Consider the following 55470-nt stretch of genomic DNA (forward strand, 5'->3'; position numbering starts at 1 on the left):
TGCCGCGACAGCTGAGCTTCAAACATAGCCTTCAGTTATGCCTTGCGATGTGCCAGTACGATGCCGATGCACATGGCGATGGGGCGCAGGATTTACTTAAACTGATCGCCAGGAAACGTGTGGGAAACCGGCCTGGGCGCATTGAGCCTCGTGCCATAAAGCGAAGGCCCAAGCCTTACCCGATGCTGATGCAGAAGCGTTCGGAGGCAAGGGCCGAGGTGAGGAAAAATGGACACCCGAAGAAGGTTAAGTAAGTGTCATTCAAATCTGTCCCCATTAATTGTCCCCGTTAATGGGATTCAGGAAAAGCCAAGGTTCAGGGTGTAACAGTCAAAGTCGGTGTTCCCGCCCCCAGTAAAACAGGTGTAGCAGAATTTAAGGTGGAACCATGGACCAAGAAGTAATTCAGTGCGAGCGCTCGGGCGTAAACCCGAAATGGCCCTCCTACAAAAGTTTGCTGGGGCGCATAGCCGAGGGGCCACACGTCTCAGATGAATACGAGTTGAATGGCATCCGTGAATATGTTGAGCGCGGCGATGCATTTGCGAAGCCATCAAGGCCTGTACCGAATAGTGACAACGTTACGCGTAGTAGCTCCGAATGGATGGCCGTCACACGAGCCCACAAGGTATTGGCAACCGCACCAGATAATCCGCAATGGCTTCTGGAATTGGCCCATTGGCTGCGCTATTACCAAGTAGGAATTTGGCAGTTGTTCTTCTGGGCGGGCCAGTTCGACATTATTGCCAAAGCGGCAGGCAATGATCGACGCCGCCAAAACTACAGCATCCAAACCGCCACCAATATGATGGCTGCCATGGCGATCCTAGGTTGGAAGGATGCTGTCATCCATCAGGGCTATCTCACCCATGCGGCTCTCAACCGTGGGCATCAATTAGTGATTGAGTACGAAGAGCAACACCGCCGCGCCCAAGCCTTTATGCTGCGTGTGTTTGCCGATTGGGTGGGCGACGTCTCGCATCAATGGCCTGCTTATGCTTACGACGAACCCATCTACGAAGCCTTGTTGGCCAAGTGGCGCACTCCCAGCCCCGACGACCTGATGCCCTGTCTGTTGGCCGCGTGTGACCGCCACACTTGGCAAACCGGCAAAGAGAGCCAGAAGAACTCTTACGACTTCAATCAGGACTGGCACTTGGAGCGCGTGCCGGTGGAAATTCTCTATATCCTGCGCCTGCGCCAGTGGGAAGGTTTAGCCAATCCGCAGAAGATTGATCATCCGCTGCTGGCCGCGCCCTTTGATCAATTGCCGCCCGAGCAGCCAGTGCCTGAGTTGGACGAGTTGATGCAAGGTGTACTCAACCGTGCCAGAGAAGACTGGCCAAATTACGATGACGTGCTGTCTTTGCCAGCGCTGAAAGGTTGAATAGGGTGCAAAAGGGCCGGGCCAGGTTACTCCTGATGCTATAAGCCCCCCCAAGCTCAGCTCGGTTGAAGACCTGTTTGGGCAGACATTTGAAAGTATCCCGCTGTCGCACCTTCCCAATTGGAAGACCGGTTCGCTTGCAAATGATGGGGTGTTGGGCGAGCAACTGTCCCTTCAAACCCTTAACGAAAAAACCGGCCTCAATTTCAAGCCATTGCAGAACGGTAGCAACCACGGCTGCGATGGCTGCGCGGTTGCGATCAATGACGATACGATCACAGTAATGGTGATGGATGCGAAGTCTTCTGTGAACGGCGTGAATGGGGCACGTACGCCTCATGGGGATCCGGAGACAAGATTGAGAGGGTGGTTGGCTAATCGTTCGATAACCCAATCTGATCCTGCGTTGGCTACAGCATTGGAGTCCGCGTTGCAAAGCGGTGGAGTCAAAGTCCAAGGCGTTACCGTTAAAATTGGGTTGCCAGCACCCGGTAAAACAGGTCAAGCAGAAATTAAGGTGGAACCATGGCCCAAAAAATAAATCAACTTGAACGCGTAGGTGTGAACCCAAGGTGGCCTTCCTACAAAAGCGTACTCGCTCGCATCGCCAGAGGGCCGCATGTTGACGATGCGTTTTATGTCGAAGCGATACGCAGATACGTTACCCGGGAGGATGCAAAGCCCACTGATCCAATGATGGTTCCAAATAAAAACAATGCGACAAGTATCATCCCGAAACGAATGGCACTGGGCAGACTTTATAAAGTTCTTGCCACTGCCCCAGACAACCCGCAATGGTTGCAAGAATTGGCTTATTGGATGCGCTACTACCAAGTAGGTGTTTGGCAATTATTCTTTTGGGCACACCAGTACGATCAATTCCACGGCAACCACATTCGCCAACAAAACTACAGCATCCAAACCGGTGCCAACATGATGGCCGCGATGGCGATTTTGGGCTGGAAGGATGCCGTCCTCCATCAGGGCTATCTCACTCATGCGGCGCTTAATCGCGAACATCAGTTGGTGATCGAGTACGAAGAGCAGCACCGCCGCGCCCAGGCTTTTATGCTTCGCGTGTTTGCCGATTGGGTGGGGGATGTATCGCACCTGTGGCCGGCCTATGCATATGATGAACCTATCTACGAAGCTCTACTGGCCAACTGGCGCACCGCCAACCCCGACGACTTGTTGCCCTGTCTGCTGGCCGCATGTGACCGCCACACCTGGCAAACCGGCAAAGACAGCCAAAAGAGTTCGTACGATTTCGATCAGGAATGCCACATGGAGCGCGTGCCGTTGGAAATCCTCTACATACTGCGTCTACGCCAATGGGAAGGCTTGTCCAATCCTCAGCAGATTGATCATCCGCTGATGGCCGCGCCCTTTGACCAATTGCCGCCCGAGCAGCCAGTGCCTGAGTTGGACGAGTTGATGCAAGGTGTGCTCAAACGCGCAAGGGAAGACTGGCCACAGTACGATGAGGTGCTGTCTTTGCCAGCATTGAAGAGTTGAATAGGTGCAAAAGGACCAGGGCAGGTTATCCCTGATGCAATCAGCCCACCCAAGTTCAACCGGGTTGAAGACCTGTTTGGGCAAACATTTGAAATGTATCCCGCTGTCGCACCTTCTCAATTGGAAGACCGGTTGGATAAAGGTGACTGATTTATTTAGGTGTAGCGTTGGTCGGCAAGCTATTAAATAAATCTGTCCCCTTTAATCAGTGCCATACAGCAAGGCCAGGTTAACTTTTCAACCTTTACTGCTAAGCAATTAGAGCAGATTAATGCGGGGGCAAAAAAAATTGATGGGTACACGTGGCATCACCATCAGGACAGCGGGCGAATGCAACTAGTGCCTGAATTGATTCATAAAAAAACAGGACATATTGGTGGCGAAGCTATGGGGGGTGGAATGTGAGTGCTATTGAGCTTGATAGTTTCAATGATGAACTGATGGCTTTTGTCATTACGTGTTTATTTTGCGGTGCTATCAGCAAAAATGAGCTCAGTACGTGGTGCGCTCAAGCCTTGTCACTAAATAACGCCCCAGCTTTTTTATATGATTTGATGGATTTTCAAGATGAGATTTTCAAGGTGTATAAGATAATTGGTTACGTGCCCCATTGGGAGCATGCGGAGGGCGACGAATACGCATTGTATGGTATCGCCCTCCGTAGAGGTTTTAAGCCTTATGACATGCCTGTATCCACGACCGAAGCGCTCATTCACCTTGAAGCGTCACCACATATTGAAAATTTATTCAAAGAGGTCTTTACCTTTATCAGGCTGTAAGTCGGTGCAAAAGCTACTGTTAACAGTGCTGCCGAAGGTTCTACGCCTGGGATAAAGGGGACGGATTTATTTAGGTGGTGCTCTTTGGCGGTAATCCATTAAATAGATCTTTCCCCTTCAATGCTTGCTCGCGGCGTGCATCGACAGCAGGTAAATCCTGTTGGATAAACTATAAAAAGACTTGGGAAGCTAGGGGTGAAGTATAGACTGATAGATGGCCAGCTCAATCCTCCAGCTGAACCGGAGGCAATCGACAGGCTGTCGAAGTCTTTAGGTTTTTCGCTGCCTAGAAGCTATATCGAATTTCTAAAAGTCCACAATGGTGGTGAAGGCTTCATAGGCGGAAACTACATCATTCTTTGGAGGGCTGAGGAACTGGCTGATTTCAATCGAGAATATGAAGTAACAACCTACGCCCCAGGTATTTTCTTGTTCGCCTCCGATGGTGGTGGTGAAGGATATGGTTTTGATAGGGAGGATGCGGCCATGCCAATAGTGCATATCCCTTTCATAGGCATGGAGCGGCAATACGCTGAAACGGTCGCGCGTGATCTGCCTGAACTTTTTGCTCGATTGGCTGAAATCAATGAATGATCAGAAAAGGTCGATGCGCCCCAAGGACATGGAGTTGTTTGAAGTCACTCCAATCATTTTGGGGGGAGACCCAGCCAGCCCCAAGAACAAGACTTGGCTGACCCGGCAACAGCATTTTGAAGCGGTACGCTATTGGAATCGTGTGATCAGCGAGCTACGTACAAAGCAGTAGTAATTGAGGTGATTAATGGCAAACACTTGCGAAACGAAAGATATGCTTCTGGCCCGACGCGTTGCTGAATTCCCTGCATTCAGATCTGAGCGCCTGCCGGTACTGCATAAGTTTTGTGAAAGTCTCGGATTTGATCAGCCGCATGAAGTGTTGCTTGAGCCAAAAAAAATTTTATTCCAGCTGGACAGTCGTTTTCAAAACGCGGACATCAATGAGGAAGATCAGGTTTGGTTTGTTACCCGCATCGGCTATTACATCGGCGAATACCTGACCTCCCTGTTTGGTGGCTATTGGCTACTTGATGAGGATCTGTCGTCATCCTCTTTTGCCAGATATGTAGTCGGCGACTTTTCAACGGCAGGTGTTAAAATTAACATCGTCGACCCGTTTGAAATAGCACAACGCTATGCAACTACGCCGGCTCCGCGTTTTTTAAGACAAGAGATCGAAACGGCGCTGGACTAAAAAAATTAGATATCCCCGAGTGGTCGACGCTTCTAGCGCCAAAATGGAGATGGCATGAACGTTAAAACGGCCTTAGAAGCACTGGGCTTACCCGACGCACTGGTAGCATGCGCCGATGGAAGCATCGGTACGCCCATTTGCACGCTGAAAGCCCCTGCCGAGTGGTATGTGTTTCCACCTGCGTTGATCCCGATATGGAGCGACGGATCTTGGCCTACCTATATAGGTTACTGGAAGCACTGGTTTGTTGATCGTGAACCCACCTTCGTAAAAATGTACGTTGGCAGCGACGGAATGACCGTCGAGATCGCCCGCACGCCTGCGCAACTGATGGGCGTGCTTGCAATGATGTCGATGAGTCTTGAGGAGGGCGTCACGCCGGAACTTGAGCAGTTCGCCAAGACGGTGGGGCTTGATTGCCTGGACGCATTGGATGCGCAGTCGTTGAAAAGTGGCGACGACTCCAAAGGCTTCGCCAACGTTGAACCGTTCAAGACGTTGACGCCGCTGGCCAGTATTTCTGACGGTGCAAAGCGTTATACCGGAAACTTTCCGAACCCGTTCGACCCAATCCCTAATTGGTGGGAAAGCAGTTGCTATTTTGAAGTTGTCGACCAGCACATCCCAGTGCCGAAAGGCGTGGAATTGCCCGCTTGGTTCGATCCTGAACGCGAAAAAAAGCCGTTGTTCGAGGATTTCATGCAAGCGGGACGCCTTGACTGCGCATGGCTGACCTTGAACTCCACCGGCTGGTCCATCGCCGATGCACGGCAGGCACTGGTTGCGTTGCAGGAACGCGCCGATGATAAGGCGTTTGACGCGGTTGTCGCCTACTGGTTGTCTATTGCGGATTTGGATGCTGGGGCATATTAAAAAGTGAAGGGAAATCGGGGTTAAGGGATCGGATAAAGCTGACTGATTTATTTAGGTGTAGCGTTGGTCGGTAAGCTATTAAATAAATCTGTCCCCTTTAATTGTCGTTGGATTTATTGGGTGATGAGGTGCCTTACGCAATTTTGTAGAAGTGTCTTGTCTGATAGAGATGAATTTACAAACTTACTATTTTTGAGCTAAAAGGATCGAGTGTTATGAATTGCCCGAAAAATATTTCTGTTTTAGAGGCTCAAAAGTGGATAAAAAAAGCGTCTATTTTTCTTTTGGTGCTAGATAAAGTTTTAGATAATCTATCGTCAACTCCCACCACCCACACTAAATGTAGTGAGGCTATTGAATTGTGCTGGTCATGGTTATCCGAAAGAAATGTAAGCCCCGAGCAACTGGCCTACTTTTTAGATTCGGATGAAATGCAAAACGGTTCTCTTGCGGAGCATCATTTCACTACGGCAAGCTTAGAACAAGATAGCTTGATTCTGATACTTCTGGTCATTGGTTTTTTTGCACATCAGGCTTATGAATCTTCAGGTCGGCAAGAAGAAATGTCCGCCTCAGTCAACGAGGCAGGTGAACAGGTTGTTGAATCTATAGTTGAGTATATCTATAAAGTAGGATTGGCTGACGTGTTGGACATTTACTTGTCAAAAAAATATTAATGGTCAGGTGCAAGGGAGTTGCGATGAAAGGCGCGGCGCAAGTTAGCGATCTTATAAGTGAAATAATTTCCAGTGCACTGTATGACGGCGACTATGGAAGTAGTATAAGTCGTGAATTAGTTTTGGACGGCGTCGAGGTTTTCGATCGTGTCAATGTTCCACTCGATTATCTCGAATTTCTTGAGCAGTTTGGGTTTGGTGAGCTGGATAGCGCACTTTACATCGAAGCTGGCCCAATAAAGTATTCAGTTGTCGCCGGCTGTGAGGTGGACGCTTATCGTAATATGTATGTGTTTGCCGGGATGGGGAGCGGTGTTCTTTATGCATTCGATGCCGCGAATGATTGGTCAATCGTCGAAATTGATCCTGAGTTGAATGGCGCGGAAGTCCTAAGTGAGGATTTTTCCAGCTTCATCATTAGCCAGTTAAGGGCGGTTAAAGGTTGCCTGGATTGGCGAGCCCAGCAGTAATATGCGCAGCCTCAGTATTTGCATTGTTAAGGATGACCAATGAAACCCATAAAACTCTCCCTCCAAGCCTTCCTCATGTCCTGCCTCGTACCCGGCTGGGGCATGGTGTATGTGGGCCGTATCAAGTGGGGTATCCGGGTTGCGGCATTGTTGCTCGGCGGGGTCGCGTTGATGGGGGCTTTGGGGTTGATCACCACGCCCCTTGGGCTGTATGCGTTCTTCGTGTTTGTCATCACGGTCAAGCTGACCTCTGCCATCGTTTCCGCCGTGTTGGCTCGTCGCTATAGCGGCCCGCCCGATGTGCCGCGTAAACGTTTCCATGCCCTGTATGTCGGCGTGGTGATGATTCTGGTGCTGACGCTCGGCGTCTTTCGGGTGCCGTTGCTGGGCTTCAAAAACTATTACATTCCGTCAGGGTCGATGGCTCCGACCTTGTCCATTGGTGACTACATCATTGCGGACTTGCAGGCAGGCGCGCCCACTGTGGGGGATATCGTGGTGTATCGCTGGAATGGCACCGAAGCGGTCAAGCGGGTGGCGGGTGTTGCGGGGGATACATTGGCCATTGTGAACGGTGAGCTGATCCATAACGGTGAAAACCTCGGGTTGTTTCATGCACCGGCCGACCGGGTGAAAGGGCCTGAGTCGTTGGAAATGGCACCGGTCAAGGTCGCGCCGGGACACGTCTTTTTACTTGGTGATAACCGCTATAACAGCAACGACAGTCGCTTCATGGGCCAGGTCGCGGTTGAGGATGTGGTGGGCAAGGTCACCGGCATCTGGTTCTCGAATGAGCGAGCGCGCATTGGGACGACTTTCCCATGAGCCCTTTGAATGCGGGTTGCCGAGTCTTGCAGTGGCTGTGCCTGTTAGGGATGTTCGTCAGCGCCAGCGCCTTCATGCTGTCCTGTGTCTACCTGGAGCGTAGTTCTTCGGTACTGGGCGTGGCGGCAGGCGGCTTTGTTTGGGGCGGAGTCGGGCTGTTGTTCGCGTTTGTGTTCGGGCAGTCTCGAACCGCTCGGGCAACGTTGCGGTTCATGGCCTCCCGGCTTGCATCGGTTTTGTTATTTGCGGCTGTTGCTGCCTTCCTGGTCGGTCTGTTGTGGGTCGAGCCCGAGCGGGAATTTATGGACGCTCAGTTAAAGGGCGCGTCGGCAGTCATCCAGTAAGGACACATCACATGCTATGCAGAGCTTTTATCCTTCTATGCCTGGCGATGCTTGCAGGCTGCCAGGGTGTTCCCTATCGGGGTGCCGAAGATCAGGCGCGGATCAACGCCGACTTGAAGCTGGGCGCAACGCCTTCCCAGTTCATTCCCTTGCGCTGGGCCTATTCGGATTATGGCGTGCAAAACGGCATTCAGACCCAGGATGCCGTCGCAGTAGTTCAGCCTGGCCTGGTCACACTGGTGGGTTATGAAGGGGGTCACTATGTAAGTCAGGCCAGCTTGCCCTTGGCGGCGGTGGACTGTGCCTACATATTCGACAGTGAAGTCAGTGGCCGGCCGGTATGGCTGCTGCAAAAAGAGCGTTTCGTGTTCCTCTCGCCAAGCGATCATCGCGGTAATGGCGATATGGCCAAGCGCATTCAATTGGTGAAGCAACTCGCCAATAGTGGGTTCAAGCTGCACAGCGATGCGCAAGGCCCGGCCCACCTAGCGACCGGGAAATCGGAACGCCAGTTGGTGCTCAATACCGTCATTGGTCATCACGTAGAGGAGGTCGCCGAGAACCAGGCGTACAACGTATGCCGGCCCCAATGACCGGGCGGCGCCAGGGCCGCCCGGTTTAACTTACGATGGGTTGGTATTCAGCCGGCGGCTGATGGCATCCAACAAATCGCAGCCATCACGCAATGGAATCGCCAGCAAATGCGCGAAGTCTTGCAGCACTACGGCATCGCTGCTGAGTTGTTCGCGGAAGGCCAGGTTTTCCAGGAGTTGGGTGACGGCCTGGATGCGGTGCACGGCGGCGTCGTGAAGGACGTCGAGGGGCGCCTGGGTGTCGATGAGCAGGGCGGGGATGGTGCAGTCGTGGCCGGTTAGGGGCATGTAGCGGTTCATAATTGGCACTCTGTTTAATGGTTGAAGCCATCACTCAGTCGTCGCCAAACGAATGGGTGGCAGCTGTACGCAGGTTGGCGAACCGGCAACAGAATAAACCGGCAGACCCGAAGGTCTCCCGCGCACAGCCGCCATAAAAGACGCGGCTTTGCGGGTGCAAAAACACCTGCATCTAAGCGGATTGCTTTTGCATTCTGTTGTCGGGTCGCCAAACCCGGTCGCCAGTTGGACGACGGCCGGACTATAAGCCCCCCATCCAAAACCATGCAAGGCGTCCGTCCAGGCTGTAACAATTCTGCGTGTCACAACCGCTCCCACATTTTTGATCGAGGTGCATCAGCTGGATAGCGGTTGGTTCTCTAATTTTGAGCAACGGCCGGACTACACGCCCTCACCCAAAATCGCGCAAAGCATCAGAGTGATGGCATAATGCCTTATGTTATGCCATCCATTGCCGACACACTGGCGAAGGCCAGAGGCATTAAACATCCGAACCGGCCTTCGCCAGTATTTTCCAAACCGCTGCACCGCTACCCACAAGGAAGAAATACATGATCAAGTTGTTCTGCAAAGCCGCTGTCGTTCTGTCCTTGGCCACGCTGTTCGGCTGTTCTTCGACCCCGTCGGTCGAGAAGATGCAGGCCGACGTGGCGAGCTATTCACTGCCCAAGGCTGCCGTGGCCGATAAAGGCCTGGTGTACGTCGTTCGCCCTAGCAACGTCGGGATGCTGGTACGGTTCAACGTGTTCCTGGATGACAAGGAAGCCAACTCGGAGATGGGTTACAACCGCGGTAACCAGTACATCTATTTTTTCGTGACGCCGGGCAAGCACGTAATCAGCTCCAAGGCTGAAAACTGGGCGGACATGCCAATCGACGTCAAGGCCGGTGAAGTGGTTTACCTCAAGCAGGAAGTCGAAATAGGCTTCGCCGTGGCGCGCAACAGCCTCAAAGTGCTAAGTGATCTGGAAGGCCGTTATCTGGTCAAGGATGCGTCCTTGGGCACCATTGCCAAAGAAAACAAGTGAGTTAACGCGTTTGTTGCCGGCGGGACCGAGGCTCTGCCGGCAATGACTGGTCAACTGCAAACATTAAAGGACTGATGTGAAAAAACTCTTCTTCATCCTCCTCACCACCCTTGTCCTCGGCGGTTGCGTCAGCCATCCCCTGACGCCCGAAAACCGCGCGCAGATCAAGACCGTAAAAGTCCTGCCCGTAAAGTGGGAAAAGAACATGGTGTACTTCGGCCAGCAACAAGCCTGGGGCGCGGCCCTGGGGGCTGGGCTTGGCGCGGGCGTTGGCATGGCCAGCGGTGCATCCAAGGTGGGCACCGCGGCGTTGAGCGGCGCTGGCTTTGCGGGCGGCATGAAGCTCGGGCAGTTGGCCGAGATGCCGACGCCCGTGGCCATTCTGACGGTAATGGAGGCGGAAAAAATTGACGTAGGCGTGTTGCTCAAGCAGGGCTTTATCGATGCGCTGGGCAAGACCTCAACGCTTAAGGTGGTCGGTGACGACGAGCCCGCCGATGCGCAGATCCAATTGACCGTGGCCGAGTGGGGCTTTCGGCTCACGCAAGGTTTCAGCAGCGTGATTTATCCCACGCTCAACGTGCTGGCGCAGATGAATCGAGGCGATGAAATGATCTGGCGCACCAGTGAGGCGGTTACGCCTTTCAATGGCGAAAATGTCTACGGCTACACGCCGCTCACCTATCGCACAGACCCCGAGGCCTTGCGCCGGGCGCTCACCGGTATCACGCAGATTTCCGGGCGTTATCTGGTGCAGGAACTCAAGTAGGATGCCCCCCTTGGGGTGTATGCGTTTCATGTTCGTCATTACGACCAAGCTGAGCTCCGCTTTCCGTAGGAGCGAGCTTGCTCGCGAAGCGCGTTCAGCTGACGCGGGTTTTCTGGATGCCCGCGGCGCTCTCGGGTTTTTCGCGCGCAAGCTCGCGCCTGCAAGGGGCTGTGTTGAAAGTGGTTTAACCCAAGGAGTTTCCCGATGAAATTGCACCGTCTGTTTATCTCGATTGCCGCACTTGTCACCTGCACCAGCAGTTTTGCCGCGGCGCCTGCCCTGCAGGGTTTTCTCGCCTGTGACCAACGCTCTCTGGCGGTCCTGGACCAGCCAGGGCTCAAGGAACGTGTCTCCCATGCGGTAGAAAACGGCAGAATTGCCTTCAACGGCGGTACAAAAACCGACATGGGCCAGCGCTGGATGTTCGATAAGCCGTTGACCCTCGACGGCCTGACCTTGACCGGCTTCTTTGCCGAAGACCTGGACCTGATGGGCTCGCGCATCATCGGTTGGGGGTTCTACACCGAGCAGGCCCCCGACGCGCTTTACGCCCAGTTGAGCAAAGCGCCGGGTACCGAATTGGAGCAAGCCAATGGTATCTACGCCCGCGCGCAGATCTGGTCGCACAAGCAATCGGCCTGGGTGCCGGAGGGCGGCGGCGACAACGCAGGCAAGCTGGTCACTGACACGGCCGAACGCATATTGATGGTTGAGCCTGCACCCGCAGACTTGGCCAAGACCAGCAAGGGCATGGTCACCTGCTCGGTTCAGGGGGCGGTGAGCGCGGCAATGCTCAAGACCACTCGACCTGATCTGATCAAGTGAGCTGAGGCAACGCTGGCGTACTCAGTATTCTTGAGGCACGCAGGCCAAATGGGGAGGGGGCTTGCCCCGATAGCAGTGTGTCAGCCAATGCATGCATGACTGATACACCGCTATCGGGGGCAAGCCCTAATGCCGTTCAGTTAAGCAAACGCAGTGCTCAAAGCAGCGAAGATCAAATGTGGGAGCTGGCTTGCCTGCGAAGACGCCAGCCCAGCAAACATTGATGTTGACTGGCCCACCGCTATCGCGGGCAAGTCGAAGCGTCGAACCGCCGCTCCCACAGGGGATCTGCGCTTAACTGAACGGCATTAGGGCAAGCCCCCTCCCACATTTGGATGTGCGTTCTGGCAGGCGCCGAGTGTTGGGGATCCTGGGCTGCTAAGAGCGAGCAGGCATCCACAGGCGCTGAAGAAGAGCAGACATACTGATTATTCTTGAGCTACGCAGCTCAAACTGTGGGAGGGGGCTTGCCCCCGATGGCGGAGTGTCAGTCGATAAACCAGTTGGCTGACCCACCGCCATCGCAGGCAAGCCAGATCCCACCCTTGATCCTGTGGTGCTGCACTGACCGTGACAGAGCCCTTACAACAACTTGCGCTGCACCGCCTCATCAAGCGTACTGCGCGTCAGCGCCTCGACCACGTCCTTCGTATCCGCCTGGAACGGGATGCCCACGATCAGCACCAGCTGCATCCAGGTGCGCACCGATTCGCTCTTTTTGACGCGGCCCAGTTCCTTGCCGTCTTTATCCTTGAACACCGTTTCCAGCGTGAAGATATTCTTCGCGGTGGTCGGGATGATGAAGAATGTAAAGCCGGTGATGAACGCCGACACCGGGCTGTACTCTTCGTTGTTGTGCAGCGTGGCGTCCACGTAGAGGTCCGAGTCGACCTTGTCGGTGCTCACCCGCGAAAAACGGTTGGAAGCGCGATACGAGTCGGCCACGGCTTTTTCCCACAGCACCACCGGGGCGCCGACTGCCGCGTTGCCCGGGCCGCCGTTGACGTGGTTCTGCGCGGTGGTGCGCACGTACACCGTGGGCTTTTGCGCGGGCGCGTTGGCGGTCGGCGGCCAGGTTTGTACGGCCGGCAGTTCGTGCTGCGAATAAGACACGCAACCGGTCAGCAAGACGGCGGCGAGTACCAGGCTGTGTTTGATCAATCCTTTCATGCAGTGCTCCTTGAGAATTACGGTTTGGCCAGGTTGGCGGTGGCGGTGTCGAGCAGTTGCCCGACCAGTTTGGTCAGCTGTTGGCCGCCCATCGAAGGCGCCCAGTATTGGCCGCTGTACAGGCCCACGTTGTGTTCGAACGTGATCGAGTCCCTGGCCTTGGCCAGTTCCTTGCCGTTGCGGTCGACGATCACCAGGTCGCCGGCCACGTCGAAGCTGTCGACGTAGATCGGGCCATTGACCCAGATCCAGATGGTCAGCGTCAGCAGCGCGCCGGGTACGTACGCCGGGTGCGGCGCGCGGTGGCCCTTGAGAGAAGTCATGTTGAATTTGAGCGTGACGTCCTGCTCGCCCAGGCGCACCGGGTATTCTGTAACCTGCTTGAAGTAGCCTGCGCTGCGCACGTATTGGTTGATCTGGGCCGTGAGGGACTGGCTGATGGCGGTCTTGTTGGCCTCGTTGACGTCGGCGGCGCTCACCGTCACATCGGCGATTTGCGCACTGCGCGGGCTGCTGACAGACACCTGGTGGAGCGGGGCGGCGATAGGGCCGGTGACGGTGTAGGACACGCAGCCGGTCATCGACAGCGCGGCGAGCAAGGCGGTAGCCCGAAGCAAAGTGTTAAACATGCAATATCCCTATAAGTGAACAAGCCAAGTTACTGTCTCGACCTGCACCAGCACAACTTGAGCGCGGATTTTATTTAGGCGTGTGTGCCTTTCAGTGTTTTGGCTTGCCGGGCAAGCGCTTAGAGAAAGCCACCGGCTCGCTCGACAGCGTCGCCAATAAAACGGCGCTGCCTCGGCGTCAAAACAGCTTGAGAACGTGTTTCAACTCCGTAAAATGCCGCGATTGTTTAAAGCTCGATACTTTTCAGGGACGAATTCACACATGCGCGTGTTTGCCGCCTTCCTTGCGGTCTGCCTGCTGGCGGGCTGCGCCTCCAAGCCGGATTACTACATCTCGCCGGCACCGGTCACTATCCCCAAGACGGCTACCTATTGGGTCGACACCTTCGACGTTGAGGTGGGCGGCAAAAGCAAACATTTCATGGCCGACGACAATGTCCGCAAGGCGCTCGGTGTCGATCTGGTGGAGCGTTTGCTCAAGGCCAAGCGTTACGCCACCAGCAAGGAAACCGCCGATTACTTGCTGGACGTGGATATCGTCTACGTGCGTCATATCGTCGACACCCAGGGCGGGTTGTCCAACCTGCTGATCGACGACGGCACCATCCTGCAAAGCATCGATTTCGGCTACAAGGTCAAGGTCAAGAAAGCCGGCTCCGAGGTGCTGCACTTCGCCCAGAATCGGCCTGGCCTGGTCCCCAACAATTGGCGGGGCCAGGCGCAGCAATGGAGAACCCTTGGCGGCGTCATTACCAATACCGGCAATGCCAGTGTCGAGCGGTATTTCACGGGTGGCTTGAGCCATTACATCATCGATGACCTGCAGGATATTCCTTCCCGATAGCGGCTTTGCGCAATCGTCCCTGGATTTCCCCACTTAGGAGCAACTCTTGAAAACACTCTGCAAAATCCTGCTGTCGGGCCTCACCGCCGCAGCGCTGCTGACCGTGGCCGGTTGCGCCACCGAGAGCAACCGCGCGATGCCGGTGGAACAGGTCGCCAGCGCCAACGTGGCCTATTCCGGCGTGCGCGTACCGATTGCCGTGGGCAAGTTCGACAACCGCTCCAGCTACATGCGCGGCATCTTCTCCGACGGCGTCGACCGCCTCGGTGGCCAGGCCAAGACCATCCTCATCACCCACCTGCAGCAGACCAACCGCTTCAGCGTGCTGGACCGCGACAACATGGGCGAAATTTCCCAGGAAGCCAAAATCAAAGGCACCGCGCAGAAGCTCAAGGGCGCTGACTACGTGGTGACGGGTGACGTGACCGAGTTCGGCCGCAAGGAAACCGGCGACCGCCAGTTGTTCGGCATCCTCGGCCGTGGCAAGACCCAAGTGGCCTACGCCAAAGTCGCGCTGAATATCGTCAACATCAGCACCTCCGAAGTGGTGTATTCCACCCAGGGCGCGGGTGAGTACGCGCTGTCCAACCGTGAAGTGGTCGGCTTCGGCGGCACCGCCAGCTATGACTCCACCCTCAATGGCAAGGTCCTCGACCTGGCCATGCGCGAAGCCATCAACCGCCTCGTCGACGGCATCAACGCCGGCGCCTGGAACCCGCGCAACTGATCAGCAGCACCTCAAGGAGCAGTACACGGATGAGCAAGGCAGTTAAGTTGGCGCTGATGCTGACAGCAATCGCGGTAGTCACCGGGTGCCAGACGGCACCCCAGCCCCTGTATCAATGGGAAAGCTACCAGCCGCAGGTTTATGAGTACTTCAAGGGCGAGCCCAAGGAAGCGCAGGTCGAGGCACTGGAACGCGACCTGCAGAAGATCAACGCCAGCGGCCGCAAGGCCCCGCCGGGTTACCACGCCCACCTGGGCATGCTGTACCTGAGCATGGGCAAGGATGACCAGATGGTGCAGGAATTTCGCACCGAGAAGGCACTGTTCCCCGAGTCCGCCGCCTACATGGACTTTCTGCTGAAAAACGCCAAGACCGGAGTCGCCACTAAATGAGCCTGTTAAAACTCACTGGCGCCCTGCTGGCCCTGGCCTTGCTCGGTGGTTGCGCAGCACCCAAGACGATTGATTACACGGCGTACAAGCAGGCGCGGCCCAAGTCGATCCTGGTGCTGCCGCCGATCAATGAATCGCCGGAAGTGCAGGCGTCCTACAGCCTGGTCTCGCAAGTGACCTACCCGTTGGCCGAAGCTGGCTACTACGTGTTGCCGATTGCACTGGTGGACGAAACCTTCCGCCAGAACGGCCTGACCACCGCCAACGATATCCAGGGCGTGGCACCGGCCAAGCTGCATGACATCTTCGGCGCGGACGCGGCGTTGTACATCACGGTCACCGAGTACGGTACCAAGTACATGCTGATCTCCAGCGACACCTCGGTGACGGCCTCGGCCAAACTGGTCGACCTGCGCACCGGCACCACCCTGTGGACCGGCTCGGCGCGGGCCTCCAGCGAAGAGGGCAATAACAATAGCGGCGGCCTCATCGGCATGCTGATCACCGCGGCGGTCAAGCAAGTGATCAACAGCTCCACCGACGCGGCACACCCGATCGCCGGTATCACCAGTGCACGGTTGTTGTCGCCGGGCCAGCGCGCGGGGATTTTGTACGGGCCGCGTAACCCCAAGTACGGCACGGACTAAGGTACTACCTCGTTCCTCGGCCCACTGAGGATCAAGTGTGGGAGCGGGCTTGCTCGCGAAGGCGGTATGTCAGCCAGCACATTTAGCGACTGACACTCCGCTTTCGCAAGCAAGTCGAAGCGTCGAACCGCCGCTCCCACATTGGATCTGCGGTGTTATCCACATCAGGTTTAACCCGAACCCACAGCACCTTGCGTCTGACCTTGTGAACAGATCATTCCTTCACGAGGTTCAGCCCATGTCCCGTCCTCTGCTCTTCCTGCGTCCTGCTGCCCAGGGCTTCGCCGTGACCCTGCTGGTAACGCTGGCCGGCTGCGGGCTGTCTTCATCCCCTGAACTGGCCAAGCCGGCTGAACCCGTCGGCGAACTGCAACGCGTGCAAGTCCAAGGCGCGGCGGTCAAAAAGATGGCAATGCCTGCGCCCATGCTGATGCGTGAAACGGCCAACCTGGGTTACCGCAGCGAACCCCGCGAGCAATACGCCAATCTGCCGGACAATCCGGTGCATCGTGTCGCTGAAACACCCGTCTCCACCTTCAGCGTCGATGTCGACACCGGCAGCTACGCCAACGTACGACGTTTCCTCAACCAAGGCAGCCTGCCGCCCGAAGGTGCTGTGCGATTGGAGGAAATGGTCAACTACTTCCCCTACAGCTACGCGCTGCCCACCGACGGCTCGCCCTTCGGTGTAACCACCGAAGTCGCCCCCACACCGTGGAACCCGCACACGCAATTGTTGCGCATCGGCATCAAGGCGTCCGACCGTGCCGTGGCAGAGCTGGCGCCGGCCAATCTGGTGTTCCTGGTCGACGTGTCCGGTTCCATGGACCGTCGCGAAGGCTTGCCGCTGGTGCAAAGCACCCTGAAATTGCTGGTGGATCAACTGCGCGATCAAGACCGCGTTTCACTGGTGGTCTACGCCGGGGAATCCCGTGTAGTGCTCCCGCCCACCTCGGGCCGCGACAAGGCCAGGATCCGCAACGCCATCGACCAACTTACCGCCGGCGGCGCCACGGCCGGCGCATCGGGCATCGAACTGGCCTACCAGATGGCCCGCGAAGGCTTTATCGATAACGGCATCAACCGCATCCTGCTCGCCACCGACGGTGACTTCAACGTGGGCATCAGCGACTTCGACAGCCTTAAGCAAATGGCCGCCCGGCAGCGCAAAAGCGGCGTGTCCCTGACCACCTTGGGTTTCGGTGTGAATAACTACAACGAACACCTGATGGAGCAACTGGCCGACGACGGCGATGGCAATTACGCCTACATCGACAACCTGCGCGAGGCGCGTAAGGTGCTGGTCGACCAACTCAGCTCGACCCTGGCGGTCGTGGCGCGGGATGTGAAGTTGCAAGTGGAATTCAACCCGGCGCGTGTCAGCGAATATCGCCTGCTCGGCTATGAAAACCGCGCCCTCAAGCGTGAGGATTTCAACAACGACAAGGTCGACGCAGGTGAAATCGGCGCAGGCCACACGTTGACGGCGCTGTACGAAATTGTGCCGAAGGGCGAGAAGGGCTGGCTGGAACCTTTGCGCTACGCCGCTGCGCCGACAGCCGAGGATAAATCCGCCGAACTGGCGATGCTGCGCGTGCGCTACAAGCCGGCGGCAGGCGGTAACAGCCAACTGATCGAGCGACCCATCAGTAATGCTTCGAGCAAGCCCAGCGATGACCTGCGTTTTGCGGCTGCCGTGGCCGCCTTCGCCCAACAGCTCAAGGGCGATGGCCGCTACACTGGCACCATGAGCCTGCAGGACACCGCCACACTGGCCCGCTCCGCCCGAGGCGATGACCCCTTCGGCCTGCGCAACGAATTCGTACAACTGGTAGAACTGGCCCAAAGCCTCAAGCACTAATCTCGAACACGACGACAATCAAAATGTGGGAGCGGGCTTGCTCGCGAATACGGTCTATCAGTTACCGAATGCGTCGACTGACACACCGTATTCGCGAGCAAGCCCGCTCCCACATTAGGATCAGTTTCAACTGACAGAAAGGAGCCCGCCCCCCACATGGCCGTACCCGCCGACCCACCCAGCGACGAATCCCTGCTGGCCCGCTACCGCACCGGTGACGCCGCCGCGTTCGAAACCCTGTACGCGCGCCATCGCCAGGGCCTGCACCGCTTCCTCGTGTCCCTAAGCAACAAAGCCGAACTGGCCGAGGAAATCTACCAGGACACCTGGCTCAGCCTGATCCGCAGCAACACCCAGCCACAAGGTCGGGCGAGTTTTCGTACATGGCTGTTCCAGATTGCCCGCAACCGCCTGATCGACCACTGGCGCAAGCACGGCATCCACACCCCGCTGCACGACAGCTACGACGAGCAACTGCACGCCCAGGCCGACGACAGCGCCGGCCCCGAGCAGCAACTGAGCCTGAGCCGCGACCAGGCGCGCCTTGACGCCGCGCTGCAAGGCTTGCCCGAAGACCAGCGCGAAGTCTTCCTGCTACGCCTGCACGGCGACCTCGAGGTGCCGCAAATCGCCGCCCTCACCAACGCCCCGCTGGAAACCGTAAAAAGCCGCCTGCGTTACGCCCAGCAGAAACTGCGCCGCCTGCTGGCCGAGGAGATACCCGCATGACCGACTCCCGACACACCCCGGACCCCGACAACCTGCCGCTCCAGCATTACCGTCAACACAGCACCGGCGAGCCGCCCGCGTCCCTCGACGCCTTCATCCTCGCCACCGCCCGCCGCGAAGCGTCCGCGCCGCAGCCGAACCTGTGGCAACGCTGGCTGCAAGCCTGCCAACGCCCGCGCTGGCAAATGGCATTCGCCACCGTGGCCGGCCTGGCGCTGATGGTCGGCGTGGTGATGCGCGAGCCCGTACCGCAAGCCGAAATCTCCACCGCAACCTTCTCCGCCTTGCATGAAGACGCCGCCCGGCCGGCCCCTCAAGCGGCACCCGCGCCGATGGCCCGAATCGCCGCCGCCCCTCAAGCCGAACGTGCCCCCGTCCAGGCCGAAATCGCCGGCGCGATGGCGGCTCAATCCACGGCAAAACTGAGCAAGCGCGCGCCGGTTGCATTGCCTTCATTGGATGAAGGATTGCAGGAGATTATGCGGCTGCGTGAGGCGGGTCAGAGCAAGGCAGCGGATGAAAAACTGCTGGCCCTGCACAAGCGCTTTCCCGATGAAGATTTACCCGCGCGCCTCGAAGCGTTGCAACAGCGATAACGCCGGTCATTGAAGACCCCTGTCGTGACAGGCCGTGAGACGCAACGTCTCACTGTCTCGACGCGATCTCCTGCGGCCCGGCACCGCGCGTCTCACGGGCGCGCGATACCGGGCAGCTTCAGGCGTTGACCGCAGCGCTCTAAAAAAGGCGTGTCCGGGATTTATGGCCAACCTGGCACCGGCCTTGCTCCAGCACTGACAGCCAGCCCGACTGGCGACCCAATAATAAAAAGTGCTGCCCGATATCCCGCCCCGCGATTGGGCCCGGACATCGCGCAACCGTACCGACGCCCCTGGCGCCCGTACCCACCGTTCAAGGAGATTTCGCCATGACCCTCCCGATCAATCCACAAGGCAGCATGCGTGCCGCCGTCTGGCACGGCCGTAACGATATCCGCGTCGAAGACGTCCCGCTGCCGGTGTCGCCACCCGCAGGTTGGGTGCAGATCCGCGTGCAGTGGTGCGGTATCTGCGGGTCCGATCTGCATGAATACGTGGCCGGCCCGGTGTTCATCCCGGTCGACGCCCCCCACCCGCTCACCGGCATCAAAGGCCAGTGCATCCTCGGTCATGAATTTTGCGGCGAGATCGTCGAACTCGGCGCCGGCGTGCAAGGCTTCAGCGTCGGCGAACCCGTGGCAGCCGATGCCTGCCAGCATTGCGGCACCTGCTACTACTGCACCCACGGCCTGTACAACATTTGCGAAAACCTGGCCTTCACCGGGCTGATGAACAACGGCGCCTTCGCCGAACTCGTCAACGTGCCCGCCAACCTGCTGTACAAACTGCCGGCAAACTTCCCGGCCGAAGCCGGCGCACTCATCGAACCGCTCGCGGTGGGCATGCACGCCGTGAAAAAAGCCGGCAGCCTGCTCGGGCAAAACGTCGTGGTGGTCGGCGCCGGCACCATCGGCCTGTGCACCATCATGTGCGCCAAAGCCGCGGGCGCCGCGCAAGTCATCGCCCTCGAAATGTCCAGCGCCCGCAAGGCCAAAGCCCTCGAAGTAGGCGCCACCCACGTACTCGACCCCAACCAATGCGACGCCCTCGCGGAAGTGCGCCGCCTCACCGCCGGCCTCGGCGCCGACGTCAGCTTCGAATGCATCGGCAACAAACACACCGCCAAACTCGCCATCGACCTGATCCGCAAAGCCGGCAAATGCGTATTGGTGGGCATCTTCGAAGAGCCCAGCGAATTCAACTTTTTCGAATTGGTGGCTACGGAGAAGCAGGTATTGGGTGCGCTGGCGTATAACGGCGAGTTCGCGGATGTGATCGCGTTTATTGCCGATGGGCGGTTGGATATCACGCCGCTGGTGACGGGGCGGATTCAGTTGGAGCAGATCGTGGGGCAGGGGTTTGAGGAGTTGGTGAAGAACAAGGAGCATAACGTGAAGATTATTGTGTCGCCGGCTCGGGTTTGAACAGGGCGATGATTTTCGCGGGAAGCGCGTCAGCCAACAAAGGCCCCCGTTGAGGGGGCCAATAGCTTAAGTCTTTCAATGGCCCACAAGGTGTTTCGCGGCCCACTGCTCGGCGGTGGTGGCTTGAATCGACTGCTGCTCGTTGAACGTGGCCGCTTTAGGCCACGCCACGCCCTTGCCTTGTGCGAAGACCGCGCGATACTTTTTGATAGAGTCAGTAGGGTCTTTTGCCAGTTCCTGAATCAGGTACGGAACCGTCCACACGTTACGTTTGAAGGATCGTCCCAAAACACGCTCAAGCAGGCACGCAACCTGCCCATAGGTCACAGTGTCGCCAGCAAGGTAGACAATTTGATTGCGCAAGCGCGGCTCGAAGAAAACGATTTCCGCTGTCAGCGCCCCGATGTCGTCAGGGGTCGTGAGCGTTACGCTGTTCTCAAGGCTGCCCAAGGCGTTCACCGTGGCGTTTTCGAAATCCACGACCTCAAATACAGGCTCGAAGAGGAAGCTGGTGAACATGCCCGTCGAGATGATCACCCATTCAGTTTCGTCCTGTGCGCGGAGCAACTCGCGCACATCCAGTTGGGCATCGAATAGATCCTGAGGACTGCCACGCCCAATCACTTCGAAATCGACGCCGAACTGCCAGGGGAAGTAGCGCTTAACGCCGGACTTGAGCGCGGCTGTTGCCAACTTCATCGGGGTTTCCCGGCCCGCTACCATGCCTGCACAGCCTATGACGGTATCGAATCGTGCGAAGACTTCAGCTAACTGATCGATTGAATCATTCACCAAGTCAGCGGCCACCATCTGAATGCCCAGGCTACGCAGCTCATCGATTTCCAGCTTTTTCCCAGGCACGTGGGTGTTGATGGTCGAGTCCCTGAGCAGGACGCTGATTTGAGAGCCCGGTGCGCGCTTCGCCACCCGCGCAAGATTGCGCAACACCGGAAGGCCAAGCTCACCGGCGCCTAAAACGAGAACCGATTGAGGAGAAAGTTGCGTCACTTCGCTCATTATATTTCCTGAGAACCGTTGCCTGTAAGATAAGCAAATGCTTGCACGATTCGACAACGCTCGTAAGAAGGCACACGGGTGATACCAGGGGGAGAAATGACTGATCAGGTGACGCTTGGCCAGGCAGAAATTATCTGCCAGACCCTCAGAGAGGAGGATGATGGCGTCAGGCGTGAAGTCCTCACTCACGCAGGCAGCCGTTGGTCACTGGGCATCCTCCATGCCTTGGGCGTATACGGAACAATGCGCCACGCCGAAATAAAAAGGCAGATGGCGGGTGTGACCCAGAGAATGCTGACCAAGACGCTCCGCTCCCTGGAGCGCGATGGTCTACTGATACGGCGGGAGCTGGATCAAGTTCCGCCCCATGTCGAATATGAGCTGACGCCTTTGGGCATGGGGCTCTTGACCCGAATGTCACCTATCTGGACATGGGTCGTTGAAAACGTTGACGACTTCCGCGAAGCGCGCCGTACGTTCGACAGTCAGGGGGACAAAAAACCTTCATGGCAAATTCCCGTGCCGATGGCGGTGGACCGAGGGGCGGCTGATTAACTGGGATTGGGATAACCGAATGATGATGGGGGATCCAGGTCTTTTAATCTCACGATTCCCAGCGGCCACAAAAAAGCCCCGGCTCTTTCAAGCTGAGGCTTTTTCATCTCTATATGGTGCCCGGCGTCGTTTGAACTGGGCGGTAAGATGCCAGTATTTATTGGGTTTCTTTGGTGGTTCGTCGGCTAGGCATACACGTGGGCATACAGGGCGCAGTGTGCTGACGCCGTTAACGCTCTTTGTGAAGGCTCCATCGAAGCTCCTCGTGACCTAGATCCCGATGAGTGACTCGCTGTCTTCAATGGCCTCTCCACGTTGAACCCTGTGGTCCTTTCGCCACCAACACAACTACCGTGCTTTCGCGGCCTTCAGTAATTGGGTGAAGGTATTAATTGCTAGGTGGATGTCATCTTGGGTATCTCCGTCCCACTCCTCAACCGTTTCTAACTCGGCTCGTAAGCTGACGATACGCTGTTCGATTTCTTCGATCTCAGCAGCACCGCATTGCTTAGCGATTGCCTGCCAACTGCCATCAGAGATTTTTTCGCCGAGAGCTAAGCCGGATCGGGCATTTACGATTAGATTCTGGAGGTTACTCATCTGAGATCTCGGGTGGGTAGCAGAAAAAGGTACTGGGGACCCTGACGATATCCTGAGTACACGGGGCATGAAACCCGCGGGATCGAGTTAGTGGGAGGCATTGGAAGTTACTGAAATTTCAATCGTTGAAATTGAAAGGATCTTGAAGAAAAAGGACCATCGTTACAGCTTCGGTAAAGGTGGCTTTATCTGTTGCTGATAGTGAACACCTGCATAGCGTCAACCACGGTAATGGGTTTCAACCACGTCAACCTGTCAACCAACTTAAAAAATCCAGCCGCTAACACGAACGCGCGGGTTCTATGCCCCGTGTCTATCCGAAATGCTCAGGGGCCCCAGCGACTGTTCGATTCATAGGGCAAATGCACAGGGCGAACAGCAGTTCACACGGTTCACCTGTTCACTAAACTGGGCACCTTTTCGGTGTCACCATCACGCGGCTTTCTACCCCCGTATCTTCAAGAATGCGCCAGGGTCCCCACTATCGAACCAAAGCCAAGAGCATGATCGACCTCGCTTCGCTGGAGGAGCAATACTAATGGGGCTAGGGGGATACCCTAACAAACCGTGTTACGGGTGTTACGCGTGTTACGTTTTTACTTAAGTGTATGATTTTTAATGATTTATATTGCGTTACACAGCTTCGACTGGTTTGCCGATATACGTGTTACATCGTAAATAGGTGTTACAACAATGGTGCTCTGGAGCGGCGGTTTTTGATGATTGAGGCGGGATGTCATCGACCCAGGGGCTTTCGCCTATAAGGGTAGCTACCGGCCAGAAGCGGACAGTTACCCAGGGTTAGCTGCGCTTCCTTGAAGCTTGAAGGCGGCTACAGAAGCAGGGGCGATTCACGATGATAAAACAACAGTCTTACAGACATCACTACGTGCCCCAGTGGTATCAGAGGGGATTTCTTTTAGAGGGTCATACCGCGTTCAAAATATTAGATTTGAGGCCTGAGGTCTTCCGCGACGCTAAAGGAGTGGTTGTCGGAAAATCGCGTGCAATACTAACCAAAGGGCCGGATGCTTGGTTTTTTGAGCGGGACCTTTACACCACTCGCGTGTTGGGCGAACCGAATGATGACATCGAAAGATTTCTCTTTGGGGCAATAGACAGTACTGGGAAGGAAGCAATTCAGGCGTTAGTCGATAGCGACTGGGGAAAAATGCACTTCACATACACCCATGTTTTCGAGTTCCTCGATGCACTCCGATTGCGTACACCCAAAGGCCTCCGATTCCTTCAATCAACACTTGCGACGAAAAATCAGCAAGAACTCATGGTTCGCATGCAGGAAGTTCGAAGGATGCACTGTGTGATGTGGATGGAAGGCGCCATAGAGATCTTCGAAGCTGCCCAATCCGGGACCAAGTTCATTTTTTCAGACCACCCTGTGACATTTTTCAATCCTCACGTTTTCCCGAAAGATCGTGCCATACCAGACGGTTTTGACGTTCCCCAGCACTGGTTGGGGACCCAAACCTTAGTTCCACTCAATAGCAACCATTTGATGGTGATCACACATAGAGAGTGGGGTCGCAAGCAAGGTGAAATTCGAGCTAGAAAATCACGCACCAATCCAAGACTTTTTGATAATCCGCTAATTACTTACGATGGAATCCAGAGAGGAAGACAGCTTTCGGAAAAGCAGGTGCGAGAGGTCAATTACATAATCAAGATTCGGGCAGAGCGTTACATTGCGAGCTGTGACGAGCAGCATTTGTTTCCTGAACGCCATCTTAAAACTACTCTGTGGAGCAAGCTGGGAAGCTTTCTGCTGCCTCGAAGCTATGCGACAGCGCTTCAGAGCGGCTTCATGACAGTAAAAATGAAAGACGGCTCTTACTACTTCCAAGATGAATTTGGCCGGCGCCCAAACAGCAAAGCCGAATTTGATAAGGCAGTACAAGACGCCAAATCAATGGAGGCAATGATGAACAGGGTTCTAGGCAAGCGGTATTGCGACGAAGAGTGAGAGGCCGCTCTAGTATAAGCCTAGCAAGCCCTTTAGACCGTTTAAATGCTCAGTAAAAAAACCTTTTCGGTCCTGTTTTTTGATTCTTCAGCCTATTCGCTCTTGGCCGATTGCTGCCTTTTACAAGAGGCCGCTATCGGCCGAGGCTGTGTAAAAACATTTTTGAGCGTCTCAGGTGCTCAAGATAGGACTGAAAATCGCGTTTCTACCCGAAATCCATATCTGCAGGCGTGCCGATAAATTTCAGATTCAACGTAGGCGCGCGCACTTAAATTTTGGCGAAGCATTTTTACACACTCTGGGTCAAAAGCAGTCATTGGAGCGAGTCTAGAAAACGACACCATTCAAAGTAACTCTATTGTTTGTGTTTCATGCAGAATATTTTTTGATTTAATGCAAATATCGCAATGAGTATGGTGAGGATATTCATGACAGCTAGAAAGCCCGAAAACCTCTCAGGTCTATCAGACCTTATCGCGACAGAGCTGCAAATGTTTTGATTAGAAACCGCGTTCCAGATTGCTAAATACGTCAAGATTGTAACGGTCGCAAAAAACAGCATCGCGCAGCTGTTACGTTTCATCCAACGGTGCCTTTTCTCAAAAAGTGATTTGATGTAAGAATCTCTGTCGAGCTTACATTCAGACTGATCAAGTATATTGGGTAGGGCGAAAGCAATAATTCCGGTGTTCACAAGCATTATAATAGTGCGCAGACCAAACTGTTCGTAAAAGCACCAGATTCGGTGGGGTGTTGCTAGGCCCGAAAGCTGATTAGACATAAAGCTAAGGTATGAGATGATTGCTTCAAGCATATACACGACCTCTAAATAAACTCAAAATCTTCTGCGGTCCAGTAGTTCCAGTTCGCTTCTGTAAAATTACGGAGCTTGTTAGTAGTCATGAACTCTCTAGGGATTATGTATTCTGAGTCAGTTTCATCTTTTATTTGCTTGACTGTTCTGGCATCCAAAAGAGGGAGATCCATGAGGGTTTTGTACATGGCTTTATTTTTTTTGTTGGATAACTTGTGATTGTGTGCGGCTAGTTTTTTTCTACACTCGATGGCGTAGTCTAACACCTTCATACAAAGTTCAGCACCTGCTTCCACTCCATTCTTGTTCGTCGCAACTGCACCGCCAAGAAAGAGGCTGACTTTCGGCCCATAAAGCTCGTAGTATAAATGTAGAAGCCCCGTTGATATACCACCAGATATGGTGGGTATGAAGTGTGACTTATGAATGTGACTGGTATAGCGATTTACAGACTCTGCTAGCAGTGTTATGTCCTCTGTTGCATTGTAATGTCTCTTGTTCCCCGGTAGGGCAACAAAGCCGCCAGGGTACATTATGTCGATGCCACAGTGAGACAGGAACTTATCAAAAAAAACATCCGGTATACGTTGGGAGAGTGCTTTTTTGATTAGCGGATAGGATGTAATGATTATTTGTGCGTTAATCTCTTTTACTTTTTTTATTTTGGATATTGCGTCAAGCCCGGCATCTATTTTTACAGTTATAGGATGATTAGATACGGACTTTGATAATTTCTCTATTGCCCGCTCCAGATTGCCTGAATAATTACTCAGGTTTACAGAGTATGAAGAAATATTGCCTCTCGGCTTGTGGAGCTCTGCGACCTGACTAGCGAGGTCGATATGCCAGTCGAGGTCGTGCTCATTTAGAAGCATTTTTCTTGTATCAGGTTCAATTATGTTGAAACCAAGTCTAGCTGCGTCTATGCACTGATTTTTGAAGTCTTCATTAGATAGCCCAAGCCTGGGTTTTACTGAAAATCCTAGGAGTGGTGTGAAGTTATCTAATTCGAACCTATTTCGAATAGAGCGTGGCTGGGTACGTTTTAGCACTAAGCTATGTTCAAGCTCTTGCCATTGAACGTCATTAATATAAATTCGCTTAATTGATGAATTCGATAGGCTGAACATATCTCCCACGATGGAGTCAATGAGGTGGGTGTCTCCGCCAGCGTTAAAGGGGAAGTAGCGAGAAGGAATGCTTAGCTCAAAAAAATACTCTTTGCCTCTGATGTGAGTGAATTTATTTTCCAGAAGGCGTGGATCTAAAGTATTTTGGATGTCAATGCTTAAACTATCGATAATTTTTTTTGAGTAGCTGTCAAAACTACCAGCGAGGATATTTTGCCGAATTGACAGAAATATGCTCTCAATTGTATTGCTTGATTCATCGGAGAGTTCAATTAATCCATTGATTGTTATGCGTGACATGTCAGATCGTCCGGGTTAAATAAAGCTGTGACTTCAAATGCAATGTACGAATTACTAGGGGTTTTCAGTATGCTGTGCGCTTTCTCTGTGGCGTCCACTAAAGAAGATGCTGTAGGTATAACGCTTTGGAAGTTTCCGATTTTTGTAAGCACGGATTCAATCGAGGTTCCTGTAATTACTTTGTTAATGACACCCCAAAGTTTTTTGTTTGTGTTATAGCCCAGTCTCAGCTCTACTGGCCTGCCTGAGTATATATGGCGCTCTGTGAATTGCCCCCTTGCACGGCGCAATTCCCAAGTTTTTTTGTTATCGGTAAACCATAAAAAAGGGTCTTGTGACAGAGGTACGAACAGGCGTGCGTTTTCGACGCATGATGTGTTTGTGATTTTATTCCAGTAGTAAAGTTTTACACAGGGCTTACGTTTGGGGAAGAGGTCACCATCAGAAATATATGGTGCTGCGCTCTGATTCCTAAGCTTGACCTTTGTGAAGCCTGCGTACTCTAGAAAGTCACTTGACAGTGACTCTTGAATTCCACATGTTCGAATGACTTCTACATGCTGCACTGGAAAGGGTATCACTGCTGGAATAGCTTTCAGTGTCTCCAGCATCAAATGGGTTCCAATTTTATACCCACTATACTTTTGCGTTTTTGCTATTCGACTAACCCAAATCAATTTTAACTGATTCTGTAGTGCATTATGTGTTTCGTAAGACGTGCTCCCCCAGTTTTCAAGGCTTATATCTAAATCATCGCATAGTGACGTATTAATATAGTATCTACCCTTGGGGTTGCCAAATTTCAGAGTGTCGAGAATACAGCATGCGACAATTTCGTCACGTTCCTTAAGCGCGAAAAAAATCCCCCTATTAGGTGAGGATAGATAGTGAACTTGTGAGATTAGGGCGGAGCACGCTTTCTTGTCCTTTTCAGACACTACAACTGAAAATGTGAGGGGTGGGAGTTTTGGAATGCTGATTGCTTTGCAGTAGTATGGATATACTTGAACTAGTGCGTCATTTACTTTAATGCATACAACCTTGTCTTCATCCAAAGTAAAAACGGCATCGGAATTGGATAGTGCGGACTTGTAAGATCTTGATAAGCCAAAAGGTATATGAATTTCGGCTTTGTTGGGAAGTCGCAAAATGCGCTGGCTGCATATGATTTTCATCCTCCGAATCCTTTTTGAGAACTAATTTTTATAAGCGGTGAATTGATGTTTTAACGTCTGGCACTGATCTGTGTCTCTTCGAGAAAAAGGGGACAGATTTATTTACGTTCAGACCAATGCCTCGTTCATTGCGTGACACCCCACCTCACGCAGGATTGCAGGCTCGGAGCAGAGCCAACTGCCGCCCAGTTGACCCCAAGGCTTACAAAAAAACACCCACAAAAAAGCCCCAGCTCTTTCGGCCTGGGGCTTTCTCATCTGTATCTGGTGCACCCGGCGGGATTCGAACCCACGACCCCTGCCTTCGGAGGGCAGTACTCTATCCAGCTGAGCTACGGATGCTTGTGCGGGCGACATCATACCCATGTCGACCTTGGGCGTCCATGCCGGTCTTCGGGCCTTTGCGCGTAGGAACCTGCCGCCCGGAGGCCCTAACCCAGGCACCATCGATCAGTGCGTCGAAACCAAGGCCAACTACGCTGATCAGAAAGTTCAGGCAAACGCGGCGGTTTCGTTCTTTTTTTCGAACAGGCTATTGCCCTGTACCCCCATTGATCCTAGGATTCGTTTGAGATTTCAAACGCTCTGCCTCTCGTGCGCTATCTATTCACTGTGGCGCGTTGAGGCCGATTTCCCTGACGGCAGCCCACAAGGCGCCTTTCAACAACTCTAATTCGCTCCGCGTGCGCGCGGTGCTGTTAAGGAAAGCCGACATGCAGCTCAAAGACACCCAGTTGTTCCGCCAGCAAGCCTTTATCGATGGCGCTTGGGTCGATGCGGACAACGGTCAGACGATCAAGGTCAACAACCCCGCCACGGGCGAGATTCTCGGTACCGTGCCGAAGATGGGCGCCGCGGAAACCCGCCGGGCCATCGAGGCCGCCGACAAGGCGTTGCCGGCCTGGCGTGCGCTCACCGCCAAGGAGCGCGCCAATAAGCTGCGCCGTTGGTTTGAGCTGTTGATCGAAAACCAGGATGACCTCGGTCGCCTGATGACCCTCGAGCAGGGCAAGCCGCTGGCGGAAGCCAAGGGCGAAATCGTCTATGCCGCCTCCTTTATCGAGTGGTTCGCCGAAGAAGCCAAGCGCATCTATGGCGACGTGATCCCCGGCCACCAGCCCGACAAGCGTCTGATCGTGATCAAGCAGCCCATCGGTGTGACCGCAGCGATCACGCCGTGGAACTTCCCGGCCGCGATGATCACCCGTAAAGCCGGCCCGGCCCTGGCCGCCGGTTGCACCATGGTGATCAAGCCGGCGTCGCAAACGCCGTTTTCGGCCTTGGCGCTGGTTGAGCTGGCGCACCGTGCCGGCATCCCTAAAGGCGTGTTGAGCGTGGTTACCGGCAGCGCTGGCGACATCGGCGGCGAGCTGACCAGCAACCCGATCGTGCGTAAGTTGTCGTTCACCGGCTCGACTGAAATCGGTCGCCAGTTGATGGCCGAATGCGCCAAGGACATCAAGAAGGTTTCCCTGGAGCTGGGCGGTAACGCGCCGTTCATCGTGTTCGACGACGCCGACCTGGATAAGGCCGTCGAAGGTGCGATCATTTCCAAATACCGCAACAATGGCCAGACCTGCGTCTGCGCCAACCGCCTGTACATCCAGGACTCGGTCTACGACGCGTTCGCGGAAAAACTCAAGGTGGCCGTGGCCAAGCTCAAGATCGGCAACGGTCTGGAAGAAGGCACCACCACTGGTCCGCTGATCGACGAGAAGGCCGTGGCCAAGGTCCAGGAACACATTGCCGATGCCCTGAGCAAAGGCGCGACGCTGCTGGCCGGTGGCAAGGCGATGGAAGGCAACTTCTTCGAGCCGACCATCCTCACCAACGTGTCGAAAGACGCGGCCGTGGCCAAGGAAGAAACCTTCGGTCCGCTCGCACCGCTGTTCCGCTTTAAAGACGAAGCCGAAGTGATCGCAATGGCCAACGACACCGAGTTCGGCCTGGCTTCGTACTTCTATGCCCGCGACCTGGGCCGTGTGTTCCGTGTAGCTGAAGCCCTGGAATACGGCATGGTCGGCGTCAACACCGGGTTGATCTCCAACGAAGTGGCGCCGTTCGGCGGCATCAAGGCGTCGGGCCTGGGCCGTGAGGGCTCCAAGTACGGGATCGAGGATTACCTGGAAATCAAATACCTCTGCCTGGGCATCTAAGCCCTGTAAGAGATTGCAGTAAACGCAGAGGGCACGAGAGCGCTGACCCTTTGCGTGTTTCACCCCGTTATTCGCAGTGGCCGGGAAAGCTGTGGCAGTCGATCATCGCATGCTGCCGTAGTTGCCTCCCCGCCACCTATCCTTGAGCCACGCCGCCCGATGAGCGGCGAATGAGGACTTTATGAGCAAGACCAACGCTTCCCTGATGAAACGCCGCGAAGCCGCTGTACCGCGCGGTGTTGGCCAGATTCACCCGATCTTCGCCGAATCGGCGAAGAACGCCACCGTGACCGACGTTGAAGGTCGCGAGTTCATCGACTTCGCCGGCGGTATCGCCGTGCTGAACACCGGCCACGTGCACCCGAAAATCATCGCCGCCGTGACCGAACAGCTGAACAAGCTGACCCACACTTGCTTCCAGGTCCTGGCCTACGAGCCTTACGTGGAACTGTGCGAAAAAATCAACGCCAAGGTCCCAGGTGATTTCGCCAAGAAAACCCTGCTGGTCACCACCGGTTCCGAAGCGGTGGAAAACGCGGTGAAGATCGCCCGTGCCGCCACCGGCCGTGCCGGCGTGATCGCGTTCACCGGCGCTTACCATGGCCGTACCATGATGACCCTGGGCCTCACCGGCAAAGTCGTGCCGTACTCGGCCGGCATGGGCTTGATGCCCGGCGGCGTGTTCCGTGCGCTGTTCCCGAATGAACTGCACGGCGTGAGCGACGACGATGCCATCGCCAGCATCGAGCGCATTTTCAAGAACGATGCCGAGCCGCGTGATATCGCTGCAATCATCATCGAGCCGGTGCAGGGTGAGGGCGGTTTCTACGTCGCGCCCAAGTCCTTCATGAAGCGCCTGCGCGAGCTGTGCGACAAGCACGGCATCCTGCTGATCGCCGACGAAGTGCAAACCGGTGCCGGCCGTACCGGTACCTTCTTCGCCATGGAACAGATGGGCGTTGCCGCCGACCTGACCACCTTCGCCAAATCCATCGCCGGCGGTTTCCCGCTGGCCGGTGTGTGCGGCAAGGCCGAATACATGGACGCCATCGCCCCAGGCGGCCTGGGCGGCACCTACGCCGGTAGCCCGATCGCTTGCGCGGCCGCGCTGGCGGTGATGGAGGTGTTTGAAGAAGAGCACCTGCTGGACCGCTGCAAGGCGGTGGGCGAGCGTCTGGTGACTGGCCTCAAGGCGATCCAGGCCAAGTACCCGGTGATCGGCGAAGTGCGCGCCCTGGGCGCGATGATCGCGGTCGAGCTGTTCGAGAATGGCGACAGCCACAAGCCAAACGCGGCGGCGGTCGCCTCGGTGGTGGCCAAGGCGCGTGACAAGGGGCTGATCCTGTTGTCCTGCGGTACCTACGGCAACGTGTTGCGCGTACTGGTGCCGCTGACCTCGCCGGACGAGCAGTTGGACAAAGGCTTGGCGATCATTGAAGAGTGCTTCTCCGAGCTGTAAGCGCAGGCTGGCCTGATCGAAAAAAAACCCGCTTCGGCGGGTTTTTTTGTACCGGTGGCAAGGCGCGCAAGGCCTGGAGGGCGACATAAATCCAAATGTGGGAGCGGGCTTGCTCGCGAAAGCGGTGGGTCAGTTAAAACATCTGTGACTGACACTCCGCCTTCGCGAGCAAGCCCGCTCCCACATTGGATCTCTGGTGTAGCCACTGAAAGTGTTCGATCTCAGCCCGCCACCACGCGGTTCTTGCCCAAACGCTTGGCCTCGTACATGGCGGTATCGGCCCGGGCGAACAAATTGTCCAGCGTCGAGTCTTGTTCGGTGAGGCTGGCAAGGCCCTGGCTGATGGTCACGCTGAAGGTCTGGCCCGCATAACTGAAGCTCAGCGCCTGGATCTCCCTGCCCAGCCGCTCGGCGACTTGCAGGGCCATTTCCGGCGAGCAACCGGGTAGCACGGCTGCAAATTCTTCGCCGCCAATGCGCCCGAACAGGTCGCCACGGCGCAATACGCTGCGACCGCTCTCGGCGATACGGCGCAATACCTGGTCGCCTTCGAGGTGGCCGTAGGTATCGTTGACGTCCTTGAAGTCATCGATGTCCAGCAGCAGGAAGGCCAGCGGCGCGCCTTGGGCGCAGGCGCTGTCGAAGGCCTGGTTGGCGCATTCGAAGAAATGTCGGCGGTTGCTGCTCTGGGTCAGCACGTCGGTGGTGGCCAGACGGTGCAGCTCCAGTTCCATCTGTTTCTTTTCGGTGATGTCTTCGGCCATGCCCACTACCACCAGCGGTTCGTCGGGGTCGGCCTGCTGGTTGATGTAACACTTGTCGCTCAGCCAGCGGATCTGCCCGTCGGCGGTGATGATGCGGTACTCGCGGTCCTCCACGGTGCCGGTTTCCAGCACGCGGGCCAGGCTGTGTTCGGCGTAGTCGAGGTCTTCGGGGTGGATGCTGTTGCGCCATTCCCGATAGTCGGCAAGCAGCAGGCCGGCGGAGCGTCCGAATATGCGCTCATAGGCGGGGCTCACATAGAGTACGCGGCGGGTCTCCCAGTCGATGGCCCACAGCACCGCATTGACGCTGACCAGCAGCGAACTCAGCAGCTGTTCGCGTTCACTCAAGCGCTCGACCTCACCCTGTGCATGCACCAGCGCCAGCAGGGTTGAAGCCGCAGCCGGACGCGGGTGTTCAGCGACGGGTGGATCAGGCAAACAAGGCTTTTCGTGAACCATCGGCACAACTCTCTCTGGGCGCGCCGCAAGGTGGAGCAGCGGTCACAACAAGGGGCCACCATGATGGCGAAGTGTTCATTGAGAGAGGCGAATTGCAGTGAAGTTCCGTCAACAGGACCGATTGCCGGTGACCGAGAAATGACGCCAAAAAGCTGCGGGGTGGGAGGGAAGGCCCTCCCACCGTACCCTCATACGGTTACAGGGCGCAGCGAATAGGTTTTCAATTGATGGGCGAAGTCCCGCAGGGACTGGATGCCGCTGGCCTCGGCCTCGTGCACCCATTCCTTGATGGCGGCGAGCATATCGTGGCCGTTTGAACTGGTCTTCAGCCAGATCTGCTGCAGCGCCAGGCGCTTTTCGTAGATCACTTTCAGGGCCTGGCTGTGTTCCAGCATGCTCTGGATGCGCAGGTGATGGCGGTCGTCCAGCAAGCTGGTTTCCCGCGACAGCAGGCGCTTGGCGCGGTGGAACTGGTGGCGCACCGAGTGATCGACCTTTTCCAGCTCCTGTTTGACCAGCGGGCCAATGACCAATTTGCGGTACTGGGCCATGATCTGGAAGCGGTTGTTGAGGATCGCCATGGCGGTGTCCATGTCCAGGTGGCCCTTGCCTTCCACGCGATGGGCGATAGGGGCGACGCGTTGCACCTTGGCCAGGCGCAGAAAGCTGAATACCTTGATCCACGCCCAGCCCAGGTCGAACTCCCACTTCTTCACCGACAGCTTGGCGGAGTTGGGGTAGGTGTGATGGTTGTTATGCAGCTCTTCGCCACCCACGATAATGCCCCATGGCACCAGGTTGGTCGCCGCGTCACGGCATTCGAAATTGCGATAGCCCACGGCATGGCCCAGGCCATTGATTACGCCGGCGGCCCAGAAGGGAATCCACATCATCTGGATCGCCCAGATCGTGATGCCGATGGTGCCGAACAGCAGCAGGTCGATCACGCCCATGATCGCCACGCCCAGCAGCGGATAGCGCGTGTAGACCTTGCGCTCGATCCAGTCGTCCGGGCAGTTCTTGCCGTAGATGCGCAGGGTCTCGGGGTTCTCGGCCTCGGTGCGGTACAGCTCGGCGCCTTTGCGCAGCACGGTCGACAGGCCTTTGATCACCGGGCTGTGCGGGTCGTCGACGGTTTCGCACTTGGCGTGATGCTTGCGGTGGATAGCGGTCCACTCGCGGGTGTTCTGCGCCGTGGTCAACCACAGCCAGAAGCGGAAGAAGTGTTTCAGGCCGGCATTGAGCTCCAGGGAGCGATGGGCTGAATAACGATGCAGATAGACCGTGACCGCAATAATGGTCACGTGGGTCATCAACAGAGTGACCGCCACCAGTTGCCAGGCTGACAGGTCAAGAAAACCGTTGTACCACATAGGCTGTATGGCCCTCAGATAAAGAAAAGAACAGCTCACGCATTATCACTAAGCCTACACAGAAAACCAGCCGCCCTTTCAGATAGGAGTGACTGGATGTTTCTTATTCTATAATCCGCAACCTTCGTAGGGCGATTCTGTTTTTGGGTAAGGATTACTGACCATATGCTGTTTTCATACCGAGGTGCCCTGCGTGCGGGGCTGGTGTACCTGCTGGTTTCCGTGCTGTGGATAAGCCTCACGCCCGCGATATTGATCGAATTTCTCGATAACCCGAGTGAGCTGACCGATTGGCTGCAGGTTCGCGGCTATGTGTGGGTGGCCCTCAGTGCCGTGGCGATTTCCCTGCTTTGCGCCCGATTTGCCCGTGCCAGCCAGTTGCTGCAACCCCTCAAGGAAAACCGCGAGCGCCTGCGCCAGGCAGCTGCGGTGTTCGATTGCACCCGCGAAGGCGTGCTGGTGACCGACGCGCAGGGACTGATTGTCCACGTTAATCGGGCTTTTATGGCGATCACCGGCTACCAGCGCGAAGACGTCATAGGCCAGCAGCCGAGCCTGTTCAAGTCCGGGCGCCATTCGTCGAATTTTTACCAGCAGATGTTCCAGAGCCTGGCGCGCACCGGCGAATGGAGCGGAGAAATCTGGAACCGACGCAAAAGCGGGGAGATTTATCCACAGTGGCAAACCATTCGGGTGATCTTCGATGACCAAGGCCAGGTCTCGCATTACGTCGCGGTGTTTTCCGACATCAGCGCCATCAAGGACTCCGAGCACGAACTGGCTCACCTTGCGCACCACGACCCGCTGACCGACCTGCCCAACCGCCTGCTGTTCACCGACCGCGCCGAGCAGGCGCTGGCCTCGGCGCAACTGCACAAGCGCGGTTGCGCCCTGCTGTTACTGGACCTGGACCACTTCAAGATCATCAACGACAGCCTCGGCCATAACGTCGGTGACCAGTTGCTCAAACTGGTGGGCGAACGGCTCACGGCGCTGCTCGGCCCAGGTGTGACCCTGGCGCGCCTGGGCGGTGATGAGTTCGCCGTGCTGGCGGAAAGTTGTCCACAGCTGGCCCAGGCCGGCGGCCTGGCGCAACGTATTTTGGAGACGATGAAACAACCGTTCATCTTCGATGGCCACCAACTGTTTATCAGCGCCAGTATCGGTATCAGCCTCTTCCCCAACGACGCCCTGAGCGCCGAACAACTGCTGCGTAACGCCGATTCCGCGCTGTTCAAGGCCAAGAGTGCCGGCCGCGAAGGCTATGCGTTGTACACCGAAGAACTCACCGCTCACGCGCAGAACCGTGTGGAAATCGCCAGCGAATTGCGCCGCGCCCTCGAGCGGCAGGAGCTCTGCGTCTATTACCAACCGGTGCATGAGCTGCACGGCGGCCGCTTGATCGGCGTCGAGGCGTTGGTGCGCTGGCAGCACCCGGAGCGGGGCCTGGTGCCCCCGGTCGAGTTCATCCCCATTGCCGAACGCACCGGGTTGATCGCCGAGATCGATGCCTGGGTCATGAACCAGGCCTGCCGGCAAATGTGCCAATGGTTGTCCCAGGGCGCGCCCTTGAGTTTCATCGCCGTCAACGTGTCCAGCCGCCTGTTTGCGCGGCGCGAGCTGTATGCGCAGGTCGCCCAGGTGCTGCATGAAACCGGCCTGGACCCTGCATTTCTTGAACTGGAGGTCACTGAAAGCGCCGTGATGCAAGACCCGGAGGTCGCCCTGGAGCAGATGCACCGCCTGCGCGAGCTGGGCCTGCGCCTGGCCATCGATGACTTTGGCACCGGCTATTCCTCATTGCTGCGCCTCAAGCGCCTGCCGGTACAGAAACTCAAGATCGACCAGGGTTTTGTCGCCGGGCTGCCGTGGGACGAAGATGACGCCGCGATTGTGCGCGTGGTGATCGCCCTGGCCAAAAGTATGGGCATGCAGGTGCATGCCGAGGGGATCGAGCAGGTGGAGCAGGCGCGGTTTCTGCTCGACCAGCAGTGCGATATGGGGCAGGGATATTGGTTCGGCCGGCCGGTGCCGGCAGAAGAGATAGATTGGTCGACAGCACCCGTCATTAGAACTTGAAATGCGGTCAAAAAAATGTGGGAGCGGGCTTGCTCGCGAATGCGGTAGCTCAGTCGACATCTTCAGTGACTGACACTCCGCTTTCGCGAGCAAGCCCGCTCCCACATTGGAATCTCTTCAGGTTTGACGCCTGCATCTCAAAACGAAACCTGCACCTAACCCCACGCCCCAATAGGAAGTTATTTTTGGTTATATAAACATTCTTAAATAGTATTTTTAAGAATATCCGCGCTTGTCTACTATCGCCCTCACGCCACAAGCAGTGCCACTACTGTGCAGGCATCTTCATTTCAGGAGCGAGACCATGAGCGCATCTCTACGTAGCGTTGACGGCCAGGACGAAGCAGCCATTTTGCGCGAGATCCAGAGCGCCCTGCGCGATCTGCGGTTTGGCGCGGTGGAAATCACGGTGCACAACGCGCAAGTCGTGCAGATTGAACGCAAAGAGAAATTCCGCCTGCAGAACCCGGGTAACAAACCGAGCTAAGCAACAACGGCGATAGACCCGCAACTATAAGAAAAAGCCAACACCCCAGAATTTCAGGAGCTTCTATGTCGTCGATTCGCCGTTATGCCCTGGCCGCCCTGGCCAGCGCCGTGTTTGCAGGTTCCGCGGTTGCCAAGGACTACGAGTTGCTCAACGTCTCGTACGACCCTACCCGTGAGCTGTACCAGGATTACAACGCTGAGTTCACCAGCTTCTGGAAACAGTCCCACCCCGGCGACACCGTCAAGATCCAGCAATCCCACGGTGGTTCGGGCAAGCAGGCCCGGGCTGTGATCGATGGCCTGCGCGCCGACGTGGTCACCCTGGCCCTGGCGGGTGACATCGACGAAGTTGCCAAGCTGGGCAAGACGCTCCCGGAAAATTGGCAGACCCGCCTGCCGGATGCCAGCACCCCGTACACCTCGACCATCGTGTTCCTGGTGCGCAAGGGCAACCCCAAAGGCATCAAGGATTGGGGCGACCTGATCAAGAAAGACGTGTCGGTGATCACGCCAAACCCGAAAACCTCCGGCGGCGCCCGCTGGAATTTCCTCGCCGCCTGGGCCTACGGCCTGAAAGCCGGTGGCAGCGAAGCCAAGGCTCAGGAATACGTCAAGGAGCTGTTCAAGCACGTGCCGGTGCTGGACACCGGTGCGCGCGGTTCAACCATCACCTTCGTCAACAACGGTCAGGGTGACGTGTTGCTGGCCTGGGAAAACGAAGCCTTCCTGGCCCTGAAAGAAGACGGCGGCGCCGACAAGTTCGATATCGTCGTGCCTTCGCTGTCGATCCTCGCGGAGCCGCCAGTGGCCGTGGTCGACAAGAACGCCGAGAAGAAGGGCAACACCGAGATCGCCACCGAATACCTCAAGCACCTGTACAGCCCGGCTGGCCAGGAAATTGCGGCGAAAAACTTCTACCGCCCACGCGATGAGAAAGTCGCCGCCAAATACGCCCAGCAGTTCCCGAAACTGGACCTGGTGACTATCGACAAAGACTTCGGCGGCTGGAAAACTGCCCAACCGAAATTCTTTAACGACGGTGGCGTGTTCGACCAGATCTACACGGCGCAGTAAGCCGAATTAACAGGAGCGCGCTCTGCTGTGATCAGTTAAGCAAACGCAATGCTCAAAGCAATGAAGATCAAATGTGGGAGCGGGCTTGCTCGCGAAAGCGGAGTGCCAGGCAAAGATGTTTTAACTGAACCACCGCTTTCGCGAGCAAGCCCGCTCCCACAGGAAAAGCAGCTCCCCAGGAAAGTGCGTTCCTGCAGTGGTATCTACCCGCTAACCAAGGACTCTTATGTCGCGTCGTACCTCCCCCGTCATACCCGGCTTCGGGCTGACGCTGGGCTACACCGTCGTGTACCTCAGCCTGATCGTACTCATCCCGCTGGCGGCGATGTTTGTGCACGCTGCCCAACTCACCTGGGATCAGTTCTGGGCCATCATTTCCGCACCGCGCGTGCTGGCGGCATTGAAGCTGAGCTTCAGCACTGCGTTGTACGCCGCGCTGATCAACGGCGTGATCGGCACGCTGCTGGCCTGGGTGCTGGTGCGCTACACCTTCCCCGGCCGCAAGATCATCGATGCGATGATCGACCTGCCGTTCGCCCTGCCCACCGCCGTAGCCGGTATCGCGCTGACGGCCTTGTACGCGCCGAACGGCTTTGTCGGCCAGTTCGCCGCCGACCTGGGCTTCAAGATCGCCTACACCCCCTTGGGCATCACCCTGGCGCTGACCTTCGTCACGTTGCCATTCGTGGTGCGCACGGTGCAACCGGTGCTCGCCGACATCCCCCGGGAAGTCGAGGAAGCCGCCGCCTGCCTGGGCGCCAAGCCGTTGCAGGTGTTCCGCTACATCCTGGTGCCTGCGTTGCTGCCGGCCTGGTTGACCGGTTTCGCCCTGGCATTTGCCCGTGGCGTCGGTGAGTACGGTTCGGTGATCTTCATCGCCGGCAACATGCCGATGAAAACCGAGATACTGCCGCTGCTGATCATGGTCAAGCTTGACCAATACGACTATCGCGGCGCCACGTCCATCGGCGTGCTGATGCTGGTGGTTTCCTTTGTATTGCTGCTGCTGATCAACTTGTTGCAGCGGCGCATCGAACGTCCATAAGGAGGCGCGGAACATGTCCCAATCGTCTATTTCCGCCGCGTCCTCGGCCAACGCCGCCCGCCGTGGCAGCGCTGTGTCGCGACGTATCCTGATCGGCCTTGGTTGGCTGGTGTTCGTCCTGTTTCTGCTGTTGCCGCTGCTGATCGTGGTGACCCAGGGCCTGAAAAACGGCCTTGGCGCGTTCTTTACCGCGATCCTCGAACCCGACGCGCTGTCGGCGCTGAAACTCACGGTGATCGCCGTGCTGATTTCGGTGCCGCTCAATGTGGTATTCGGCGTCAGCGCGGCCTGGTGCGTGAGCAAGTACTCGTTTCGAGGCAAAAGCATCCTGGTGACGCTGATCGACCTGCCGTTCTCGGTGTCGCCGGTGATCGCGGGCCTGGTCTACGTACTGATGTTCGGCGCCCAGGGCTTCTTCGGCCCGTGGTTGCAGGACCACGACATCCAGATCGTATTCGCCTTGCCCGGTATCGTGCTGGCGACCATCTTCGTCACCGTGCCCTTCGTGGCCCGTGAGCTGATCCCGCTGATGCAGGAACAGGGCACCCAGGAAGAAGAGGCCGCGCGCCTGCTGGGCGCCAATGGCTGGCAGATGTTCTGGCATGTCACCGTGCCGAATATCAAGTGGGGCCTGATCTACGGCGTGGTGCTGTGTACCGCGCGGGCCATGGGTGAGTTCGGCGCGGTGTCGGTGGTGTCCGGCCACATTCGCGGCGTCACCAATACCCTGCCGCTGCATGTCGAGATTCTCTACAACGAATACAACCACGTCGCCGCGTTTGCGGTGGCCAGCCTGTTGCTGATCCTGGCGCTCTTCATCCTGCTGCTCAAGCAGTGGAGCGAGAACCGTATCAACCGCCTGCGCAACAGCGCCGGTGAGGAATAAGTCATGTCGATCGAAGTCCGTAATGTCAGCAAGAATTTCAACGCCTTCAAGGCCCTCAACAGCATCAATCTGGACATCCAGAGTGGCGAGCTGGTGGCGTTGCTGGGCCCGTCCGGCTGTGGCAAGACCACCTTGCTGCGCATCATTGCAGGCCTGGAAACCCCGGATGACGGCAGCATCGTGTTCCACGGCGAAGACGTTTCCGGCCATGATGTGCGTGATCGCAACGTCGGGTTTGTGTTCCAGCACTATGCGTTGTTCCGCCACATGAGCGTGTTCGACAACGTGGCGTTCGGCCTGCGCATGAAACCGAAAAACCAGCGCCCGAGCGAAAGCCAGATCGCGGTCAAGGTGCATGAACTGCTGAACATGGTGCAGTTGGATTGGCTGTCGGACCGCTACCCGGAACAACTCTCCGGTGGCCAGCGCCAGCGTATCGCCCTGGCCCGCGCCCTGGCGGTGGAGCCGAAAGTGCTGTTGCTGGACGAGCCGTTCGGCGCCCTCGACGCCAAGGTGCGCAAGGAACTGCGCCGCTGGCTGGCGCGCCTGCACGAAGACATCAACCTGACCTCGGTGTTCGTGACCCACGACCAGGAAGAGGCCATGGAAGTCGCCGACCGCATCGTGGTGATGAACAAGGGTGTGATCGAGCAGATCGGCTCACCGGGCGAAGTCTACGAAAACCCGGCCAGCGATTTCGTCTACCACTTCCTCGGCGACTCCAACCGTCTGCATTTGGGTGAAGACAAACACCTGCTGTTCCGTCCGCACGAAGTGTCGCTGTCGCGGCATGAACTGGAGGATCACCATGCGGCCGAAGTGCGCGATATTCGCCCACTGGGCGCGACCACGCGAGTGACGCTCAAGGTTGAAGGCCAGCCCGAGCTGATCGAAGCTGAAGTGGTGAAGGACCATGACAGCCTGACCGGCCTGGCCCGTGGCGAGACCCTGTTCTTCAAGCCCAAGGTCTGGCAAAAAGCCTAATCACACCGCAACACCCAATGTGGGAGCGGGCTTCTGTGGGAGCAGGCAAGCCAGCTCCCACATGAGGTCTTTGTTAAGCCTTACACCGTGGCGTTTTTGCCGCGTACTACTACTGGCCCGGAGCGCTGCTCGATCTGCTGCTTCAACCCCTGCCGCAACCCCAGCAAAAACGCCAATTCCGCCACCACAAACAACGGCCCCACAATCAGCCCCGACACATCATCGATAAACGCCGGCTTCTTGCCTTCGTAGTAATGCCCGACAAACTGAATCGCCCAGCCCACCACAAACATCCCGACGCCACTGCCCAGCCACACCAGCGTGCTCTGCGCCGCCAGCACATGCCCGGCCCATACCGACAAACCCATCAGCAACGTCATCAATACGCCCAACGCCAGTTCCAGGCGCAGGTAAAACCACGCCGACAGCAGCGCGACAATCACCGCCGGTGAAATCCACACGCCACCGACCGCCCATTGCGGACGCGACAGCAGCACGGCGACCGCGACCACGATCAGTGGAATGCCAATAAAGTGGCTGGCGATATTGCGCGGGTCGCGGTGGTAGGCGGCGTATTGGCTGAGGTGGTCGACGAGGCTTTTCATTGTTATTCCTCCTGTAGGATGTTTGATCATGCCCTGTCAGCCTGTGGCGAACTGTCAGCTGGGCGACAATCTTCGGAGTTCTCATGGATGCAGAGAAATGGCACGCTCGCCTGGCCAGCGGGCACTGGTTCAGCCATCTGCCTGTCGAGCTACAGCGTAGCCTGCTGGCGGCCGCGCGGTTGCGCTCGCTGACGGCGGGGCAGTCGCTGTTCAAACGCGGCGATCCGCCGTGTGGGCTGTATGCGGTGCTGGACGGCGCGATGCGCATCAGCGCGGTGAATGCCCAGGGCAAGGAGGCGGTATTGAGCCTGGTGGAAACGCCTTACTGGTTCGGCGAAATCTGCCTGTTCGATAACTTGCCGCGCACCCACGATGCCCTGGCGATGGGCTCGTGCACCCTGTTGCAGGTACCGCAGGCGTCGATGCTCGACATTCTTGCCAGGCAGCCGCTGTATTGGCGCGACGTGGCGCTGTTGATGAGCCACAAATTGCGCCTGTCGTTGATCAACATCGAGCAGATGAGCCTGATGCCCGCGTCGGCGCGCCTGGCCCATCGGCTGCTGATGATCGCCGAAGGCTACGGCGAGATCGACCCGGCGCGCCGCACACTGCAACTGCCCCAGGAGGATCTGGCAGCGATGCTGGGCTTGTCGCGCCAGACCACCAACAGTCTGCTCAAGGCGCTGGAGCAACAGGGCATCATCGGCCTGAGTTACGCTGCGATTGAGGTGCTGGACTTGCAGGGCCTGCGGCAGGCGGCGGGCCTGTGAACTACGAGCCGCGATAGGTGGAAAAGCCGTAAGGGCTGAGCAACAGCGGAATATGGTAATGCTGGTCGGCCTGCTTGACCTGGAAGATCACCGGCACCTCGGGGAAGAATGTCTCGCGATTGGCTTTTTTGTAGTAATCGCCGGTCTTGAATACCACGCGGTACTCGCCGGGTTGCATGGCCTGGTTGGCCGGGAAGAGTTCGGCGATACGCCCCTGCTGGTTGGTGACGCCGTTGGACAGCGACTGCCAGTGATCGCCCACGTGCTGTTCGAGGGTGACGCTGACACCGGCAGACGGCAGGCCGTTTTCCAGGTTCAATACATGCACGCTCAGCGGGTTGCCGTCCGCCAGCGCCAGGCTGCTCAGGCCGCTCAGGCTGAGGGCGGCAAGGGTCATGTTCAGGGTTTTCATCGATGTTTCCTCAAGGGGTGATGTTCAAGCCAAGTTGATTGGCCGCGTTGACCGCGCACGCTTCGTCCTGCTCGGCGCCACCGGCCCCGGCGATGCCCAGCGCGCCCACCAATTCGTTGCCGGCAAACAGCGGCACGCCGCCGCCGAGCAACAGCAACTCGGGCAAGCTGTTAAGGTTGGTGGCTTCGGGGTTGTTGCGGGCACGCTCGGCGAACAGTCGGGTCGGGGTTTTCGACGACAGCGCGGTATACGCCTTACGCTGGCTGGCGATGCTGTTGTGCGGGCCAACGCCGTCAGCGCGCAGGCTGAGCAACAGGTTGGCGCCGCGATCCAGTACGGCGATGGCCGCGCTGCAGTGCGCCAGGCTGGCGTCCGCCAGTTGGCGGGCGGTGGCCAGATCGAGGTCGGCGTGACGCGGCAGTGACGGGGCGGCCACGGCGCTGGCGCTGATGGCGATACTCAAGAACAAGGCGGTGCGGTACATGGGAACGGCTCCAGAAAGCAGGCCGCCACCTTAGCCAGCGGACGGGGTCAAAAGCCGAACAATTTGATGACAGGTTTGTAATGAACCCAAGAGGTAGGCATGCAGGTGTTGTTAGTGGAAGACCAGCCGCAACTGGCGCAACGCATGGCCCAGGGCCTGAGCGAGGCAGGCTTTGCCGTGGAAGTCGCGGCCAACGGCATGGCCGCCCAGCGGTTTGTGGAAAGCACCGAATACGACTTGGTGATCCTGGACGTGATGTTGCCGGGGCTCAATGCCTGGAAGCTGCAGCAGGCGATTCGGCAGAAGGGCCAGACGCCGGTGCTGTTCCTGACCACGCCGGGCGGGATTGAAGATCGCCTGCGCGGGCTGGAGCTGCATGAGGATGATTACTTGCTCAAGCCGTTTGAGGACAAGGCGTTGGTGGTGCGGGTGAAGAAGTTGTTGCGTCGAGGGCGCTGATTCATCTGGAGGCTGCAGTGCCTGTTCCGGCGCTTTCGCGAGCAAGCCCGCTCCCACAGTTGACCGAGTTCCAGCGTTGGAATGCGGTCAACTGTGGGAGCGGGCTTGCTCGCGAAGAGGCCCTCCCAAACACCACAAACCTATCTACCGCAACCCATCCCTGAACTGCCCCGGCGTCATCCCCGTCCAGCGCTTGAACGCCCGGTTGAAGCTGCTGGTGTCGGCAAATCCCAATAAGTGACTGACCTCGGCCAATGAGCACTGCGGATCGCGCAAATGCAGCAACGCCAGGTTCTCCCGGCATTCATTGAGCAACGCATCAAACCGGCAGCCTTCATCGGCGAGATGCCGCTGCAAGCTGCGCAGGCTCAGGTGCAAGGCCTGGGCGATGCGCTCGGCGCCGGGCTCGCCCTCCGGCAGTTGCGCCTCGATGGCCGCGCGCACCTTGCGTTCCCAGGTCAGCGGTTTCAGCTGGGCGAGGGTGCGCTTGAGCACGGTTTCGTTGTGTTCGGCCAGTTCGGGGTTGGCATCGTCCAGGTGGCTGTCGAAATCCTGGGCGGCGAACTCCAAGCGGTCCTCTTCGGCGCCGAAGAATACCGGCGCGCGAAACACCCTGTGCCATGGCTGGGGATCGGCCGGCTGCGGCCGTCGCAGGTACACCGCCAGCGGCGCGTAGTTGCGTCCCAGGCGGTTGCGGCAGGTGCGCACATAAATCGCCGCGAACGCATCGATGGCTTCAAATGCCGGTGCCGGGCTGCCCGGCGGCTGCAACAGGCGAAAGCGGTAACGCTCACCTTCAAGGCTAAGTTCCAGGATCAGTGCATCGCTGACCACCTGGTGATAACGCACGATGCGCTCGAACACTTCACGCAAGCTGCCACTGGCGACCAAGGCATACCCCAACGCGTGAAACGTGGTGGGGCTGACAAACCGCGACACCCGCAAGCCGATGGCCGGATCGCCGCTGGCCTGCACCGCCAACGCCCACAGGCGCGTGGTGGCCGACAGCGGATAACGTGCGTTGGGGTCGTCCATGCGCTGCGGGTCGAGCCCGGCCTGCGTGCACAGCGCGGCACTGTCGAGGCCCAGGGCGTCGAGCTGCTTGCGCAGGGCGCGGGTCCAGCTGGCGAGGGAGGTGGGTTCGGTCATGGCGATTGGCGCTTGCGGTCAACAGGTTGGCGTGCGGGGCTAGCATCCTGCCTGATCGCTTGGGGCAGGATGTGAGCATCAACAGACCAGAGGATGGAAGCATGGACGGTACTTCTGCAAGTCCCCAGCGGATGAATGCACAACAGCGCGCGGCGCATATCCGTGAAGTGGTGCTGGCCGAGGGCGTGCGACTGCGTCGGCAACATCCCTGGTTGCTGCATCAGGATGCGCTGGGGGCGGGGATCCTGGCGTTTGCGCTGGTGGGCATGATCGGCTCGGCGGCGCTCTACATCATGGGGTACATGGCGTGGTGGGCTTGCCTGCTGCTCAACGCGTTTTTCGCCTCACTGACCCATGAGCTGGAACACGACCTGATCCACAGCATGTATTTTCGCAAGCAGCGCCTGGCGCACAACCTGATGATGGGCCTGGTGTGGCTGGCGCGGCCGAGCACGATCAACCCGTGGATTCGCCGGCACCTGCACCTCAACCATCACAAGGTCTCCGGCACCGAGGCCGATATGGAGGAACGCGCGATCACCAACGGCGAGCCCTGGGGCATCCCACGGTTGCTGATGGTGGGCGACAACATGATGTCGGCCCTGATTCGCCTGTTGCGCGCCAAGACCTGGCGGCACAGGTTCAGCATCCTCAAGCGTGTATTGCTGGTGTATGCACCGCTGGCGCTGCTGCATTGGGGCGCGTGGTATGTGTTCCTCGGCTTTCATGCCGCCAACGGCATCGCCAACCTGCTGGGCGCGCCCATCGAATGGTCAGCGGGCACTTTGCAGATGATGCAGGTGGTCGACATCGCCGCCGTGGTGATCGTCGGCCCCAATGTGCTGCGCACGTTCTGCCTGCACTTCGTCAGCTCCAACATGCATTATTACGGCGATGTGGAACTGGGCAATGTGATCCAGCAGACCCAAGTGCTGAACCCCTGGTGGATGTGGCCGCTGCAAGCGTTCTGCTTCAATTTCGGCAGCACCCATGGCATCCACCATTTTGTGGTGAAGGAGCCGTTCTACATCCGCCAGCTCACCGCCAGGGTGGCGCATGAAGTCATGGCTGAGATGGGTGTGCGTTTCAATGACTTCGGGACGTTTGCGCGGGCAAATCGGCTTGAACCACTGGCGCGGGCGCACCACGGTAAGTCGCCGGGTTGAATACCCGCGTTACCACCAGCATCGCGACCGCCGTCACGGTCAGCACGATCCAGGCGCTGACAAAGCTACCGGTGACTTCGCGCAACCAGCCGGTCAGCCACGGCGAAACCGCATTGATCAAAAAGCCCACGCCCTGTACGAACGCCGCCAGTTGACCGGCTTGTCGCGGGTCGCGGTGATGGTCCAGGGTCAGCAACAGGCTGAGGGCGAAACACGCCCCCAGGCCGAAACCGCACAGCGCCACCCACACATGGGGAAACTGCAACGGTGCAATCAACAGGCCGAGGTAGCCGAGGGTCTGGGCCAGCAGGCTGACCCACAGCAGGGGCCGACGGTCGACCCCGCGTTGCGCCAGCACCGGCATCAATAGCGCCGCGATCACCTGGAAGATCGTCATGAAGGCCAGCAATGATCCGCTGGGCAATACGCCCCAGCCCAGTTGCTGATAGTAGGCGGGCAGCCACGCCACCAGGCTCATGTAACCGCAGTTCACCAAGCCGAAATACAGCGCCAGCAGCCAGGCGCGACGATTGCGCAGGCCCTGGAATGCCGGGGCTAACTGTGGATTTTTCGCAGCGCCCAGCGGCAACCAGGCCCACAGCAGCAACGCCGCCAGCGCTGGCAACAACCACACGCCGAGCCCGGCCTGCCAGTGCTGGAAATGGCTGGCCACCACCGGGCTGAGCAGTGCCGCCAGCCCTCCACCGGCCATCAACGACGCGGAATACACACCCATCGCCACCGGCACGCGGTAATGGAACTCGCGCTTGATCATCGCCGGCACCAACGCCTGGATCAGCGCCACGCCGGCACCGCCGAGCAAGGCCGTGACCAGCAGCGCCGAGCCCTCGCCCATCAACCAGCGGGCCAGGCACGCCAGCAGAATCATCATCAGGCCCAAGGCGATGCCGCGCCGCTCACCCAGCTTTGCTTCAACGCGCACACCCACCAGCGCCACCAGGCCCATGCACACCACCGGCAGGCTGGTAAGCAGGGCGCTGCTCTGGAAACTCAGGCCGGTGGCCTGGCGAATCTCGCCGAGCAATGGGCTGATCGAGCTGAGGATCGGCCGCAGGTTCAGGCCGAGCACCACCAGCAGGGCCCAGCCGGCGAAGGATTTATTGAGAGGCATGCGTGCTCGTGCATTGGGTGAATGAGGCGTGAGTATGGCCAGCGCCCAGGGTATTCTGAAATTAAATATAACCATGCCATCCAGTGGCAAAGGGAATGACCATGTTCGATCCCGTGTTGCTACGCAGTTTTGTCGCGGTCGTCGATTGCGCTAGCTTCACCCGGGCGGCTGAGCGCCTGCATTTGACCCAGTCGACCGTGAGCCAGCAGATCCGCCGCCTGGAAGAGGCGGTGGCTTGCCAGTTGCTGGACCGTGACCAGCGTCGTGTGGTTGCCACCGTCGAGGGCGAGCGCTTGCTGGCCTATGCGCGGCGCATCCTGGCGCTGCACGAGGAGGCCGCCGATGTGTTGATCGGCCAACAAAGCGACGGCGTGCTGCGTCTTGGCGTACCGGAAGACTTTGCCGCTGAGCGCTTGATGCCCTTGCTGTCTTCGTTTGTGCTGGCCTATCCCCGGGTGCGCCTGGAAGTCGCCAGCGGGCTTGGCCCGCAGTTGCAGCGCCAGTACCGCAGTGGTGAGTTCGACGTCTTGCTGGTCAAGCAAATGGGCGACAGCGACGACTGCCTGGCCTCTTGGCCAGAACCGTTGTGCTGGGTTGATAGCCGCAGCACGCCGTCCCTGCACCGCGACCCATTGCCGCTGGTGGCGTTCCCTGTGGGCGGCCTGTATCGCAATGAAATGCTGCAACATCTGGAAGTGGGCGGCTGGCGCTGGCGCATTGGCTATTCCAGTGCCAGCCTGGCCAGCGTGTGCTCGGCGGTGGCGGCGGGGCTGGGCATCAGCCTGCTGCCGGAGCGCGTGGTGCAACCAGGGCATCGCATCCTGGGCGTCGACAGTGGTTTGCCGGCTGTGCAGGGGGTGCGCCTGGCATTGTACGGCCGCGGCGGCCTGGGGGCGGCAGGGCAGACACTGCTGCGTCAGTTACTCGAGTTATGCGCGCATCACACCCCCTAGGTTTTCCGAGATCCACGTCACCCTCCCCGCAGTACCTTCGCTGGGGCGGGTGCACTCAAGATCAGGCCCGCTCGGCGCGCTGCGTGTTGAGCAGCTCACCGATGAGTTGCGTGGCGGCACCTTGCCCGAAAAGATGACCGGCGTCCTGGCGGGGACCGACGACCGATTGGCCATCCTGGCCGGTATAGGCCAGCGTCCCCCCCAGTACTTCCACGGCGCTGTGATAACCGTTACTGATCAGGAAGGCCGCTGTGCCAGCGGCGCGTGCATAGCGTGCGTCGCGCTCCGCTGGGGGCAACTGGGCCATGGGGTCGTTTGCAAGGTCCGGACGCTCATTGAGTCCGTCCATGACTCGGGTATAAGGCCTTTGTTCCCCGCGTAGCATGTCCCAGACCGCCAAGGTCTCTGCCTGGGTGCCGGACATATGGGCGATCAGCGGTTCCGCGGTATTGTCCACGCGCTCTTTCTTGAGCTGTGCCACGTCCCACCGGCTGGGAAGCAGCCGATTCGATTGTATGCCCAGCAGATCATCTGCTTCCTTGCCCAGGTTGTGGACGCCGGTACGAAGCGGTTGGGCATTGGGTGGTTTGATCCGTTCCTGCTTTTTGGCCGGCCCTATGGAGCCCGAGCCTCCCAGCGCGCTGGTGGGCGCTATGGATTCAGCTGCCGAACAAGGCAGGCCCAGCAACCCGGGAATGGCTTCCCGTAGCCGCTTATCCTGCGCTGGTGTGCGCTCCACGCCTGTGGTTGTGCTGCTCAGGATTGCGCCGATGTCACCCATGAGCGCGATCATTATCGAGCGGTCTTTCGCTGTGGCGCTGTTGCTGCCGGCAGGGACGTCGTCCATCAGGCGTTGGAGCGTGCGGAGCAATGCTTGAGGTTTTTCGCCCGGCATCAGTCCTTCAGGCCCGAAAAGGTGCCCACCCAGCGGCGCCTGCAGGTCGCCCAGCCGGCTGATCATGTCGTGTGCCTTGCCTGCCGCCAACCCCAGTTCACTGCGCAATGTGTCACCTGGGTGGTACAGAAGATCCCTGGCTGCGACGGTCTGTTGCAGGGCCAATGCCCGCGTGCGTCCCCCTGCCTCGGTGCGACTGGCCGGATCCACGAATTGCGCTGCTTGATCCTTGGCGGGCGCCTGGGAAGCGGTAGCGGTCGACGGTGAAAGGTGCAGCGTGGGCGAAGGGGCTGTGCCGCGCGGACCGTTGTCTATCAATGACTGGGTGTGGCTGGGGTGCAAAACGTTTGGAGGTTGGCGGACGAGCATAATTATTCAACTTTGATGTCGGGGAATTTTTCTGTGGCTCGTTACAGGCCGACGGTTCCGGTGCCCAGTTTTCGAGTCTTCTCCTTATCAGGGGGGGCGGCCTTTTTTGCCGGGAACGTGGATCAAAGTCGATCTTCTCTGGTATTGATGTTTTGGTTATTAATAAATAGCTTCTTATTCCTTAACGAATATAAATCCCGTCCCTATACTGATCAGCAACGCTAAACGCTGCAGGAGGGCACACCCATGCACAGCGAGTCGATTCGTTACCTGATCGTGCCGGGCTGGCAAGGATCGCCAGAAGATCATTGGCAAACACACTGGCAGCACAGCCTGCCCAACAGCGCCCGGGTGGAACAGGCCGACTGGGTCACGCCGCGTCGCGAAGACTGGGTCGCGGCGCTGGCCGAGGCCATCGCGGCCGACAGCACGCCGGTGATCCTGATCGCTCATAGCCTGGGCTGCATCACGGTGGCGCATTGGGCGGCCACCGCACCGGTGCATTACCTGCGGCAGGTACGCGGTGCCCTGCTGGTGGCCCCGGCCGACGTCGAACGCCCCGCGTGTGCACCGGCGTTGCGAAACTTCGCGCCTATCCCCACCGACCTGTTGCCGTTTCCCTGCCAGGTGGTCAGTTCCGACAACGACAGTGCCGTCAGCGCCCCTCGGGCGGTGGAGCTGGCCCGCAACTGGGGCGCCGAGGCCGGCATTTTGTCCGGCGCCGGCCATATCAATGTGAAGTCCGGCCACCAGCGTTGGGAACAGGGTTTCGCCTACCTATATCGCCTGCAGAGCCGCCTCGAGCATCACGCCCGGCGCACTGCCTGAACATTTTTCAACGCCCTGTCCCTGAGTGGAATGGGGGCGGGAGTCTGCCATGAGTCTGCATGAAACCTACGGCCAGCCCTTGCTGACCTTTCCCGACGCCGAAAAAAGCCCGCTGAGTATCCGCGCCAAGGCGTTGGTGTTTGTCGATCCGCGTTCACGGCAACTGCGCGAAGAACTGGAAAGCCTCGCGCCGCGCGCCTTGCCCGTGTTGATTCGCGGCGAGACGGGCAGCGGTAAAGAGCTGCTGGCGCGGCATATTCACCGGGGCAGTGATCGTGCCGGGTTGTTTGTCTCGGTCAATTGCGGCGCGATCAGCCCCACCTATGCCGACGCGGAATTGTTCGGTTATGCCGCCGGCGCCCACAGCGGTGCGGCCAGCAGCCGGGCGGGTTGGTTCGGTTCGGCCAATGGCGGCACTTTGTACCTGGACGAGATCGGCGACTTGCCGCTGCCGATCCAAGTGAAACTGCTGGCGGCCCTGGAAAACCATGAAGTCACCCGTGTCGGTGCCCATCAGCCGAGCCCGGTGGACGTTCGCCTCGTCGCCGCCACCAGCATCGACCTGGCGCAGGCCGTGGCAGCCGGCAAGTTCCATGAGCGCCTGTTCCATTACCTGAGCGAAGGCCGACTGGACTTGCCGGCGCTGCGCGAGCGGGTCGGCGATATCCTGTCCCTGGCTGAATACTTTCTGGGTATTTACAGCCAGCGCCTGGGCCTTCCAGTACCGTTGATCAGCGATGCCGCCCAGCGTGTGCTGGAGCATCACAGCTGGCCGGGCAATACCCGCGAGTTGGAAAACGTTATCCACTTTGCATTGCTGGTCAGCAACGGCGATGAAATTTTGCCCGAGCATCTGAATTTGCCCGTCACCGGTTCGCCGCTGGAACAAGTGAGGCGGATTTTCGCGAGCGCCAGTCCCGCAGAGCAGGAAACGTTGCGTAAATTGCTGCATGAGCAAAATGGAATATCAAAGTGAATAAAAGATATTGTTCGGGAATAAAAAATATAGGTATTGTCCGTTCCACGCCGCGATAGCACTTCGCTGGCACCTCACATAAAAATGGTCGTTAGAAGGACATTGCATGAAAAAGGTTCTGTTGTTTACCGCACTGGCGGCTGCCCTGACTGCTGGCTTCGCCCAGGCCAACGAGAAACTGGTGGTGGCCGCCACCCCGGTGCCGCACGCCGAGATCCTGGAGCTGATCAAGCCGACCCTGGCCAAAGAAGGCGTGGACCTGCAGATCAAAGTCTTCACCGACTACGTGCAGCCGAACGTGCAAGTCGCTGAGAAACGCCTGGACGCCAACTACTTCCAGACCCTGCCGTACCTGGAAAACTTCAACAAGGGCAAGGGCACCAACCTGGTCACCGTGATCGGCGTGCACGTCGAGCCGTTCGGTGGCTACTCGAAAAAGATCAAGAATATTTCCGAGCTCAAGGACGGCGCCACCGTTGCCATCCCGAACGAAGGCTCCAACAGCGGCCGTGCCCTGTTGCTGCTGCAGAAAGCCGGTGTGATCACCCTGAAAGACCCGACCAATGCCCTGTCCACGCCGAAAGACATTGCCAGTAACCCGAAAAAACTGAAATTCAAAGAGCTGGAATCCGCCCTGCTGCCACGCGTGCTGGACCAGGTTGACCTGGACATGATCAATACGAACTACGCATTGGAAGCCGGCCTCAACCCGGCGAAGGACGCGCTGATCATCGAAGATGCCAAGTCGCCGTACGTTAACTTCCTGGTCGCGCGCCCGGACAACAAGGACAGCGATGCGATCCAGAAGTTGGCCAAGGCCCTGACCAGCCCGGAAGTCAAAGCCTTCATCGAGAAGAAGTACAACGGCGCGGTGTTGCCGGCGTTCTGATGTAAGCCAAAACCCCCTTCAAGGTTTAAACGCCGACGGCTACTACAGCGTCGGCGTTTTTTTATGGTGTTTTGAAATGCGATCAAAAACTGTGGGAGCGGGCTTGCTCGCGAAAGCGGTGGTTCAGTCAAAGATCTATTCACTGACACACCGCATTCGCGAGCAAGCCCGCTCCCACATTGGATCTTCACTGTTTCAGACGGGGCGGCTATTGATCGCCCTGCGCAACGCTACCAACCACTTCACCAGCTCCTGCGGATCAATGGGCTTGGGCTTATTCATCATCATTCCCTCGAAATACAGACCCACCAACCATAGCCGCCACCCGCCAAACCCGCGAACCCGGCGGTTATCTTTTTGGGTGATATCAATATGCTATTTTGGTATTTAAATTTTGCTTTTTATACCTTTAAATTTCGCGCTACCCGGCGTTACCCACACCGGATCGGATTGCGCTCGCTGCATTACCCATGCGGCGTCATGGCCTGGAAATGACCTTCGATTTCGCTTTTATCCTCAGCACCCTACCGGCGTTTCTGAAGACCGTGGGCGTGACGCTGCAAGTGGGCCTGATTGCCATTGCCACCTCGTTGCTGGTGGCGCTGGTCAACGCGGCGTTGCTGGTGTTTCGCACGCCGTACCTGTCGCGTCTGGTCGGGCTCTATGTGGAATTGGCGCGTAACACGCCGCTGCTGATCCAACTGTTCTTTGTGTACTTCGCGCTGCCGGCCCTGGGCTTGAATATCTCCGGGTTCTGGGCGGCGATCATCACCATGACCTTCCTCGGCGGCGCCTACCTCACTGAAGTGCTGCGCGCCGGCGTCGAAGCGGTGCCGCTGGCGCAGATCGAGTCGGGCAAGTCCATCGGCCTGTCCGACTGGCAATTGCTGCGTCACGTGATCCTGCCTCAGGCCGGCATCCTCAGCCTGCCGGCGCTGTTTGCCAATTTCATCTTCCTGCTCAAGGAGACCACCGTGGTCTCCGCCGTGGCGGTGCAGGAGATTCTCTACACCGCCAAGAGCTACATCGCCCTTTACTACAAGACTTACGAAATGCTCGCGGTGCTGACGCTGATTTGCGTGCTGCTGTTCCTGCCGCTGTCGCTGCTGCTCAGCCGCCTGGAAAGGAGGCTCCAGCATGGCCAGTTCGGGTCTTGAGTTGTTATGGGTGTCGTTGCCGCAACTGGGCAAGGGCGCGGCGCAAACCTTGTCGATTTCGTTTTTGAGCATCGCGTTCAGCACGGTTGGTGGCGTGTTGTACGGCGTGCTGCGCACCTTGAACAACAGGCTGATCAACGCGCTGCTGCGGGTTTACCTGGAGCTGTTTCGCGCGATTCCGATGTTGGTGTGGTTGTACCTGTTGTTTTTCGGCCTGCCGATTTTCTTCGGCCTGAGCATCCCGAGTTTCTGGTGCGCGGTGCTGGTGCTGTCGCTGTGGGGCGCCAGCGAAGTGGGCGAAGTGGTGCCCAGGTGCGCCAGGACATCGGCATGGTGTTCCAGAGTTACCACCTGTTCCCGCACATGAGCGTGCTCGACAACATCCTGCTCGGCCCGTTGAAGGTGCAAAAACGCGACCCCCGCGAAGCCCGCGAACAGGCCGAGCAATTGCTGGCGCGTGTGGGCCTGGCCGACAAGCGCGACGCTTACCCGCGCCAGCTCTCCGGCGGTCAACAGCAACGCATCGCCATCGTCCGCTCGCTGTGCATGAACCCTCAGGTCATGCTGTTTGACGAGGTCACCGCCGCCCTTGACCCGGAAATGGTCAAGGAAGTGCTGGAAGTGATCCAGGGCCTGGCGCGCGATGGCATGACCCTGCTGATCGTCACCCACGAAATGGCCTTCGCCCGCGCCGTCGCTGACCGCGTGGTGTTTATGGAGGCCGGTCGCATCCTCGAACACAACACCCCCGAGGCATTCTTTACGAACCCGCAAACCGCACGCGCGCAGCAGTTCCTGGAGAAGTTCTCCTTTGTTTCAACACTGCCCAAAAAGATCAAGGAACTGGAACTGATATGAAAAAGTTACTGCTGCCGCTGTTTGCCGTCGCCTTGCTGGCCGGCTGCGATAAAAAGGCCGAAGACCCTGCAAAACCGGGCGTCGCCGTGAGCTACATCGACAAGATCAAGGCGCGCGACAAGCTGATCGTCGGGGTCTTTACCGACAAACCTCCCTTCGGCTTTGTCAACGAAGCCGGCCGCTACGTGGGCTTCGATACCGATATCGGTCGCCAATTCGCCAAGGACCTGTTGGGCGACGAGAACAAAGTCGAATTTGTTGCCGTCGAGCCGGCCAGCCGCATTCCGTTCCTGCAAAGCGACAAGGTCGACCTGATCCTCGCCAACATGACCGTGACGCCGGAGCGCAAGGAAGCGGTGGACTTCACCAACCCCAACCTGAAAGTTGCGGTGCAGGCCCTGGTGCCCAAGGACAGCGCAGTGAAGAACCTGAATGACCTGGCCACCCGTACCACTATCGTGACCACCGGCACCACCGCCGATATCTGGCTGACCAAAAACCACCCGGACTGGAAACTGCTCAAGTTCGAAAAGAACTCCGAGTCGCTGCAAGCCCTGTCGGCCGGACGTGGCGATGCGTATGCGCAAGACAACCTGGTGCTGTTCAGCTGGGCCAAGCAGAACCCGGGCTACCGCGTGCTGGAGGAAAAGCTCGGTGATGAAGCGCCGATTGCCCCAGCGGTGAAGAAGGGCAATATCGAACTGCGTGACTGGGTAAATGCCGAGTTGGCGAAGTTGGGTGAAGAGAAGTTCTTGCTCAAGCTGTATGACCAGTATGTGCGTAAAGAGCTGAGCGATGACACCAAGCCTGAGAGTGTGATTGTTGAAGGTGGGAAGTGGCAGGGCTGAAACCTGGTTTTTGTGCTGACTGTATCGGCCTCATCGGGGCATAGGTATCTACACATTTTTGTAGTGAGCGGGCTTGTCCCGCGCTGGGCTGCGAAGCGGCCCCAAACCAGGCGAATTGGGTTTTTCTGAAACTGCGCGGTGTCTTTATTGGGGCGGCTTCGCCACCCAGCGCGGGACAAGCCCGCTCACTACAGGGAGATTTGTCAGCCTTTGAACGTTGTGTAGATACCTATGCTCATCGGGGGCTTGCCCCCGATGAGGCCGGTACAGCCGCCACCTACTCCGGCCAATGCCAAGCCGGCGCATCCAACATTCCCTGTCCAACGATTTGGGTCGCTCCCAGCACCTTCTCCAACACAATCGAGTTACACCCCTCGTCCTGCTCCAACGCTGCAATCAAACGACTGGCGTGGGACACCACCCACACCTGGCACTGCCGGGACGCCTGGATAATCAAGCGCGCCAATGCGGGCAACAAATCAGGATGCAGGCTGGTCTCCGGCTCGTTCAGCACCATCATGGTCGGCGGCCGTGGCGTCAGCAGC

The 55470-nt window shown here is 57.7% G+C and carries 59 protein-coding genes, 1 tRNA gene and 2 pseudogenes (2 of these 62 running past the window's edge); 45 read left to right on the forward strand and 17 right to left on the reverse strand.

The annotated features are described in order from the left end of the window. The 13 genes from H0Z09_RS02890 to H0Z09_RS02955 form a co-directional block, all read left to right on the forward strand. A protein-coding gene (locus H0Z09_RS02890) for an IS4 family transposase (protein WP_186687122.1) crosses the window boundary here: on the forward strand, positions 1–254 show its 3' end. 1132 nt of this gene lie to the left of the window's left edge; only the last 254 of its 1386 coding nucleotides appear in the window; the start codon falls outside the window, past its left edge; its stop codon occupies positions 252–254. Between the two features lie 458 nt (positions 255–712). Beyond that, positions 713–1387: a hypothetical protein gene (locus tag H0Z09_RS02895; protein ID WP_186687912.1), complete on the forward strand. Its 675-nt coding sequence runs from the start codon at positions 713–715 to the stop codon at positions 1385–1387. A gap of 151 nt (positions 1388–1538) precedes the next feature. After that, entirely contained in the window at positions 1539–1928 is a 390-nt protein-coding gene (locus tag H0Z09_RS02900; RefSeq protein WP_346656773.1) for a hypothetical protein, read from the forward strand. A gap of 278 nt (positions 1929–2206) precedes the next feature. Next, positions 2207–2902, forward strand: coding sequence for a hypothetical protein (locus H0Z09_RS02905; RefSeq protein ID WP_186687914.1), 696 nt, complete (start codon positions 2207–2209; stop codon positions 2900–2902). Positions 2903–3303: 401 nt separating this feature from the next. Beyond that, entirely contained in the window at positions 3304–3681 is a 378-nt protein-coding gene (locus H0Z09_RS02915) for a hypothetical protein (protein ID WP_346656774.1), read from the forward strand. Between the two features lie 195 nt (positions 3682–3876). Next, a complete protein-coding gene (locus H0Z09_RS02920) occupies positions 3877–4275 on the forward strand; it encodes an SMI1/KNR4 family protein (protein WP_186687128.1) in 399 nt (132 codons plus the stop codon). A gap of 187 nt (positions 4276–4462) precedes the next feature. Then, positions 4463–4912, forward strand: a complete 450-nt coding sequence (locus H0Z09_RS02925) for a hypothetical protein (RefSeq protein WP_186687131.1) — start codon at positions 4463–4465, stop codon at positions 4910–4912. A 54-nt stretch (positions 4913–4966) separates the two neighbouring features. Further along, the gene (locus H0Z09_RS02930; RefSeq protein WP_186687134.1) at positions 4967–5785 is read left to right on the forward strand and encodes a hypothetical protein; all 819 of its coding nucleotides are present in this window, start codon (positions 4967–4969) and stop codon (positions 5783–5785) included. Between the two features lie 215 nt (positions 5786–6000). After that, on the forward strand, positions 6001–6462 hold the full coding sequence (locus tag H0Z09_RS02935) for an Imm6 family immunity protein (RefSeq protein ID WP_186687137.1): 462 nt from the start codon (positions 6001–6003) through the stop codon (positions 6460–6462). Positions 6463–6485: 23 nt separating this feature from the next. Further along, complete coding sequence (locus H0Z09_RS02940) at positions 6486–6932, forward strand: SMI1/KNR4 family protein (protein WP_186687139.1); 447 nt, start codon at positions 6486–6488, stop codon at positions 6930–6932. Between the two features lie 39 nt (positions 6933–6971). Beyond that, entirely contained in the window at positions 6972–7757 is a 786-nt protein-coding gene (gene lepB, locus H0Z09_RS02945) for a signal peptidase I (protein WP_186687141.1), read from the forward strand. Next, a complete protein-coding gene (locus tag H0Z09_RS02950; RefSeq protein ID WP_238340193.1) occupies positions 7754–8101 on the forward strand; it encodes a hypothetical protein in 348 nt (115 codons plus the stop codon). Before lepB ends, H0Z09_RS02950 begins: the two co-directional genes overlap by 4 nt. 11 nt (positions 8102–8112) lie before the next feature. Beyond that, positions 8113–8694 carry a hypothetical protein gene (locus tag H0Z09_RS02955; RefSeq protein WP_186687143.1) on the forward strand — a complete coding sequence of 194 codons (582 nt, stop codon included), beginning with the start codon at positions 8113–8115 and terminating at the stop codon, positions 8692–8694. 30 nt (positions 8695–8724) lie between these two features. On the opposite strand, the gene H0Z09_RS02960 is transcribed toward H0Z09_RS02955, so the two are convergent. After that, positions 8725–8982, reverse strand: a complete 258-nt coding sequence (locus tag H0Z09_RS02960; RefSeq protein ID WP_186687922.1) for a hypothetical protein — start codon at positions 8980–8982, stop codon at positions 8725–8727. Between the two features lie 647 nt (positions 8983–9629). On the opposite strand from H0Z09_RS02960, the gene H0Z09_RS02965 reads away from it, so the two are divergent. The 3 genes from H0Z09_RS02965 (at position 9630) to H0Z09_RS02975 (ending at position 11616) form a co-directional block, all read left to right on the forward strand. Further along, positions 9630–10022 (forward strand): DUF2846 domain-containing protein, encoded by a 393-nt coding sequence (locus tag H0Z09_RS02965; RefSeq protein ID WP_186687924.1) that lies wholly within the window; start codon positions 9630–9632, stop codon positions 10020–10022. 76 nt (positions 10023–10098) lie between these two features. Beyond that, entirely contained in the window at positions 10099–10791 is a 693-nt protein-coding gene (locus H0Z09_RS02970) for a hypothetical protein (protein WP_186687145.1), read from the forward strand. A gap of 204 nt (positions 10792–10995) precedes the next feature. Beyond that, the gene (locus H0Z09_RS02975; protein WP_186687147.1) at positions 10996–11616 is read left to right on the forward strand and encodes a hypothetical protein; all 621 of its coding nucleotides are present in this window, start codon (positions 10996–10998) and stop codon (positions 11614–11616) included. Between the two features lie 582 nt (positions 11617–12198). On the opposite strand, the gene H0Z09_RS02980 is transcribed toward H0Z09_RS02975, so the two are convergent. Together H0Z09_RS02980 and H0Z09_RS02985 are read right to left on the reverse strand one after the other, a co-directional pair. Then, entirely contained in the window at positions 12199–12786 is a 588-nt protein-coding gene (locus H0Z09_RS02980) for a hypothetical protein (protein ID WP_076951515.1), read from the reverse strand. Between the two features lie 17 nt (positions 12787–12803). After that, a complete protein-coding gene (locus H0Z09_RS02985) occupies positions 12804–13415 on the reverse strand; it encodes a hypothetical protein (protein ID WP_169375452.1) in 612 nt (203 codons plus the stop codon). Positions 13416–13677: 262 nt separating this feature from the next. Between H0Z09_RS02985 and H0Z09_RS02990 the strand changes: the two genes are divergently transcribed. From H0Z09_RS02990 to H0Z09_RS03025, 8 genes are all read left to right on the forward strand, one after another. After that, positions 13678–14259: a hypothetical protein gene (locus H0Z09_RS02990; protein ID WP_186687148.1), complete on the forward strand. Its 582-nt coding sequence runs from the start codon at positions 13678–13680 to the stop codon at positions 14257–14259. A 46-nt stretch (positions 14260–14305) separates the two neighbouring features. After that, positions 14306–14986 (forward strand): CsgG/HfaB family protein, encoded by a 681-nt coding sequence (locus H0Z09_RS02995; protein WP_186687149.1) that lies wholly within the window; start codon positions 14306–14308, stop codon positions 14984–14986. Positions 14987–15015: 29 nt separating this feature from the next. After that, positions 15016–15378 carry a DUF4810 domain-containing protein gene (locus H0Z09_RS03000; protein ID WP_076951519.1) on the forward strand — a complete coding sequence of 121 codons (363 nt, stop codon included), beginning with the start codon at positions 15016–15018 and terminating at the stop codon, positions 15376–15378. After that, positions 15375–16025 carry a DUF799 domain-containing protein gene (locus H0Z09_RS03005; protein WP_186687151.1) on the forward strand — a complete coding sequence of 217 codons (651 nt, stop codon included), beginning with the start codon at positions 15375–15377 and terminating at the stop codon, positions 16023–16025. Before H0Z09_RS03000 ends, H0Z09_RS03005 begins: the two co-directional genes overlap by 4 nt. A 238-nt stretch (positions 16026–16263) precedes the next feature. Continuing rightward, a complete protein-coding gene (locus tag H0Z09_RS03010; RefSeq protein ID WP_186687153.1) occupies positions 16264–17886 on the forward strand; it encodes a VWA domain-containing protein in 1623 nt (540 codons plus the stop codon). A 156-nt stretch (positions 17887–18042) separates the two neighbouring features. Further along, on the forward strand, positions 18043–18615 hold the full coding sequence (locus H0Z09_RS03015) for an RNA polymerase sigma factor (protein ID WP_186687155.1): 573 nt from the start codon (positions 18043–18045) through the stop codon (positions 18613–18615). After that, positions 18612–19211: a hypothetical protein gene (locus tag H0Z09_RS03020; protein WP_186687157.1), complete on the forward strand. Its 600-nt coding sequence runs from the start codon at positions 18612–18614 to the stop codon at positions 19209–19211. Before H0Z09_RS03015 ends, H0Z09_RS03020 begins: the two co-directional genes overlap by 4 nt. A gap of 359 nt (positions 19212–19570) precedes the next feature. After that, positions 19571–20635, forward strand: a complete 1065-nt coding sequence (locus tag H0Z09_RS03025) for a 2,3-butanediol dehydrogenase (protein ID WP_231999015.1) — start codon at positions 19571–19573, stop codon at positions 20633–20635. Between the two features lie 75 nt (positions 20636–20710). Here the strand turns inward: H0Z09_RS03025 and H0Z09_RS03030 are convergent, their stop codons facing one another. Continuing rightward, positions 20711–21652, reverse strand: coding sequence for an aromatic alcohol reductase (locus H0Z09_RS03030; protein WP_186687171.1), 942 nt, complete (start codon positions 21650–21652; stop codon positions 20711–20713). A 96-nt stretch (positions 21653–21748) separates the two neighbouring features. On the opposite strand from H0Z09_RS03030, the gene H0Z09_RS03035 reads away from it, so the two are divergent. After that, a complete protein-coding gene (locus tag H0Z09_RS03035; RefSeq protein WP_186687174.1) occupies positions 21749–22207 on the forward strand; it encodes a helix-turn-helix domain-containing protein in 459 nt (152 codons plus the stop codon). Between the two features lie 348 nt (positions 22208–22555). On the opposite strand, the gene H0Z09_RS03040 is transcribed toward H0Z09_RS03035, so the two are convergent. After that, positions 22556–22807, reverse strand: coding sequence for a hypothetical protein (locus H0Z09_RS03040; RefSeq protein WP_145159680.1), 252 nt, complete (start codon positions 22805–22807; stop codon positions 22556–22558). A gap of 856 nt (positions 22808–23663) precedes the next feature. On the opposite strand from H0Z09_RS03040, the gene H0Z09_RS03045 reads away from it, so the two are divergent. After that, positions 23664–24788: a DUF4238 domain-containing protein gene (locus H0Z09_RS03045; RefSeq protein WP_186687177.1), complete on the forward strand. Its 1125-nt coding sequence runs from the start codon at positions 23664–23666 to the stop codon at positions 24786–24788. An 825-nt stretch (positions 24789–25613) separates the two neighbouring features. Here the strand turns inward: H0Z09_RS03045 and H0Z09_RS03050 are convergent. The 3 genes from H0Z09_RS03050 to H0Z09_RS03060 all read right to left on the reverse strand — a co-directional run bounded on the left by H0Z09_RS03050 (position 25614) and on the right by H0Z09_RS03060 (position 28549). Then, entirely contained in the window at positions 25614–27032 is a 1419-nt protein-coding gene (locus H0Z09_RS03050) for a RuBisCO large subunit C-terminal-like domain-containing protein (RefSeq protein WP_186687179.1), read from the reverse strand. Continuing rightward, positions 27020–28207 carry a hypothetical protein gene (locus H0Z09_RS03055; protein WP_186687182.1) on the reverse strand — a complete coding sequence of 396 codons (1188 nt, stop codon included), beginning with the start codon at positions 28205–28207 and terminating at the stop codon, positions 27020–27022. The genes H0Z09_RS03050 and H0Z09_RS03055 overlap by 13 nt, the downstream gene beginning before the upstream one ends. 265 nt (positions 28208–28472) lie before the next feature. Further along, a tRNA-Arg gene (locus H0Z09_RS03060) sits at positions 28473–28549 on the reverse strand. 371 nt (positions 28550–28920) lie between these two features. Here H0Z09_RS03060 and gabD point away from each other — a divergent pair. After that, positions 28921–30363 carry an NADP-dependent succinate-semialdehyde dehydrogenase gene (gene gabD / locus H0Z09_RS03065; protein WP_076951528.1) on the forward strand — a complete coding sequence of 481 codons (1443 nt, stop codon included), beginning with the start codon at positions 28921–28923 and terminating at the stop codon, positions 30361–30363. 181 nt (positions 30364–30544) lie between these two features. Beyond that, positions 30545–31822: a 4-aminobutyrate--2-oxoglutarate transaminase gene (gene gabT, locus H0Z09_RS03070; protein ID WP_186687185.1), complete on the forward strand. Its 1278-nt coding sequence runs from the start codon at positions 30545–30547 to the stop codon at positions 31820–31822. A gap of 221 nt (positions 31823–32043) precedes the next feature. Here gabT and H0Z09_RS03075 read toward each other — a convergent pair whose 3' ends face one another. Together H0Z09_RS03075 and desA are read right to left on the reverse strand one after the other, a co-directional pair. Next, positions 32044–33045: a sensor domain-containing diguanylate cyclase gene (locus H0Z09_RS03075; RefSeq protein WP_186687187.1), complete on the reverse strand. Its 1002-nt coding sequence runs from the start codon at positions 33043–33045 to the stop codon at positions 32044–32046. Between the two features lie 188 nt (positions 33046–33233). Then, positions 33234–34418, reverse strand: a complete 1185-nt coding sequence (gene desA / locus H0Z09_RS03080) for a delta-9 fatty acid desaturase DesA (protein WP_186687189.1) — start codon at positions 34416–34418, stop codon at positions 33234–33236. A gap of 165 nt (positions 34419–34583) precedes the next feature. Here desA and dibA point away from each other — a divergent pair, with 165 nt between their 5' ends. The 6 genes from dibA to H0Z09_RS03110 all read left to right on the forward strand — a co-directional run bounded on the left by dibA (position 34584) and on the right by H0Z09_RS03110 (position 40975). Beyond that, a complete protein-coding gene (dibA, locus tag H0Z09_RS03085) occupies positions 34584–36497 on the forward strand; it encodes a phosphodiesterase DibA (protein ID WP_186687191.1) in 1914 nt (637 codons plus the stop codon). Positions 36498–36801: 304 nt separating this feature from the next. Beyond that, the gene (gene oscA, locus H0Z09_RS03090; RefSeq protein ID WP_003170956.1) at positions 36802–36984 is read left to right on the forward strand and encodes a sulfur starvation response protein OscA; all 183 of its coding nucleotides are present in this window, start codon (positions 36802–36804) and stop codon (positions 36982–36984) included. 65 nt (positions 36985–37049) lie between these two features. Next, entirely contained in the window at positions 37050–38060 is a 1011-nt protein-coding gene (locus tag H0Z09_RS03095; protein WP_076951533.1) for a sulfate ABC transporter substrate-binding protein, read from the forward strand. Positions 38061–38286: 226 nt separating this feature from the next. After that, the gene (gene cysT / locus H0Z09_RS03100; protein WP_076951534.1) at positions 38287–39105 is read left to right on the forward strand and encodes a sulfate ABC transporter permease subunit CysT; all 819 of its coding nucleotides are present in this window, start codon (positions 38287–38289) and stop codon (positions 39103–39105) included. Between the two features lie 13 nt (positions 39106–39118). After that, positions 39119–39991 (forward strand): sulfate ABC transporter permease subunit CysW, encoded by an 873-nt coding sequence (gene cysW / locus H0Z09_RS03105; protein WP_076951535.1) that lies wholly within the window; start codon positions 39119–39121, stop codon positions 39989–39991. A 3-nt stretch (positions 39992–39994) separates the two neighbouring features. Next, positions 39995–40975 (forward strand): sulfate ABC transporter ATP-binding protein, encoded by a 981-nt coding sequence (locus H0Z09_RS03110; RefSeq protein WP_076951536.1) that lies wholly within the window; start codon positions 39995–39997, stop codon positions 40973–40975. A gap of 80 nt (positions 40976–41055) precedes the next feature. On the opposite strand, the gene H0Z09_RS03115 is transcribed toward H0Z09_RS03110, so the two are convergent. Further along, entirely contained in the window at positions 41056–41580 is a 525-nt protein-coding gene (locus tag H0Z09_RS03115; RefSeq protein WP_186687193.1) for an Mpo1-like protein, read from the reverse strand. 83 nt (positions 41581–41663) lie between these two features. On the opposite strand from H0Z09_RS03115, the gene H0Z09_RS03120 reads away from it, so the two are divergent. Beyond that, positions 41664–42350 carry a Crp/Fnr family transcriptional regulator gene (locus H0Z09_RS03120; RefSeq protein ID WP_186687195.1) on the forward strand — a complete coding sequence of 229 codons (687 nt, stop codon included), beginning with the start codon at positions 41664–41666 and terminating at the stop codon, positions 42348–42350. Between the two features lies 1 nt (position 42351). Here H0Z09_RS03120 and uraH read toward each other — a convergent pair whose 3' ends face one another. Both uraH and H0Z09_RS03130 read right to left on the reverse strand, forming a co-directional pair. Continuing rightward, on the reverse strand, positions 42352–42762 hold the full coding sequence (gene uraH / locus H0Z09_RS03125) for a hydroxyisourate hydrolase (protein WP_169379033.1): 411 nt from the start codon (positions 42760–42762) through the stop codon (positions 42352–42354). 10 nt (positions 42763–42772) lie between these two features. Next, positions 42773–43246, reverse strand: a complete 474-nt coding sequence (locus H0Z09_RS03130; RefSeq protein ID WP_186687197.1) for a heme-binding protein — start codon at positions 43244–43246, stop codon at positions 42773–42775. A gap of 99 nt (positions 43247–43345) precedes the next feature. On the opposite strand from H0Z09_RS03130, the gene H0Z09_RS03135 reads away from it, so the two are divergent. Further along, positions 43346–43705 carry a response regulator gene (locus H0Z09_RS03135; protein WP_076951541.1) on the forward strand — a complete coding sequence of 120 codons (360 nt, stop codon included), beginning with the start codon at positions 43346–43348 and terminating at the stop codon, positions 43703–43705. 144 nt (positions 43706–43849) lie between these two features. On the opposite strand, the gene H0Z09_RS03140 is transcribed toward H0Z09_RS03135, so the two are convergent. Further along, a complete protein-coding gene (locus tag H0Z09_RS03140; RefSeq protein WP_186687199.1) occupies positions 43850–44854 on the reverse strand; it encodes an AraC family transcriptional regulator in 1005 nt (334 codons plus the stop codon). 101 nt (positions 44855–44955) lie between these two features. Here H0Z09_RS03140 and H0Z09_RS03145 point away from each other — a divergent pair, with 101 nt between their 5' ends. After that, a complete protein-coding gene (locus tag H0Z09_RS03145) occupies positions 44956–46020 on the forward strand; it encodes a fatty acid desaturase (protein WP_186687202.1) in 1065 nt (354 codons plus the stop codon). Here the strand turns inward: H0Z09_RS03145 and H0Z09_RS03150 are convergent. Beyond that, positions 45941–47152, reverse strand: a complete 1212-nt coding sequence (locus H0Z09_RS03150; RefSeq protein ID WP_186687205.1) for a CynX/NimT family MFS transporter — start codon at positions 47150–47152, stop codon at positions 45941–45943. The two genes, H0Z09_RS03145 and H0Z09_RS03150, sit on opposite strands and share 80 nt — an antisense overlap. Before the next feature lie 101 nt (positions 47153–47253). Between H0Z09_RS03150 and H0Z09_RS03155 the strand changes: the two genes are divergently transcribed. Continuing rightward, a complete protein-coding gene (locus tag H0Z09_RS03155) occupies positions 47254–48105 on the forward strand; it encodes a LysR substrate-binding domain-containing protein (protein ID WP_186687208.1) in 852 nt (283 codons plus the stop codon). Positions 48106–48166: 61 nt separating this feature from the next. On the opposite strand, the gene H0Z09_RS03160 is transcribed toward H0Z09_RS03155, so the two are convergent. Continuing rightward, entirely contained in the window at positions 48167–49165 is a 999-nt protein-coding gene (locus tag H0Z09_RS03160) for a hypothetical protein (protein WP_186687211.1), read from the reverse strand. Between the two features lie 450 nt (positions 49166–49615). Here H0Z09_RS03160 and H0Z09_RS03165 point away from each other — a divergent pair, with 450 nt between their 5' ends. The 7 genes and pseudogenes from H0Z09_RS03165 to H0Z09_RS03195 all read left to right on the forward strand — a co-directional run bounded on the left by H0Z09_RS03165 (position 49616) and on the right by H0Z09_RS03195 (position 54925). Beyond that, positions 49616–50197 (forward strand): alpha/beta hydrolase, encoded by a 582-nt coding sequence (locus tag H0Z09_RS03165; RefSeq protein WP_186687214.1) that lies wholly within the window; start codon positions 49616–49618, stop codon positions 50195–50197. Between the two features lie 49 nt (positions 50198–50246). Beyond that, positions 50247–51173 (forward strand): sigma 54-interacting transcriptional regulator, encoded by a 927-nt coding sequence (locus tag H0Z09_RS03170; RefSeq protein WP_186687218.1) that lies wholly within the window; start codon positions 50247–50249, stop codon positions 51171–51173. Between the two features lie 106 nt (positions 51174–51279). Further along, positions 51280–52062, forward strand: coding sequence for a MetQ/NlpA family ABC transporter substrate-binding protein (locus H0Z09_RS03175; RefSeq protein ID WP_186687222.1), 783 nt, complete (start codon positions 51280–51282; stop codon positions 52060–52062). Between the two features lie 491 nt (positions 52063–52553). Continuing rightward, entirely contained in the window at positions 52554–53219 is a 666-nt protein-coding gene (locus H0Z09_RS03180) for an amino acid ABC transporter permease (RefSeq protein ID WP_186687225.1), read from the forward strand. Beyond that, a pseudogene (locus H0Z09_RS03185) lies at positions 53200–53523 on the forward strand (ABC transporter permease subunit); the annotation flags it as partial. The gene H0Z09_RS03180 and the pseudogene H0Z09_RS03185, both read left to right, overlap by 20 nt. Positions 53524–53528: 5 nt before the next feature. Then, a pseudogene (locus H0Z09_RS03190) lies at positions 53529–54077 on the forward strand (amino acid ABC transporter ATP-binding protein); the annotation flags it as partial. Next, on the forward strand, positions 54074–54925 hold the full coding sequence (locus H0Z09_RS03195; RefSeq protein WP_186687228.1) for a transporter substrate-binding domain-containing protein: 852 nt from the start codon (positions 54074–54076) through the stop codon (positions 54923–54925). The pseudogene H0Z09_RS03190 and the gene H0Z09_RS03195, both read left to right, overlap by 4 nt. Positions 54926–55202: 277 nt before the next feature. Here H0Z09_RS03195 and H0Z09_RS03200 read toward each other — a convergent pair whose 3' ends face one another. Beyond that, positions 55203–55470, reverse strand: partial view of an AAA family ATPase gene (locus H0Z09_RS03200; protein ID WP_076951554.1) — the 3' end only. 893 nt of this gene lie beyond the right edge of the window; the window shows 268 of its 1161 coding nt (coding positions 894–1161); the start codon falls outside the window, past its right edge — the gene reads right to left on this strand; the stop codon is at positions 55203–55205.

The organism is Pseudomonas sp. SWRI18 (assembly GCF_014268345.1).
Taxonomy (GTDB): Bacteria; Pseudomonadota; Gammaproteobacteria; order Pseudomonadales; family Pseudomonadaceae; genus Aquipseudomonas; species Aquipseudomonas cedrina.

Bases quoted from the DNA above. Each gene is read 5' to 3' on its own strand.
- H0Z09_RS02905 (WP_186687914.1), top strand. From the start codon at position 2,207: ATGCGCTACTACCAAGTAGGTGTTTGGCAATTATTCTTTTGGGCACAC.
- H0Z09_RS02925 (WP_186687131.1), top strand. From the start codon at position 4,463: ATGGCAAACACTTGCGAAACGAAAGATATGCTTCTGGCCCGACGCGTT.
- H0Z09_RS02930 (WP_186687134.1), top strand. From the start codon at position 4,967: ATGAACGTTAAAACGGCCTTAGAAGCACTGGGCTTACCCGACGCACTG.
- H0Z09_RS02935 (WP_186687137.1), top strand. From the start codon at position 6,001: ATGAATTGCCCGAAAAATATTTCTGTTTTAGAGGCTCAAAAGTGGATA.
- H0Z09_RS02940 (WP_186687139.1), top strand. From the start codon at position 6,486: ATGAAAGGCGCGGCGCAAGTTAGCGATCTTATAAGTGAAATAATTTCC.
- lepB (WP_186687141.1), top strand. From the start codon at position 6,972: ATGAAACCCATAAAACTCTCCCTCCAAGCCTTCCTCATGTCCTGCCTC.
- H0Z09_RS02950 (WP_238340193.1), top strand. From the start codon at position 7,754: ATGAGCCCTTTGAATGCGGGTTGCCGAGTCTTGCAGTGGCTGTGCCTG.
- H0Z09_RS02955 (WP_186687143.1), top strand. From the start codon at position 8,113: ATGCTATGCAGAGCTTTTATCCTTCTATGCCTGGCGATGCTTGCAGGC.
- H0Z09_RS02960 (WP_186687922.1), bottom strand. From the start codon at position 8,982: ATGCCCCTAACCGGCCACGACTGCACCATCCCCGCCCTGCTCATCGAC.
- H0Z09_RS02965 (WP_186687924.1), top strand. From the start codon at position 9,630: ATGCAGGCCGACGTGGCGAGCTATTCACTGCCCAAGGCTGCCGTGGCC.
- H0Z09_RS02975 (WP_186687147.1), top strand. From the start codon at position 10,996: ATGAAATTGCACCGTCTGTTTATCTCGATTGCCGCACTTGTCACCTGC.
- H0Z09_RS02980 (WP_076951515.1), bottom strand. From the start codon at position 12,786: ATGAAAGGATTGATCAAACACAGCCTGGTACTCGCCGCCGTCTTGCTG.
- H0Z09_RS02985 (WP_169375452.1), bottom strand. From the start codon at position 13,415: ATGTTTAACACTTTGCTTCGGGCTACCGCCTTGCTCGCCGCGCTGTCG.
- H0Z09_RS02990 (WP_186687148.1), top strand. From the start codon at position 13,678: ATGCGCGTGTTTGCCGCCTTCCTTGCGGTCTGCCTGCTGGCGGGCTGC.
- H0Z09_RS03000 (WP_076951519.1), top strand. From the start codon at position 15,016: ATGAGCAAGGCAGTTAAGTTGGCGCTGATGCTGACAGCAATCGCGGTA.
- H0Z09_RS03005 (WP_186687151.1), top strand. From the start codon at position 15,375: ATGAGCCTGTTAAAACTCACTGGCGCCCTGCTGGCCCTGGCCTTGCTC.
- H0Z09_RS03010 (WP_186687153.1), top strand. From the start codon at position 16,264: ATGTCCCGTCCTCTGCTCTTCCTGCGTCCTGCTGCCCAGGGCTTCGCC.
- H0Z09_RS03015 (WP_186687155.1), top strand. From the start codon at position 18,043: ATGGCCGTACCCGCCGACCCACCCAGCGACGAATCCCTGCTGGCCCGC.
- H0Z09_RS03020 (WP_186687157.1), top strand. From the start codon at position 18,612: ATGACCGACTCCCGACACACCCCGGACCCCGACAACCTGCCGCTCCAG.
- H0Z09_RS03025 (WP_231999015.1), top strand. From the start codon at position 19,571: ATGCGTGCCGCCGTCTGGCACGGCCGTAACGATATCCGCGTCGAAGAC.
- H0Z09_RS03030 (WP_186687171.1), bottom strand. From the start codon at position 21,652: ATGAGCGAAGTGACGCAACTTTCTCCTCAATCGGTTCTCGTTTTAGGC.
- H0Z09_RS03035 (WP_186687174.1), top strand. From the start codon at position 21,749: ATGACTGATCAGGTGACGCTTGGCCAGGCAGAAATTATCTGCCAGACC.
- H0Z09_RS03040 (WP_145159680.1), bottom strand. From the start codon at position 22,807: ATGAGTAACCTCCAGAATCTAATCGTAAATGCCCGATCCGGCTTAGCT.
- H0Z09_RS03045 (WP_186687177.1), top strand. From the start codon at position 23,664: ATGATAAAACAACAGTCTTACAGACATCACTACGTGCCCCAGTGGTAT.
- H0Z09_RS03050 (WP_186687179.1), bottom strand. From the start codon at position 27,032: ATGTCACGCATAACAATCAATGGATTAATTGAACTCTCCGATGAATCA.
- H0Z09_RS03055 (WP_186687182.1), bottom strand. From the start codon at position 28,207: ATGAAAATCATATGCAGCCAGCGCATTTTGCGACTTCCCAACAAAGCC.
- gabD (WP_076951528.1), top strand. From the start codon at position 28,921: ATGCAGCTCAAAGACACCCAGTTGTTCCGCCAGCAAGCCTTTATCGAT.
- gabT (WP_186687185.1), top strand. From the start codon at position 30,545: ATGAGCAAGACCAACGCTTCCCTGATGAAACGCCGCGAAGCCGCTGTA.
- H0Z09_RS03075 (WP_186687187.1), bottom strand. From the start codon at position 33,045: ATGGTTCACGAAAAGCCTTGTTTGCCTGATCCACCCGTCGCTGAACAC.
- desA (WP_186687189.1), bottom strand. From the start codon at position 34,418: ATGTGGTACAACGGTTTTCTTGACCTGTCAGCCTGGCAACTGGTGGCG.
- dibA (WP_186687191.1), top strand. From the start codon at position 34,584: ATGCTGTTTTCATACCGAGGTGCCCTGCGTGCGGGGCTGGTGTACCTG.
- oscA (WP_003170956.1), top strand. From the start codon at position 36,802: ATGAGCGCATCTCTACGTAGCGTTGACGGCCAGGACGAAGCAGCCATT.
- H0Z09_RS03095 (WP_076951533.1), top strand. From the start codon at position 37,050: ATGTCGTCGATTCGCCGTTATGCCCTGGCCGCCCTGGCCAGCGCCGTG.
- cysT (WP_076951534.1), top strand. From the start codon at position 38,287: ATGTCGCGTCGTACCTCCCCCGTCATACCCGGCTTCGGGCTGACGCTG.
- cysW (WP_076951535.1), top strand. From the start codon at position 39,119: ATGTCCCAATCGTCTATTTCCGCCGCGTCCTCGGCCAACGCCGCCCGC.
- H0Z09_RS03110 (WP_076951536.1), top strand. From the start codon at position 39,995: ATGTCGATCGAAGTCCGTAATGTCAGCAAGAATTTCAACGCCTTCAAG.
- H0Z09_RS03115 (WP_186687193.1), bottom strand. From the start codon at position 41,580: ATGAAAAGCCTCGTCGACCACCTCAGCCAATACGCCGCCTACCACCGC.
- H0Z09_RS03120 (WP_186687195.1), top strand. From the start codon at position 41,664: ATGGATGCAGAGAAATGGCACGCTCGCCTGGCCAGCGGGCACTGGTTC.
- uraH (WP_169379033.1), bottom strand. From the start codon at position 42,762: ATGAAAACCCTGAACATGACCCTTGCCGCCCTCAGCCTGAGCGGCCTG.
- H0Z09_RS03130 (WP_186687197.1), bottom strand. From the start codon at position 43,246: ATGTACCGCACCGCCTTGTTCTTGAGTATCGCCATCAGCGCCAGCGCC.
- H0Z09_RS03135 (WP_076951541.1), top strand. From the start codon at position 43,346: ATGCAGGTGTTGTTAGTGGAAGACCAGCCGCAACTGGCGCAACGCATG.
- H0Z09_RS03140 (WP_186687199.1), bottom strand. From the start codon at position 44,854: ATGACCGAACCCACCTCCCTCGCCAGCTGGACCCGCGCCCTGCGCAAG.
- H0Z09_RS03145 (WP_186687202.1), top strand. From the start codon at position 44,956: ATGGACGGTACTTCTGCAAGTCCCCAGCGGATGAATGCACAACAGCGC.
- H0Z09_RS03150 (WP_186687205.1), bottom strand. From the start codon at position 47,152: ATGCCTCTCAATAAATCCTTCGCCGGCTGGGCCCTGCTGGTGGTGCTC.
- H0Z09_RS03155 (WP_186687208.1), top strand. From the start codon at position 47,254: ATGTTCGATCCCGTGTTGCTACGCAGTTTTGTCGCGGTCGTCGATTGC.
- H0Z09_RS03165 (WP_186687214.1), top strand. From the start codon at position 49,616: ATGCACAGCGAGTCGATTCGTTACCTGATCGTGCCGGGCTGGCAAGGA.
- H0Z09_RS03170 (WP_186687218.1), top strand. From the start codon at position 50,247: ATGAGTCTGCATGAAACCTACGGCCAGCCCTTGCTGACCTTTCCCGAC.
- H0Z09_RS03175 (WP_186687222.1), top strand. From the start codon at position 51,280: ATGAAAAAGGTTCTGTTGTTTACCGCACTGGCGGCTGCCCTGACTGCT.
- H0Z09_RS03180 (WP_186687225.1), top strand. From the start codon at position 52,554: ATGACCTTCGATTTCGCTTTTATCCTCAGCACCCTACCGGCGTTTCTG.
- H0Z09_RS03195 (WP_186687228.1), top strand. From the start codon at position 54,074: ATGAAAAAGTTACTGCTGCCGCTGTTTGCCGTCGCCTTGCTGGCCGGC.